This is a genomic window from Vibrio sp. YT-16, assembly GCF_033337405.1.
Taxonomy (GTDB): domain Bacteria; phylum Pseudomonadota; class Gammaproteobacteria; order Enterobacterales; family Vibrionaceae; genus Vibrio; species Vibrio alginolyticus.
The window spans coordinates 115,343-173,013 of record NZ_JAWOQQ010000002.1; the positions used below are offsets into that span (position 1 = coordinate 115,343).

The 57,671-nt window shown below is 43.6% G+C and carries 58 protein-coding genes and 2 riboswitches (1 of these 60 cut by a window edge); of the genes, 21 read left to right on the top strand and 37 right to left on the bottom strand.

Annotated elements, in window-relative coordinates:
• The first annotated feature begins 91 nt into the window (after nt 1-91).
• Entirely contained in the window at nt 92-499 is a 408-nt protein-coding gene (locus R7F07_RS03920) for an SPOR domain-containing protein (RefSeq protein ID WP_005373701.1), read from the top strand.
• A 50-nt stretch (nt 500-549) separates the two neighbouring features.
• On the opposite strand, the gene R7F07_RS03925 is transcribed toward R7F07_RS03920, so the two are convergent.
• The 5 genes from R7F07_RS03925 to R7F07_RS03945 form a co-directional block, all read right to left on the bottom strand.
• Nucleotides 550-1,023, bottom strand: coding sequence for a peroxiredoxin (locus R7F07_RS03925; protein ID WP_005373699.1), 474 nt, complete (start codon nt 1,021-1,023; stop codon nt 550-552).
• A 126-nt stretch (nt 1,024-1,149) separates the two neighbouring features.
• Complete coding sequence (locus R7F07_RS03930; RefSeq protein WP_138940069.1) at nt 1,150-2,166, bottom strand: adenosine deaminase; 1,017 nt, start codon at nt 2,164-2,166, stop codon at nt 1,150-1,152.
• Between the two features lie 89 nt (nt 2,167-2,255).
• Nucleotides 2,256-2,355, bottom strand: a riboswitch (purine riboswitch).
• 237 nt (nt 2,356-2,592) lie between these two features.
• Nucleotides 2,593-2,733, bottom strand: a complete 141-nt coding sequence (locus R7F07_RS03935) for a PA3496 family putative envelope integrity protein (protein ID WP_017633782.1) — start codon at nt 2,731-2,733, stop codon at nt 2,593-2,595.
• A gap of 50 nt (nt 2,734-2,783) precedes the next feature.
• Nucleotides 2,784-2,993: a hypothetical protein gene (locus R7F07_RS03940; RefSeq protein WP_171342624.1), complete on the bottom strand. Its 210-nt coding sequence runs from the start codon at nt 2,991-2,993 to the stop codon at nt 2,784-2,786.
• 240 nt (nt 2,994-3,233) lie between these two features.
• Nucleotides 3,234-3,443, bottom strand: coding sequence for a cold-shock protein (locus tag R7F07_RS03945; protein WP_005373691.1), 210 nt, complete (start codon nt 3,441-3,443; stop codon nt 3,234-3,236).
• Between the two features lie 401 nt (nt 3,444-3,844).
• On the opposite strand from R7F07_RS03945, the gene R7F07_RS03950 reads away from it, so the two are divergent.
• Nucleotides 3,845-4,693 carry a pirin family protein gene (locus tag R7F07_RS03950; protein ID WP_171342623.1) on the top strand — a complete coding sequence of 283 codons (849 nt, stop codon included), beginning with the start codon at nt 3,845-3,847 and terminating at the stop codon, nt 4,691-4,693.
• Nucleotides 4,694-4,835: 142 nt separating this feature from the next.
• On the opposite strand, the gene R7F07_RS03955 is transcribed toward R7F07_RS03950, so the two are convergent.
• The 10 genes from R7F07_RS03955 to R7F07_RS04000 all read right to left on the bottom strand — a co-directional run bounded on the left by R7F07_RS03955 (nt 4,836) and on the right by R7F07_RS04000 (nt 13,873).
• Nucleotides 4,836-5,684, bottom strand: a complete 849-nt coding sequence (locus tag R7F07_RS03955; RefSeq protein WP_054577745.1) for a patatin family protein — start codon at nt 5,682-5,684, stop codon at nt 4,836-4,838.
• 257 nt (nt 5,685-5,941) lie between these two features.
• Complete coding sequence (locus R7F07_RS03960; protein WP_017635147.1) at nt 5,942-6,280, bottom strand: hypothetical protein; 339 nt, start codon at nt 6,278-6,280, stop codon at nt 5,942-5,944.
• Nucleotides 6,281-6,972: 692 nt separating this feature from the next.
• Nucleotides 6,973-7,404, bottom strand: coding sequence for a YccF domain-containing protein (locus R7F07_RS03965; protein WP_005373685.1), 432 nt, complete (start codon nt 7,402-7,404; stop codon nt 6,973-6,975).
• Nucleotides 7,405-7,622: 218 nt separating this feature from the next.
• Nucleotides 7,623-8,555 carry a Gfo/Idh/MocA family protein gene (locus tag R7F07_RS03970; protein ID WP_042522689.1) on the bottom strand — a complete coding sequence of 311 codons (933 nt, stop codon included), beginning with the start codon at nt 8,553-8,555 and terminating at the stop codon, nt 7,623-7,625.
• Between the two features lie 123 nt (nt 8,556-8,678).
• Nucleotides 8,679-10,334 carry a phosphoethanolamine transferase gene (locus R7F07_RS03975; protein ID WP_171342622.1) on the bottom strand — a complete coding sequence of 552 codons (1,656 nt, stop codon included), beginning with the start codon at nt 10,332-10,334 and terminating at the stop codon, nt 8,679-8,681.
• A gap of 21 nt (nt 10,335-10,355) precedes the next feature.
• Nucleotides 10,356-10,712: a diacylglycerol kinase gene (locus R7F07_RS03980; RefSeq protein WP_017635149.1), complete on the bottom strand. Its 357-nt coding sequence runs from the start codon at nt 10,710-10,712 to the stop codon at nt 10,356-10,358.
• Between the two features lie 127 nt (nt 10,713-10,839).
• On the bottom strand, nt 10,840-11,232 hold the full coding sequence (locus R7F07_RS03985; RefSeq protein ID WP_005385575.1) for a hypothetical protein: 393 nt from the start codon (nt 11,230-11,232) through the stop codon (nt 10,840-10,842).
• A 119-nt stretch (nt 11,233-11,351) separates the two neighbouring features.
• Entirely contained in the window at nt 11,352-12,650 is a 1,299-nt protein-coding gene (locus tag R7F07_RS03990) for an ATP-binding protein (RefSeq protein ID WP_017819858.1), read from the bottom strand.
• On the bottom strand, nt 12,650-13,363 hold the full coding sequence (locus R7F07_RS03995) for a response regulator (RefSeq protein ID WP_005373673.1): 714 nt from the start codon (nt 13,361-13,363) through the stop codon (nt 12,650-12,652). The genes R7F07_RS03990 and R7F07_RS03995 overlap by 1 nt, the downstream gene beginning before the upstream one ends.
• Before the next feature lie 213 nt (nt 13,364-13,576).
• Nucleotides 13,577-13,873, bottom strand: coding sequence for an isoamylase early set domain-containing protein (locus R7F07_RS04000; protein ID WP_017635151.1), 297 nt, complete (start codon nt 13,871-13,873; stop codon nt 13,577-13,579).
• Nucleotides 13,874-14,151: 278 nt separating this feature from the next.
• Here R7F07_RS04000 and R7F07_RS04005 point away from each other — a divergent pair, with 278 nt between their 5' ends.
• Both R7F07_RS04005 and R7F07_RS04010 read left to right on the top strand, forming a co-directional pair.
• A complete protein-coding gene (locus tag R7F07_RS04005) occupies nt 14,152-14,532 on the top strand; it encodes a hypothetical protein (RefSeq protein ID WP_171342621.1) in 381 nt (126 codons plus the stop codon).
• 83 nt (nt 14,533-14,615) lie between these two features.
• The gene (locus R7F07_RS04010) at nt 14,616-15,215 is read left to right on the top strand and encodes a thiol:disulfide interchange protein DsbA/DsbL (RefSeq protein ID WP_005373667.1); all 600 of its coding nucleotides are present in this window, start codon (nt 14,616-14,618) and stop codon (nt 15,213-15,215) included.
• A 70-nt stretch (nt 15,216-15,285) separates the two neighbouring features.
• Here the strand turns inward: R7F07_RS04010 and R7F07_RS04015 are convergent, their stop codons facing one another.
• From R7F07_RS04015 to R7F07_RS04080, 14 genes are all read right to left on the bottom strand, one after another.
• Nucleotides 15,286-15,531 (bottom strand): hypothetical protein, encoded by a 246-nt coding sequence (locus tag R7F07_RS04015; protein ID WP_005373664.1) that lies wholly within the window; start codon nt 15,529-15,531, stop codon nt 15,286-15,288.
• Nucleotides 15,532-15,682: 151 nt separating this feature from the next.
• Nucleotides 15,683-16,126 (bottom strand): DUF3429 domain-containing protein, encoded by a 444-nt coding sequence (locus R7F07_RS04020; RefSeq protein WP_171342620.1) that lies wholly within the window; start codon nt 16,124-16,126, stop codon nt 15,683-15,685.
• A 10-nt stretch (nt 16,127-16,136) separates the two neighbouring features.
• Nucleotides 16,137-16,682: a glutathione peroxidase gene (locus R7F07_RS04025; protein ID WP_025767949.1), complete on the bottom strand. Its 546-nt coding sequence runs from the start codon at nt 16,680-16,682 to the stop codon at nt 16,137-16,139.
• Between the two features lie 105 nt (nt 16,683-16,787).
• Nucleotides 16,788-17,444: a 3,4-dihydroxy-2-butanone-4-phosphate synthase gene (ribB, locus tag R7F07_RS04030; RefSeq protein WP_005373655.1), complete on the bottom strand. Its 657-nt coding sequence runs from the start codon at nt 17,442-17,444 to the stop codon at nt 16,788-16,790.
• A gap of 113 nt (nt 17,445-17,557) precedes the next feature.
• Nucleotides 17,558-17,698: riboswitch (FMN riboswitch) on the bottom strand.
• A gap of 104 nt (nt 17,699-17,802) precedes the next feature.
• Complete coding sequence (locus R7F07_RS04035; RefSeq protein ID WP_005373653.1) at nt 17,803-18,420, bottom strand: hypothetical protein; 618 nt, start codon at nt 18,418-18,420, stop codon at nt 17,803-17,805.
• 117 nt (nt 18,421-18,537) lie between these two features.
• Nucleotides 18,538-20,391: an MFS transporter gene (locus tag R7F07_RS04040; protein WP_171342619.1), complete on the bottom strand. Its 1,854-nt coding sequence runs from the start codon at nt 20,389-20,391 to the stop codon at nt 18,538-18,540.
• Between the two features lie 146 nt (nt 20,392-20,537).
• The gene (locus tag R7F07_RS04045) at nt 20,538-21,296 is read right to left on the bottom strand and encodes a helix-turn-helix domain-containing protein (protein ID WP_054574577.1); all 759 of its coding nucleotides are present in this window, start codon (nt 21,294-21,296) and stop codon (nt 20,538-20,540) included.
• On the bottom strand, nt 21,297-21,935 hold the full coding sequence (locus R7F07_RS04050; RefSeq protein WP_065275174.1) for an HD domain-containing protein: 639 nt from the start codon (nt 21,933-21,935) through the stop codon (nt 21,297-21,299). It abuts the gene before it with no gap.
• 248 nt (nt 21,936-22,183) lie between these two features.
• Entirely contained in the window at nt 22,184-23,461 is a 1,278-nt protein-coding gene (locus R7F07_RS04055; protein WP_171342618.1) for a cytosine deaminase, read from the bottom strand.
• A 9-nt stretch (nt 23,462-23,470) separates the two neighbouring features.
• Nucleotides 23,471-24,709 carry a cytosine permease gene (gene codB, locus R7F07_RS04060; RefSeq protein ID WP_053349281.1) on the bottom strand — a complete coding sequence of 413 codons (1,239 nt, stop codon included), beginning with the start codon at nt 24,707-24,709 and terminating at the stop codon, nt 23,471-23,473.
• Nucleotides 24,710-25,513: 804 nt separating this feature from the next.
• Nucleotides 25,514-26,860 (bottom strand): magnesium transporter, encoded by a 1,347-nt coding sequence (locus R7F07_RS04065; protein WP_158173403.1) that lies wholly within the window; start codon nt 26,858-26,860, stop codon nt 25,514-25,516.
• Nucleotides 26,861-26,972: 112 nt separating this feature from the next.
• The gene (locus R7F07_RS04070; protein ID WP_137282776.1) at nt 26,973-28,295 is read right to left on the bottom strand and encodes an ABC1 kinase family protein; all 1,323 of its coding nucleotides are present in this window, start codon (nt 28,293-28,295) and stop codon (nt 26,973-26,975) included.
• Nucleotides 28,296-28,396: 101 nt separating this feature from the next.
• Nucleotides 28,397-29,620: an HlyD family secretion protein gene (locus tag R7F07_RS04075; RefSeq protein ID WP_171342617.1), complete on the bottom strand. Its 1,224-nt coding sequence runs from the start codon at nt 29,618-29,620 to the stop codon at nt 28,397-28,399.
• Nucleotides 29,620-29,946 carry an MFS transporter gene (locus R7F07_RS04080; protein ID WP_017635162.1) on the bottom strand — a complete coding sequence of 109 codons (327 nt, stop codon included), beginning with the start codon at nt 29,944-29,946 and terminating at the stop codon, nt 29,620-29,622. Before R7F07_RS04080 ends, R7F07_RS04075 begins: the two co-directional genes overlap by 1 nt.
• Before the next feature lie 107 nt (nt 29,947-30,053).
• Here R7F07_RS04080 and R7F07_RS04085 point away from each other — a divergent pair, with 107 nt between their 5' ends.
• On the top strand, nt 30,054-31,055 hold the full coding sequence (locus tag R7F07_RS04085; protein ID WP_137282774.1) for an AraC family transcriptional regulator: 1,002 nt from the start codon (nt 30,054-30,056) through the stop codon (nt 31,053-31,055).
• 86 nt (nt 31,056-31,141) lie between these two features.
• Here the strand turns inward: R7F07_RS04085 and R7F07_RS04090 are convergent, their stop codons facing one another.
• Nucleotides 31,142-31,831, bottom strand: coding sequence for a hypothetical protein (locus tag R7F07_RS04090; RefSeq protein WP_031778833.1), 690 nt, complete (start codon nt 31,829-31,831; stop codon nt 31,142-31,144).
• A 12-nt stretch (nt 31,832-31,843) separates the two neighbouring features.
• A complete protein-coding gene (locus R7F07_RS04095) occupies nt 31,844-33,385 on the bottom strand; it encodes a hypothetical protein (protein ID WP_170890189.1) in 1,542 nt (513 codons plus the stop codon).
• Nucleotides 33,386-33,751: 366 nt separating this feature from the next.
• Here R7F07_RS04095 and R7F07_RS04100 point away from each other — a divergent pair, with 366 nt between their 5' ends.
• Together R7F07_RS04100 and R7F07_RS04105 are read left to right on the top strand one after the other, a co-directional pair.
• On the top strand, nt 33,752-34,444 hold the full coding sequence (locus tag R7F07_RS04100; protein ID WP_171342616.1) for a response regulator transcription factor: 693 nt from the start codon (nt 33,752-33,754) through the stop codon (nt 34,442-34,444).
• 3 nt (nt 34,445-34,447) lie between these two features.
• Nucleotides 34,448-35,770: an ATP-binding protein gene (locus tag R7F07_RS04105; RefSeq protein ID WP_171342615.1), complete on the top strand. Its 1,323-nt coding sequence runs from the start codon at nt 34,448-34,450 to the stop codon at nt 35,768-35,770.
• Here the strand turns inward: R7F07_RS04105 and R7F07_RS04110 are convergent.
• Nucleotides 35,751-36,407 carry a pyridoxamine 5'-phosphate oxidase family protein gene (locus R7F07_RS04110; RefSeq protein ID WP_005373620.1) on the bottom strand — a complete coding sequence of 219 codons (657 nt, stop codon included), beginning with the start codon at nt 36,405-36,407 and terminating at the stop codon, nt 35,751-35,753. The two genes, R7F07_RS04105 and R7F07_RS04110, sit on opposite strands and share 20 nt — an antisense overlap.
• Nucleotides 36,408-36,507: 100 nt before the next feature.
• Between R7F07_RS04110 and R7F07_RS04115 the strand changes: the two genes are divergently transcribed.
• Complete coding sequence (locus R7F07_RS04115) at nt 36,508-37,953, top strand: PLP-dependent aminotransferase family protein (RefSeq protein WP_054574585.1); 1,446 nt, start codon at nt 36,508-36,510, stop codon at nt 37,951-37,953.
• Here R7F07_RS04115 and yjeH read toward each other — a convergent pair whose 3' ends face one another.
• Complete coding sequence (yjeH, locus tag R7F07_RS04120; RefSeq protein ID WP_017635168.1) at nt 37,954-39,216, bottom strand: L-methionine/branched-chain amino acid transporter; 1,263 nt, start codon at nt 39,214-39,216, stop codon at nt 37,954-37,956.
• Nucleotides 39,217-39,543: 327 nt separating this feature from the next.
• On the opposite strand from yjeH, the gene R7F07_RS04125 reads away from it, so the two are divergent.
• The 4 genes from R7F07_RS04125 to R7F07_RS04140 all read left to right on the top strand — a co-directional run bounded on the left by R7F07_RS04125 (nt 39,544) and on the right by R7F07_RS04140 (nt 42,337).
• Nucleotides 39,544-39,999, top strand: coding sequence for an Lrp/AsnC family transcriptional regulator (locus tag R7F07_RS04125; RefSeq protein ID WP_005373615.1), 456 nt, complete (start codon nt 39,544-39,546; stop codon nt 39,997-39,999).
• A 40-nt stretch (nt 40,000-40,039) separates the two neighbouring features.
• Nucleotides 40,040-40,954, top strand: coding sequence for a LysR family transcriptional regulator (locus R7F07_RS04130; protein WP_017819875.1), 915 nt, complete (start codon nt 40,040-40,042; stop codon nt 40,952-40,954).
• Between the two features lie 109 nt (nt 40,955-41,063).
• Nucleotides 41,064-41,678: a LysE family translocator gene (locus R7F07_RS04135; RefSeq protein WP_005373611.1), complete on the top strand. Its 615-nt coding sequence runs from the start codon at nt 41,064-41,066 to the stop codon at nt 41,676-41,678.
• Nucleotides 41,679-42,007: 329 nt separating this feature from the next.
• Complete coding sequence (locus R7F07_RS04140; protein ID WP_005373609.1) at nt 42,008-42,337, top strand: hypothetical protein; 330 nt, start codon at nt 42,008-42,010, stop codon at nt 42,335-42,337.
• A 125-nt stretch (nt 42,338-42,462) separates the two neighbouring features.
• Here R7F07_RS04140 and R7F07_RS04145 read toward each other — a convergent pair whose 3' ends face one another.
• Both R7F07_RS04145 and R7F07_RS04150 read right to left on the bottom strand, forming a co-directional pair.
• A complete protein-coding gene (locus tag R7F07_RS04145; protein WP_005373607.1) occupies nt 42,463-42,684 on the bottom strand; it encodes a hypothetical protein in 222 nt (73 codons plus the stop codon).
• A 240-nt stretch (nt 42,685-42,924) separates the two neighbouring features.
• The gene (locus R7F07_RS04150) at nt 42,925-44,358 is read right to left on the bottom strand and encodes a glyceraldehyde-3-phosphate dehydrogenase (RefSeq protein ID WP_005373606.1); all 1,434 of its coding nucleotides are present in this window, start codon (nt 44,356-44,358) and stop codon (nt 42,925-42,927) included.
• Between the two features lie 615 nt (nt 44,359-44,973).
• Here R7F07_RS04150 and R7F07_RS04155 point away from each other — a divergent pair.
• On the top strand, nt 44,974-47,610 hold the full coding sequence (locus R7F07_RS04155) for an ATP-binding protein (protein WP_171342614.1): 2,637 nt from the start codon (nt 44,974-44,976) through the stop codon (nt 47,608-47,610).
• Between the two features lie 68 nt (nt 47,611-47,678).
• Here the strand turns inward: R7F07_RS04155 and R7F07_RS04160 are convergent, their stop codons facing one another.
• A complete protein-coding gene (locus tag R7F07_RS04160) occupies nt 47,679-49,022 on the bottom strand; it encodes an MATE family efflux transporter (protein WP_025767935.1) in 1,344 nt (447 codons plus the stop codon).
• Between the two features lie 121 nt (nt 49,023-49,143).
• Nucleotides 49,144-49,458 carry a DUF496 family protein gene (locus R7F07_RS04165; RefSeq protein ID WP_005373603.1) on the bottom strand — a complete coding sequence of 105 codons (315 nt, stop codon included), beginning with the start codon at nt 49,456-49,458 and terminating at the stop codon, nt 49,144-49,146.
• A gap of 241 nt (nt 49,459-49,699) precedes the next feature.
• Here R7F07_RS04165 and R7F07_RS04170 point away from each other — a divergent pair, with 241 nt between their 5' ends.
• The 8 genes from R7F07_RS04170 to R7F07_RS04205 all read left to right on the top strand — a co-directional run.
• Entirely contained in the window at nt 49,700-49,903 is a 204-nt protein-coding gene (locus R7F07_RS04170; RefSeq protein WP_031777159.1) for a hypothetical protein, read from the top strand.
• 165 nt (nt 49,904-50,068) lie between these two features.
• A complete protein-coding gene (locus R7F07_RS04175) occupies nt 50,069-50,719 on the top strand; it encodes a YceH family protein (protein WP_053349266.1) in 651 nt (216 codons plus the stop codon).
• On the top strand, nt 50,716-51,033 hold the full coding sequence (locus R7F07_RS04180; RefSeq protein WP_005373593.1) for a GIY-YIG nuclease family protein: 318 nt from the start codon (nt 50,716-50,718) through the stop codon (nt 51,031-51,033). The genes R7F07_RS04175 and R7F07_RS04180 overlap by 4 nt, the downstream gene beginning before the upstream one ends.
• 330 nt (nt 51,034-51,363) lie before the next feature.
• On the top strand, nt 51,364-52,461 hold the full coding sequence (locus R7F07_RS04185; protein WP_104980502.1) for an autoinducer 2-binding periplasmic protein LuxP: 1,098 nt from the start codon (nt 51,364-51,366) through the stop codon (nt 52,459-52,461).
• On the top strand, nt 52,461-55,037 hold the full coding sequence (gene luxQ / locus R7F07_RS04190; protein WP_169644399.1) for a quorum-sensing autoinducer 2 sensor kinase/phosphatase LuxQ: 2,577 nt from the start codon (nt 52,461-52,463) through the stop codon (nt 55,035-55,037). The genes R7F07_RS04185 and luxQ overlap by 1 nt, the downstream gene beginning before the upstream one ends.
• A 293-nt stretch (nt 55,038-55,330) precedes the next feature.
• Nucleotides 55,331-55,786, top strand: coding sequence for a transcriptional regulator SlyA (slyA, locus tag R7F07_RS04195; RefSeq protein WP_005385638.1), 456 nt, complete (start codon nt 55,331-55,333; stop codon nt 55,784-55,786).
• A 35-nt stretch (nt 55,787-55,821) separates the two neighbouring features.
• Entirely contained in the window at nt 55,822-56,880 is a 1,059-nt protein-coding gene (locus tag R7F07_RS04200; protein ID WP_005373588.1) for an HlyD family secretion protein, read from the top strand.
• A gap of 12 nt (nt 56,881-56,892) precedes the next feature.
• Nucleotides 56,893-57,671 carry the 5' portion of a DUF2955 domain-containing protein gene (locus R7F07_RS04205; protein ID WP_017635179.1) on the top strand. The gene runs 259 nt beyond the window's last position, so 779 of the gene's 1,038 nt are visible here — the first part of the coding sequence; the start codon lies at nt 56,893-56,895; its stop codon lies off the right edge, out of view.

The window sequence follows — 57,671 nt, forward strand, 5'->3', positions numbered from 1 at the left end:
CTTCTTGTAAGGGTGTGTTTTTACCTGACCAAGAGCGTTTTGTGTTTTTGGGTGCGAGAGAAAAGAAACTAGAACAAGAATGGAGTGACACGTGCACAAGATTTTATCTTTGACATTGATTTTATCGCTCATGGGCTGCGCTATGCCTTACCAGCAGGAGGTCGATAGCGGCCAATGTGTTGGAGTCATGACCTCTCAGGATGCATATGGTTATTTAAACCCAAACCATTACACAATGCAGGTACTCGCGCTAAAGCAAGAAAAAGATGTGAAAGATTATATTCGCTATATCGATCCTAAGCATCCGGTTTGGGTTAACTGGAAAAACAGCCGAGGCACGCGTTGGTATACGGTAACTGTTGGTGATTTTAAAACGAAACAGGATGCCTACAATGCGCTTTCTTCATTACCAAGCCGTGTAAAGCAGTCATCCCCGTTTGTGCTGACTTTTGCGGAAATGCAGCGTAAGCAACAAACGAGTGTTGTGAGAATGCGTTAGCCAACAAAAAACGGAAGCGATGGCTTCCGTTTTTGTATTTAGGAGTAAGCTTAAAGCGCCGCTAAAATCGTTTCTGCTTTGCTTGCTTCAAACTCTTTTGGCTCTTCAACGTTAAGCTTAGTCACTGTGCCGTTTTCAATGATCATCGCGTAACGTTGTGAGCGAATACCACCAAAGCCGCCTGTATCCATTTCAAGACCCAATGCTTTAGTAAAGCTAGCGTCGCCATCACCCAACATCAGAATCTCAGAAGCGTTTTGAGCTTCGCCCCACGCTTGCATCACAAATGCATCGTTTACAGAAACGCACGCAATTAAATCAACACCTTTTGCCTTTAGCTCATCAGCTAATACTACATAGCCTGGTAGATGAGCTTCTGAACAGGTAGGGGTGAATGCGCCAGGTACAGCAAAGAGTACGACTTTCTTGTTCGCAAACAGTTCTGTAACGTCGTGGTTAACCATACCATCGGCCGTCAACTCACTTAGAGTTGCAACTGGTAGAGCTTGGCCTTGTTGAATCATGATTCTATTCCTTTTTGTGTGCTAGTTTAGCTTTCTCAGTCTAGCGTTTATAAATGCGGTTAACCACAGAGTCTTTGTAGGGTTTTAATACCTACGCGTTTGACCTAAGGCGTGGTACTGATGCCTTTATTGCAACGCTTCGTGCTGGTTTACGTATTGGCTAACAAGGTGACGATATTTCGCCTTTAACTCGTTATCGATAAAGCTGGCATCAATCGCGTTCATTGTAAATTGGGCAAGTTCACTCTTACTCATTGGATGTGCGTTGTTGACGGCCAGAAAGTTATCCGTCATGTAGCCACCAAAGTACACAGGATCGTCTGAGTTAATCGTTACGGCGACACCTTTTCGTAGCAAATCCACAATATTGTGATCTTTCATATCGTCGAATACACATAGCTTAAGATTCGATAACGGACACACTGTCAGTGGCATTTGGCTTTCGATTAAGTATTCAACTAATGCTTCATCATCAACACAGCGAACACCGTGATCCACGCGGCTCACGTAAAGCATTTCAATTGCATCGCTAATATTTTGTGCGGGGCCTTCTTCACCTGCGTGAGCAACGGTAAGTAAGCCTTCTTCTACTGCTTGTTTAAATACGCGCTTGAATTTAGCTGGCGGATGACCTTGTTCTGAAGAATCTAGTCCAACACCAATGATCTTATCACGGTGTTTCAGAATAGCCTGTAGGGTCTCTATGGCACTCTCTTCTGAAAGGTGACGGAGAAAACACGCAATAATTTGCGAGGTAATGCCAAGTTTTTCGTGACCATCTTTTAGCGCGCGAGCGATTCCATTGATAACAGTGTCAAAGTCTATGCCGCGTTCTGTGTGTGTTTGAGGGTCAAAAAAGATTTCGGTATGAACAACGTTGTCTTCTTTACAGTGCAGTAAGTATTCCCAAGTGAGATCGTAAAAATCTTGCTCCGTACGCAGAACTCCCGCTCCTTGGTAATAGAGGTCGAGAAATGATTGTAAGTCAGTGAACTGATATGCGCTGCGTAGTTCACTCGGAGAAGAGTAAGGGATCTCGATGCCGTTTCGTTTTGCTAATTTGAATAAGAGTTCCGGCTCAAGTGAACCTTCGATATGTAAGTGCAGCTCTACTTTTGGAAGACCTTGAATAAATGCGTTCATATTCCACCTTATGTGTATTGTGGATGCAGTTACTCTAAGAATAGGTATAGATAGAAATAAATCGAACGCTATCACAAAGAGTAAGACCCACGATGATCTCAACTCTTCGTAATCAGCACTTTGCGGGAACTGGTAGAGACCCCCAAACCATATCATTGGGGTTATACGAAGCAAACGAGAGGGATTATACGCAAAAATATCGCTTTGGCTATACGCAAATAACCTAACTGTCATTAGTCACGGGGTTTCCTGTGAGCGAAACGACTATTTGCAAGTCACTTGAGTATAGAGGAGCCAGTTGTTTTTGCGTGTGTGAGAGGCACGTGTAATTAGAAGAGTAGTCTAAAAGAGTGGAGATTCGTTTGAGCAAAGGTAGGTGGCGGTACCTTGCACAACGATAAAGGCAGAGAAAGCACTAGAGAGCATTTATAGATCGAATAACTTATCAAATTCTCTTTGTTCCATAATGTCTTCTATGCGGCGTCGAGTTTTCTGCTTTACCGCCGCCGCGTTTTGTTCAGACTCTTTTTTGTCTTTTTCTGACTGCTTCTTACTTTTTCTAGCCATTGGATACCTTCCAAATTAGTTGCATTATCCATTAATGCATGAAAACTGAATCAGTTAACAGTAAAACTTCCTAACTTTGAACCTGAATCACAGAGAATAGTTCCAGATTGCGTTTTCTCACAATATTCAAAATCGATCATGAAGCTATGAGAAAGAAGTTTCGGTAATACGTGTCTTCGTAAAATATCACCATTTAATTGATGTATTTTAGCGTTCCAAGAGGTTTGAGGTTGTTCTAAATTCAATTCAATTTCTAACATTTATTCTCCTGTTTTTTAGTGATTTTCTCTTTGTTAAGTAATTGATACCAATGCCTTTGACGGCCAGTTCTTTTTGAGGACATGATTTTTCCTATAAATAATAAATTAAGCAGTACTATTCAGTTTATTTTAGATAGCACAAAGCAATGCCTAAAATTAGGCTGAGTGATTGATGAAAGAATATTTTTGAAGGAGAGAGGTTTGGTGCAGCATGGGCATGCTACACCAAGAAAAGCAGTCTTATAGAGGAGTTACTTCAGTCGCTTGAGGACCTTTTTTACCTTGCTCTACATTGAAGCTTACTTTCTGACCTTCAGTCAGTGTTTTGAAACCGTCAGAAACGATAGCGTTAAAGTGTACGAATACATCTTGGCCGCCGTTGTCTTGAGATAGAAAACCGAAGCCTTTAGTTTCGTTAAACCATTTTACTGAACCAGTTACTTTAGACATAAAAATACCTTTGAATTAAACATTAAAATTATGATTTGTTTTGTGGATCTTTTCTAAGCTATTGAATGTTCAATCAAGAGGAAGTTGTACGCAGGTGTCTGAATTGGGGATTCAAGATTTTACTGAGAGGAAACTTAAACTAAATGTTGCATTAACAGCTCTCTTCTAAGAGCCAAGGCACACTATACACCTTGTTTAGAAAATAGCTACATTTATTTTAGATAAATTAAATGTGCTCATTATTAACTCGATAAATTGTATTGTTCGAAAAAGTTGAATAAGTAGAACGAATAGTATGGCTCATAATTTTAGCTCATCAACCTAAAATAGAACCTTATCGATAGCCATAGATTGAACATGCGATTTGCAAGCGGTCACAAAGATAAACTAGGAGAACTAGTATGAGTACATTCAGAGAAATTCGTCAGCTTATTCCTGCGCAACCTACTGCTGATGGTGATGGAGTGAAAATTCGCCGAGTAGCGGGTTTCAATCATGCTAGTTTTTCTCCATTTTTGATGATGGATGAACTCAAATCAGAAGACCGCGCTGATTATATCGGCGGTTTCCCTCCGCATCCGCACCGCGGTATCGAGACGCTTACTTATATGTTGAAAGGTCATTTCCAGCATCGTGATCATATGGATAATGTTGGCGAGCTTCGTTCCGGTGGTGCACAGTGGATGGCAGCAGGAAGAGGCGTCATCCATAGCGAAATGCCTATTATGAAGGAAGGCGAACTGCATGGTTTCCAAATTTGGATTAACCAGCCTGCGAAAAATAAGATGCAGCCAGCTCAATATCATGACTTTCAACCTGAAACGATCACTGAGTTTGATACTCCGAATACGGGGGTTGTACGTTTGATTGCGGGTCATATGACTATAAACAACGAACGAATTCAGGGGCCGCTAACAGAGACAGGTGTTGCTGCCACGGTAGCCGATTGGAGAGCGATGGGTGGTCAAGCTTTGAATTTGAACACGGAGCAAGATAACAACACGATGCTCTATGTCTATAAAGGTCGTATTCAATTAAGAGGTCGTGAGATCAATCAAGGTGAAATGGCCATTTTATCGAAAGGTGAATGGGTTGAATTGCAGGCCGAAAAAGAGAGTGGTGCACTGATCTTTATTGGTGAGCCAATTAATGAACCCGTGGTGCATTATGGCCCTTTTGTCATGAATAGCATGGGAGAGATAGAACAAGCCATCCAAGACTACAACTCTGGGTTGTTTGAAACTTACTAGTTTTGACAGCCTACTCGCTTTTTCAGTTAGCGAGCAAATTAAAACAGTTTTGAGCCTGAATATTGGGCTCGACCAGAAGCAAATACGATAATCCACTGCCATCGAATTTGCGTTAGCCACGTTTAATCCACGTGGCTTTTTTCTACTTCTGACTCCAACGTATGATGGCTTCCTTTCCTGCTTCAATTCCTAACTCATAAGCATGACGCAGTGGTGCTGGCGATCGACTCAGCCGTTTCAACTTGAATGTTTCAGGAGGACACACTTGAATGATTTCGATACCAGGTGGAGGGTTGTTGATCAGCGCTAAGGTCTGATTGTAGCGAACTTCACGTGTCAACATCGGTTCAATTAATCCGGGCGTTTCTTTCAACATCCTCTTAGTTAGGGCGCTGAATCTTCCTCTTGGCTTTTGATAGCTTGCGGGCTGACTGCGTAAAACCATAATCTTTTTGGCTCCTCGCTTTATTGCTTCTGCAACAGGAAGTGCGTCTGAGACGCCACCATCAACGTATTGAATTCCGTTCAGTGATACGCCATTTCGGTAAAGTACAGGCAGTGCGCTGCTGGCTTTCATTGTTTCTGCCAAGTCGTCGACATCAGGAAGGTGGTACTCCGCTTGCCCATTGTCTTGACGCGTCACGCCTAAAAAGAAAGGTCGTGAATCAGCTTTGAGCGCAGATTTATCGATGCCAAGTTCTTCGAGGGTGACATTCCACATCCAGTCTAAGTTCATCATATCACCACCACGTAGAAGTTGAGATGGAGAGATAAATTCTTTTCTTAAGCTGTAATCGAGGTAGATTTTTAAGTTACGTCCGGGCATTTTAGCTAAGTAGGCAGCCAAGTTGCTAGCACCCGCAGACACTCCCCAAAAGCTATCAAATGGAGAGAACTCGCTAGCAAGAAAATGATCGAGTATGCCGCATGAAAATACGCCTCGCATGGCTCCACCTTCGACAATCAATGCTCGAGAGCCTACTTTTTCCATCACTTCGCTCCACTCTTTATCAATCGGATAATAGCGTGCAGCTTAACGCATAATGGTTTTATACCCAAGTGGGCCAAAGGTCTAGGTTGCGTTCCTTTGAATAAAAAGGGCATCAACGGATGCCCTTGTCACTTTTAGCCTATGGAATTGCGGGTAATTGAGTCGCTAATTTAGTGAAGGAGACCGAGCGAATTAGCCCCCTTACATAGAGCCATACCTGTAGTCCCATACTGATCGTTGTTGGAATAGTTTGATGATCACTTGTTAAATAGGCATACAAACACTATCCAGAGCGTTGTAAGCAAAAGTAATGGGGTGAATACTTTCTGGATAGAAGCGCCATCAGTTAAATTGTAAATTTTGATGGATTCATTATAGAACGCTCGTTTGAATTCTTTGAAGCTAATGTCGCTCTTCGCATGCGACTGTTCATAGTGCTGGTGCGCAGCGTCCGATAGCTGGTATTCCAAGTCTTGGAGCTCGTACTCCTTGTTAAAAAACGCATCCCAAGCCGAAAGGCGGGCTATCGTTTTAGGAGATGGATCCCCATTTAGTTTCTCTAGACGTTTAGCATAAGCTGCTTGATATTTATCCACGGTATATTCCTGTCTGAATAGACGTTGAGTTAGAACATATGTAAAAAAGAAAAATAAGTAATAAAAGGTTTTTTACGTTCTATACCTGTGATAAATGCTAAAAATTTCAATGCTCTAGCACTCCGATGTCGCAAATGATATTGATGGAATTGCTCTGCGACAAATAAAATAATTACTCTAGATAACAACGAATTTTTGTTGTTTTTTTAAAAAACTGATCATGAGATTGAGTGGGGATTTTTACCGAGAAGAATTTCGCTACTGTAACTGTCTATATTTACTCAAAAAGAGAAAATCTTAGAAGCTTTCTTTGATTGATGTGAGATATTTTAGGTCGAAAAGCATTAATTTTGGCTATGCTTATAGTTCGTCTTTTTTGTTGTTGAACTCTACTTCGAGGGGGAAAGAACCCATATTTCGAGCATAGGATAGCTCGCTTTTTCGTTACGTCGTTCTTGGAGTTTGAATCAGTGACGACGCTATGAGTCTAGCATCTTGAACTCACTTGGGTGTATTGATTAATTATAAAAGTAAAGCAGTGCTGAGCTAGGATAAACTTCAACGTAAAGGTGACGGTATGAATATACAATCAGCCATTATTGAATATGCGATAGCGATTATAGGCTTACTTTTGACGGGCGTTACCCTCTGAGCATGACTGCCCAGAGGATAGAAAGCGCATTAGCTTTTTGCTAACGATTGATGTTGTATCGAGCCATTGCAGCTTCTTCTGACGATACAACCGTTTTACCAATTGGTGCGAGTGAAATAACCGCTAGCTTGAGGTGTTGGAGCGCAAACGGAATGCCGATTATGGTGACAAAGCATGCTGCGGCAGAAAGTACGTGACCGATAGCTAACCAAAGGCCTGCAAACACAAACCAAAGGACGTTACCAATAACGCCGAGCGGACTCGTGCCAATGTCCATTTCATTGGTCAATTCATCGCGTGAGATGGCCTCTTTACCGAATGGGAAAAAGGAAAAATTACCCATAACGATACACGCACGCCCCCAAGGTATTCCGATGATGCTAATAAAGGCCAAAATACCAAAAAACCACCATAGCAACCCCATAAATACGCCACCAAATACAAACCAAATGATGTTACCAAGTGTTCTCATTCTATTTCCTTTATTCTTGAATGTGATGATTCAGATACCTGAGAGCACCGTAAAACAAATCTAAACCGTCTGTTTTGTCAATGTGTGCTTTTGTGCCCTCATTCACCTGATTGATAGAATAATCGCCGTAGTCTTAACAGAGAATGAATGCCTTCCTTAATGCAAGTCTTTTTAGTATAGAGCGTAATACTCAATCAAGCATATAGCCAAGAATCGCATTATCTAGAGACAACTTTCTCGAGATATTGACAAATTTGCTCTGCCAATCGATGGCTGGCAATGTTGCGTGTTACTACTTCATCAGCAATATTTCCAGACTCAACGACGCCAAACCAATCGAGCAACATCGAATGGAAACCTTTACTCGTCAGCATTGGCGTCCAGTCTTTCAAATTGATTTTTTGCTCTTGGTTAGCTTGCCATAGTTTGCCTTCAACGAAGGAGTCGAACTCAACTGCCTTGTTTGCATAACAAGCTTGAACGCGCTCTGTAGTGATACCGAAGTGGCGATTCATCGAGGCGTGGAGCAAAGTATCTCCATGTTGCCACTGAATATCTAAACGCGCCAACTGACCACCTTCAAGTTGATGAGTTACATAAGCATCTTTTAGATCGGCTTTGGCTGTGACGTTAACGCTGTCTAATGGGTGAATAAAATCATCAAATATAAAGGTACGAACATCCCCCGGTAGTTGGTGACGGTTCTTTTCCCAGCGTAGCGACTTTAAGTCATATATGTTGCCTTGCTGCACTTGTGGCATATGTTGGTTGTAAAGTGGAATGTGACGACGGTTAAAGCCCACATAGAGTGGCTGTCTCTCTTTTTCGGCAATGTCGTACAGCTTTTCCACGTCATCAGCACTGTTCGCTAATGGTTTGTCGACAAAGGTTGGAATTCCATGCTGCAGAAAAAATGCCGCTATTTGAGGGTGTACGCTTGTTGCCGCATGAATCATGACGGCATCGACGCCAAAGTGTAGAAGTTGCTGGTAGTCTTGGCAGATCTCTGAGATTCGATACTGCTTAGCCAGGCTCTCAAGTGTGTTTGGGTTGCGGGTACAAAATACAAGTTCGATATTTGGAAGCTGAGTGATAACAGGAAGGTATGCTTTCTGAGCGATATCCCCTAGACCAATAATACCAATTTTCATCCTAGTCCTTATCTCGATGTATGGGTCGCGGACTGTCAGTATAACGCTTGGCGCGGCGATGAGTTTAAATACCTTGTTAGAAAAAGCCTGATTCACACTTTGAGCCAGGCTTTATTGAATGATTTAGGAAACGGCTCGGCAGGCTTTGAATATATCTAACTTGCTATCGTAGGCTTGAGTTTGTACATCCATAATGCCTAATAAAGAGTGGAACACGTTATCATGTGAGTATTGGCCTGCATTCTGTGCTTGTTTATACAAACAGTCGGTATTGATCTGCTTCGCTTGTTTAAAGCCCGAAGACAGCCACATAATCAAAGGAACGCGTTTTTGGAAATCTGGTGCAAGGCCATAAGGCATACCATGTAAGAACAATCCGTTTTCGCCTAGTGACTCACCGTGATCCGATATATAAATTAGCGCGGTATTATACTCAGACTCTAACGCTTTAAGTTTTTTGATGGTTTCTGCCAATACATGATCGGTGTAGCGTATTGTATTGTCATATGTGTTCACTATTTGTTCGATGCTACAGTTTTCGATATCTGCACGTGGACAGTCTGGTTTAAAGAAGGCGTTGTCTCTTGGGTAACGCTGAAAGTAGGTCGGACCGTGGCTTCCTATAAGGTGCATGGCGACCACTCGGTTACCGTGCATATCCGCGACTTCCTGATCAAAATGATCTAATAGCGCCATGTCGTAACAAGTTTGGCCATTACACATAGGGCTTACTTGCTTTCGATCCACTTCGATTTTCTTGATCTTGTGGGCTACTTCTTTATCCCCACCGTCATTTTCTTTCCAAATGAGGTCAACCCCGGCGCGCTGCATTATATCGAGAGCATTGTCCTGGTTATCCGCTTTGGTGCGTTCAAACTCGTTTCGCGTGAGCTGTGAAAACATACAAGGCACAGATACAGCAGTCGCGGTGCCACAAGATGCGACGTCTTGAAATGAGATAACATCCAATTTACTAGTATAAGGGTTTGTCTCTCGTGTATAGCCATTGAGTTGGTAGTTCTGCGTTCGAGCGGTTTCTCCTACGACAAAAACCAGTAGTGTTGGTTTGTGCTGTGCTTGCTGTACGGCGCTATCTGACTGCTTTGCATCTGTGCCGATTTCTCGATATGGCTCTGGCGTGGTGAAATATTTCTCCTTCACATACCCGGTCGCGCTGTAAACGAACTGGGTGGGTATGATGATTTTTTTTAGGTGGCTATTGTTGCGCCCTACAGATGCGTAGTCTTGATAGTACACGCTGGCAATGACGGCGATGACAGCTAGCGACGACAGCATCGATACTAATTTGGTAACAGAGAAGTACAGTAATTGGTGACGTTGAGATTGCAGCTTGACCTTAAAGACAATTATCGCTGGGATAACTCCCATAATCAGCGTCCAAATTACAGAGTGAGCACTCAGGTAAGAACTCGCCTCGCTCGAATCGGTTTCAACAATATTGGCAATCATTCCAGAATCGAAAAGTGTGCCATAGTTATAGCTTGCGTAGCTCACCATACTTGAAACAATGATTAAAATTATAAAGAACGGCTTGCCGATCCAAGGCCAACTAAATAAATTAAAAAGGAAATTGAGCGCGGCAAGAAAGAAAATTGGTATTGTGATAATAAATCCAATCTTGACATTATCTAAGTGTGTAAAGATGCCGATCAGTTCTTTATAAATAGGGATATTTACGACGAGAGCGAAATACAGCGCCAACAGGAAAGTAAAGGTAACGTAAGAGATACCTCTCTGTTGTAAATCATGTGTCTTCATAATGAGTGTCTTGAATAAAAATTAGAGCAAGAACGAAGCCCAAATAAAAAGGGCAAGAGTTAACGCAACAAATACTGCTGCTGAGCCAATATCTTTGGCTCTACCACTGAGCTCGTGCCAGTCATCGCTAACACGGTCGACAACCGCTTCTACGGCGGAATTAATGAGTTCGACGATCAATACCAAGAACAGGCTACTGATCATCAGCACTCTTTCGTATGTGGTGACAGGAAGGAAAAAAGCACAGACGGAAAGCACCAAGGCGAGAATCAATTCTTGTCTAAAAGCGGCTTCGTGTGTCCATGCGGCTTTCAATCCTTGAAATGAATAGCCGGTCGCATCCATGACACGGCGTATACCTGTTTTACCTGGCTTCAAAATATGACCTTACTATTTAAGCATTGGGATGGAACACATATCCCAGAGAGGTAACGAGATTAATCGTTACAGCGTGAAACATTTGTGAATAGAATCCATCGCGCGATAATTTAAGAAAAGTGCTTATTTAATCAAGATCGTAGACGGTATAGCCTTTGTGCTGGAGGCATTTACGCAATACGAGAGATTGAGTTTTGGTTGAATCATTTGTTCCACTCAAAGCACCAGCTCCAGCTCCTACAGCACCGCCGGCAGCAGCACCGACAGCCGCTCCACCTAATCCGTCTTCTAGCGCACCAGCTGCTGCGCCGATCAATGCGCCTGTAACTGCCCCATTAGTGGCTTCAGATTTCGCTGCCTCTGATTTGTCGACATTTTCTGCATAGCCTTGGCAGTAAAGAAAGTCTTGTTCATATGTACTAGGGTCGACATTGGTCATGTCGACGACAGGTTTTTGGTTGTAGGCGCAAGCTGTAAGCGTAGAAGTAAGCGCCATAATCAGGATAAAAGATTTATACATGAGTACTATCCATTTAGTGTGTGAATCTTATGGATTAAATGTACACTGTTTTATTGTTGGGCTCTGTCGCTTGAGTGTATTGAAGTGTCGTCTTCTGTAAACGGGGTAGGAAGGTTAAGTTAACTGTCTGATTTTTTGAGGCTAAGTGTGAAGCAAGCTCCTCCAAGTGGGCTATGGCAAATCGAAACTTCTCCACGTTGAAGCTCCATTATCTGTCTGACAATCGCCAAACCGAGCCCAAAGCCGCTCGTCTTTTTGTTGCGAGATTCATCCGCGCTGTAAAATGGTTCGAATAGATGAGGCCAATGCTTTTCTTCAATACCTATGCCATCATCATGAACATTGATGAAGCAGCGGTGTTGATCGTGTTTTATCTCTACTAAAATCTGCTTATCTGCGTACCGCATTGCATTGCGCAGCAAGTTATCTAAGGCTCGCTTTAACAATTTTGGGTCAGCAAACGCGAGAACGTTTTCTGAGTTTACTTCTTGAAGCGAAATACCGAGCGTAGTCTCTTTTTGCCATCTCTGTCGTAACTCTTTGACTAAGTTGAATAGGACGACTTCTTCTTGAGTTTGTAATGCTGTGTCAGGACGCTCCATCTTTGCGTAGTAAAGCAATTCTTCAACCATTTCTTCCATCTCGTCAATGTCTTCGACGATACTGTAAACATACTTTTTCTGTTGTTCAGTTAAGGTTGAATCCGATAACAAATCTGCTTGCCATTGTAAGCGGAAGATTGGGGTACGCAATTCATGTGCAACGGCGTTAGTTAGCATTTTATTGCTAGTGATCAAGCGAGATACTTTATCGGCCATCGTGTTAAAGCTTTTGTTTAACGTCCCAACAGACTTAGCGCTTGAGGTACTAGCTCGAGCCTTGAAGTTACCTGAGGCAAACTCAACGGTCACTCTCTCTAGCTCTCGAATCCGACGGCTTAAGAACCAGATCAACAATATGCAATACAGAGCAAATCCAGCTAAAAAGAACAACCAAACGATATTGTCATCAAAGTTGGCAGCTTTAACCACAGGGCTATTCGGATTATCGCTCATTTTAAAGATAGGCGTGCTCGCATCTAGGCGGAACCAGATATCCCTTTCTTCATCGTAAGCGACGTTAACGGAGGTATCACTTTCAAACGCCTTTTTGATGTCTGTTGGAAGCTCTTCAAGCGTATGAGGCACCAACAAACGATGGCTTGATGTGGCAAATTGTTCCAACTGTTGTTGAGTATATTCTAATCCGTGTTCTTTATAGATAGGGTAGATCAGATCGTGAAAAGCTTGACCCTCATGCTCTTGTAATAGGTAGTCATAATCTGTGTTGATCTCATAAACTAAGAACTCGTATCCCCACAAGCTAGCCATAAACAGAATGATAAGGCCAACAAAGCTTTCCAGATAAATCCGTCTCATTATTCATTCCATGCATCAGGCATAAATAGGTAGCCTTTGCCGCGAACGGTAATGATTTTTTGTGGTGAGCAAGAAGCATCGCCTAGCTTCTTTCTCAGTGTCACTATGCGATTATCAATGGTGCGGTCTGTTCCATCGTATTCAATACCACGCAGTGTTTTGGTCAGCCACTCGCGTGATAGTGTTTTTTCAGCATGCGTTGCAAGAACCCACAACAAATCGAACTCGCCGTCTGTCAGCGCAATTTCTTCTTGGTTCATTACGCACGATTTACGCAATCGGTTTAAACACAGAACACCAATTTGTAGGCCGTTTTCGGACTCGGTAGGCGCCGCCTCTTTTCTTCTTAATAGCATGCGAATACGAGCCAGCAATACGCGAGGTTTGATGGGTTTAGTAACAAAGTCATCTGCGCCTATTTCTAATGCGGCGACATGATCGAAGTCATCATCACTTGCTGTCAGCATCAACACTTTGCCTTTGTAGCATTCTCGGATTTGACGACATACACTCAGACCATCTTGCCCGGGTAGCATCAAATCTAACAGCACCACGTCTGGTTGTGTGTCAATAATCGCATTGGGTGCGTCCGTCCCATTGTCGATACATTTGACCTGAAAACCTTGTTCAACAAAATACTCACCCAACATAGTTTGTAATTTGGGATCGTCTTCCACAATGATTAGAGATGGTTTGATTTGTTGTGCGTTCATTTAAGTGATGTATACAATATTTAATATCAATGGAACTTAAACAAATTTACGAATTATTTCAAATAAAGCTTTCTCAGAATAAGGTTATCGGATGAGTTAATTGGATAAAATTGCCAATTAATGATTTAAATCTAATCACCAATCACATTTCGGGAGATGTAAAAAGGCGCAACGTTTGCGCCTAGGTATGGAATCTTAAAGCGAAATTACCGCTTATTCGGTGGTACACACGACGCTGTTGTCGCTGCCAAAAACATTTGGAACGTAAGCATCAGCTTGTGGGTCATTTTCCCACTTCGCATCATCGAGCAAGTAACGGAACTGAACATTCTGCGCTTTAGGTAAGCGGGTTTTAAATTTAAACTGACGACTTTTCTTCACTAATTTCATCGGTTCTGGCTGCCAGTTGTTGAAATCTCCAGCAATTTGGACAGAGTCCCACTGATCTTTATCTAGCTCGAACGTGACTTCGACTTCATCTTTTGTCTTAAAGAATCTTTTTTTAAGCATTGATCTTTCCTTGTTCGTACAAAAACTGTTCTAACTATTACTCGTGTTGCATAATGATTTCAAGTTTTATCGAATTGTTGCTGGTATCTGATGAGGGGAGTATCCGAACGGTGAATAGCTCGTTGTGCTGGTTTCGTGTACTGAGGGAGCGTTAGAGAGAAAATTCACTAGCCTAAAATAGTCAAAGAACAGAGTTTGTTAGCGAGCCGAGAGTCCGTATCTTGAAGTCAAACCGTTATCATGTATTATCTTAAATCACCATTTTCCTTGATGTAGCTATGTTGAAGTTTAACCGTACATTGTTGACTGCGATAGTTTGCTTAGTTGCTATGCTTTTGAGTAGTGTCGCTCCTGTGGCGCAGGCTTCCGCTCAGATGAAAACAATTGAAGTACGCGATCTTATTGTTCAACAGGCTGCTCTGCACAAACAACTTGGCATCAATGACGACTGCGTAGAATCACATCACGATGAGTCAGCCATCAATAAGGCACAACAATCTCACACGAGTTGTAGCTCTTCCTGCATGGTCAAAATTCCCGCCAACTTATCTCAAAACGACTTACTGCTTCTTCCTTATAGCCTTGCCTTGATTGATAGGCCTCTAGTCGAAAAAGTAGTGACAGTGATCACCAAGCTTTATCGTCCTCCGATTGTTTAATTCCTCATCTCAAATTACTTGGGGTTTACCCCTTTTTACCAAATGAAATTATTTGGCATTTGAATGCCACAAGGAAATAAACAATGAAAAAACTACTTGCCTTATGTAGTGCACTTTTACTGACTTTTACCGCTCATGCAGCGCAATTTGAAGAAGGGAAGCACTACAAAGTTCTGGATGTAAAGAAAGCATCGAAACCTGTTGTGACGGAATTCTTTTCTTTTTATTGCCCACATTGCTACAAGTTTGAGTCGCTTATTGAGCGTTTAAAACCTGCTCTGCCAAAAGAGGCAAAGTTTGAAAAGGTGCATGTGGGGTTCATGGGCGGAGATATGGCGATTCCGATGGCCAAGTCCTACGCGACGATGGTGTCGCTTGGGGTTGAAGATACAATGATTCCTGCCATGTTTGCCCAAATTCATCAAAAGCGACAAGCGCCAAAAGACGAAGCTGAGCTGAAACAACTCTTCGTTGATAATGGCGTAGAAGGTAAGAAGTTTGATGCGGCGTACAACAGTTTCGCCGTAAACTCAATGCAGAAAGGTTTTGATAAGCAATTCTCTGCTAGCACGTTAAGAGGGGTTCCGGGTGTGGTTGTGAACAATAAATACATTGTTTTGGCCAACGAAATTCGTACTTACGACGAGTACAATCAATTAGTTAATTACTTATTGACGCTGTAACTGTAAATAGCATTGATGCTTAAAAATGGCGACGGTAGAGTCGCCATTTTTTATGCTTATCACACTCGTATTATCTAAGAACGCTTGTACATGCTTGAGTCGGAACACTAGTCATAAATATGGCATGCGGATAAAACAAGCTAGCAGCAGTGATTGCAACATTACATGGCTGAGCAATCGTGGTTTTAATCACATTGGTAAGCACAGCGCCTGTATTATTTACTGTTTGAGCGGCGGCTTGTTGTGCCTGGTAAGACACGCAACCTGTCGTTGCATTGATCATCGCAGTGCTAAACAAAAGTTTGCGAAAAAACATATTCATATCCTTTGTGAATGCTTTGAATTACTTATATGTGGATTGATTCATAAATGAAACAAAACAGTGTTCAAAATATGTGTGCATTCACGAAATGAACATTGTTTTATAAAAAGACGTTTTTTGTGATCTTAGTACTGGACAGACCAGGTTATGAAACTAAAGCCAATCCGTGCATTACGATTACGCCGAAGGTCAGTTTGCTCCTCATTCCTTGATATCCCTTGGGCTCGGCGTCTTGTTCGACTTTCCTCACGAGCTTTTCTGCATACCAAACAGCAAGGTACCCAATTGCTAAGAGTAGGGTTGCGACTGCGTAATGTTTGTGGCCCTGCAGTAATGCGCCCCAAGCCAGTAAGACAAAAAGGTTGCTGAGAATTAATATATTTTGGCTAAGGCGATGGTAGTAATGCTCAATGCCATTACCCCAAAGGATGCCGGATAAAAAACTTAATATAACGGCGCTATATGCGATGAAAAATTGCTGACCACTTAAATTGAAGAGTGAGATGTCAGTGAAAATCAGCCCTAAACTAAACACAAATGGAACCAGGCCTAAGTAACCGAGTTGTAGCATGGTTGAGCGTGTTGTCATGGTCGTCACCTTATAATTGTTGCTCTATCATATTGGTAAGCGTAGTACTTGTCGGTGATGTGGAGCTTGGAAAAGTAGCAATAACTTTACCTTCAGAGCTAATTAGAAACTTGTAGAAGTTCCATTTTGGTTTTATGCCTGCTTGGTTAGTTATCTGGTTGAAGACTGGGTTCGCATCTACACCTAATACTGAAGAGCGAGCCATCATTGGAAAGGTTACCCCGTAATCGAGATAACAGACTTTCGCTGTGTTTGTTTCGCTTCCTCTATCTTGTCGAAAGTCATTGCTCGGGAAACCGATAACGGTGAAGTTTTGGTCTTTGTAAGTTTGATAGAGGGTTTCTAACTGTTCGAACTGAGGAGTGAAGCCGCACTGGCTTGCTGTATTGACGACTAGTAGTGTCTTTCCCTTAAAGCTTTCGCATAGATCGACTTCTTCCGTTGAGTTTAACAACCTTTGCTTACCTTGAAGAATATCAGGGCACTCAGATGCAAGAGCAAGCGAATTCATGGAGAGAAAGCTAACAAGAGCGGCGAAGTTCAGTAATCCTTTCATGGTGTTGTTCCCCTTGTTTTCAATAAGTATAACTACTTAAGTGCAAAGAGGATCGATCAAAAAAGCCGCACAAATGCGCGGCTTTTTTCTAGACCTGAGATCTGACTATGCCAGTTTCAACTCGAACTGGTTCAGGTACATTACCATGTCTTCAATCGTCAGTACCGGCATGTTGTGCAGGCGACCGAATGCTACGATCTCCGGTGCCTTTGCCATCGTGCCATCTGGATTGGTCACTTCACACAGTACGCCAGCGGGTTGAAGCCCTGCCATTTGCATCAGATCAATCGTACCTTCTGTGTGACCACGGCGAGTCATTACACCACCTGGACGTGCGCGCAGAGGGAATACGTGACCCGGGCGAGCAAGATCTTCCGGTTTTGCGTGCGGGTTTGCCGCCGTTTTAATGGTCGTTACGCGGTCTGCTGCTGAAACACCCGTTGTTACACCAACTTTCGCTTCAATAGAAACCGTAAATGCGGTTTGGTTTGCGCTGTTGTTGTTTACCACCATTGGAGGCAGTTCCAGTTTGTCTGCTTGAGCATCTGTTAAGCACAAACAAACGATGCCGCTACATTCGCGGATCATCAATGCCATTTGCTCGTTAGTGAGGTGCTCGACTGAATAAATGATATCGCCTTCGTTTTCGCGATCTTCATCATCAAGAAGCAGTACGCCACGGCCTTCTTTTAAAGCGATAAGTGCGTTTTCAACGCGAGTAATTGGGTCGCCGAATTCGGCAAGTAGTGATGACTGATTCATGGTTAACTCCTAAATTTCACCAGAATCAGGGCGGTATGAGAGATCGCCGTAAAATACGATCAAAAAGAAGTGCACCAGCATTCTTAGCGATCTGACTCGCTATGCTGGTGTATTCTTATTCTCTTTCATCCGGACTATAACCGTCGGCTCTGGCATCTCACCAGATCTGCTGACCTCGACGAATCGAGCGCTCGCGGGCTCACTTGAAAAAGTATACCGCCGGTGGGGAATTTCGCCCCGCCCTGAGAACAATTAAAAATGTACCACTTCATCCAAGTTGTGAAGAAGTGGAGCTAGGATAGTACTGCGAACTGAATAGCTTGGAAAGTCGATTCCATCTGTATGATGGAAAAGTGTGCTATCGACGGAAATAATCTGTGCGAATAAAGTGATCAATCTGCTGCGGCACGAAGGTGTTGTAAATCAGGCTCGTATGCGTTTGCTTCACCTCGATATGATCTTGCATACCGTCCAGTCTTGTCTCTTCTACGGTAACGGTACCGTCCGACATGGTGTTGTCATTACGGATCAACAATGGGCGAGCGCCAATCGGCATCGTTCCTGCGATACTGCCGAGTTTTTGAGGGAAATCCCAGGCGTCATCATGTTTGTTTAATCCGTGGTGTGGCGAATTGCCTAAAATTGCACCCAATCCGAGATCTTGAATTCGACCTACAATGGACGCGCCTTTAAGAGGCGAACCGATAGCGACAACATGAGAGATTAAGTTAGTGCTCGGTTTTCTGTTGGCGAGATAGCGCTTAATCATCAAGCCTCCCAAGCTGTGTCCCACGAGCACGTTTGTGGTCAGTGGATTAAGCGAGTGATCAATAGAATCAAACAGTGAAGACTCATCGATAGCAACAGTGTTATAGCTGAGTACTTGCGTTTCGTATCCGAGTTTTCTCAGCTTTTGGCTAAGAGGCTGCATGACCAGCCCATGCATATAAAGACCATGTAAGATGATGATTTTCATAATACCTCCTAGATTTATGACGTCGTAGATATCCTACTCTAATTGACAAGAAACTACTTGTGCTTTGTGGTGCATATTTACGTTTTGCTGCAAAGTTTGACTGCTGTAGCAAGCGACTCAGCCCAGTAAATCCTGTACTTGTTGTTGCAATTGATGACGATTTAAAGACGCAGGACTTAACACTTCACCGATAACAACATCCACTTTTGACCAAAAACGAGTCGGTCGTTTTGTGAGAGCATGTCCGCCTTTGTGGCTGAAAAAAGAACCCCAAAGCCCTTTTAACGCCATAGGGATGACAGGAACAGGGTTACGTTCAAGGATTTTCTCTACACCAGGGCGAAACTCACCCAATTGACCGTTAGACGTTAAACGACCCTCAGGGAAGATACAGACAACCTCACCGTCGTTAAGTGCTTGTTCAATCTGCTCAAATGCTCGTCGGTAAGTGTCGGCACACTTACGTGGAGAACAGATCGGGATAACACCGGCATGACGGAATACATATTTAAGAACAGGTAGCTCGCTGATGGACTTGTCCATCACAAAACGAACCGGGCGAGTAGAGGTTCCCATCAAAATCAATGCATCGACATAGCTAACATGGTTAGCCACGATTAACGCAGCACCTTGTTCAGGAATATGTTGGCGCCCCTTTACGGACACACGATACATACAATGGCTGAGTAAATAACTGATAAAGCGTTGTGTGAATTCCGGTACTTGACGATAGACATAGACTGCCACGAAGAAGTTACCTATTGCCATCATGGCAAACAGTTCCACAATAGAAAGCTCTAGTACGCTGAGTACAACGATCGAAATCAAAGCAGACACCACCATAAACAATGCATTCATGATGTTGTTAGCAGCAATGGCACGTGCACATTCCCCTTTGTTTGAACGCGATTGGATGAACGCATAAAGAGGAACAATAAAGACACCGCCGCTTACACCAACAAGGAACAGGTCAATCATGACGCGCAGATGTTTGGATTCAGCAACGAAGCTTTGCACATCATAAAAGTGCACCGGAAGCGATGGATAACTCGGGACTGCCCATAGCAAGTCGACGCCAAACACTGTCATTCCAAGGATACCGAATGGCAAAATACCAAGCTCAACGTGGTTGAAAGAGAGCTTTTCACACAACCAAGAGCCTGTCGCGATACCAATGGAAAACAATGCCAACAGTAAAGAAACGACAGTACTGTCTGCAAACAAATGTTCGCGTGCGAAGTTAGGGAATTGAGTTAGGTAAGTCGCACCCATGAACCAGAACCAACTGATGGCAAGAATAGACATCCAGATGCCTCTCTGCTTTTTTGCCACTTTTAACGTGTTCTTTAAACCAGAAATCGGCTCAAATTTCGCTTTGTCATTCGATTGGCTAGGCATCGCTGGAATATTCACGCTGCTCATGAACCCAAGCAAAGACAAGGCAATCACTACACAAGAAGCAATCAAGGTACCATTAGGAATGGCTAGCAGCAGGCCTGCACTAAGCGTACCTATAAGAATCGAAAGGAACGTGCCCATTTCAACCCAAGCATTTCCTTTAACAAGCTCATTTGGTTTGAGCGCTTGTGGTAGTAAGGCGTATTTCACGGGGCCAAAATAGGCCGATTGAGTGCCTGTCATAAACAGCAGAACCAGCATCAGCATGGCACTTTGGGTGGCAATAGCGGTTGCTGCGCAAGACATGATAGCCAGCTCGATGAGCTTTAGACGTCGGATTAATTTGGCTTTGTCCATGCTGTCAGCGACGGCACCAGCATGCGCTGAGAATAGAAAGAAAGGTAGGATGAATAAGCCTGCCGCCAAATTAACGAATAGATTGACGGATATTGGTAGGTTATCAATTTGGCTGTATGTGACCATCAATAACAGAACGTTTTTGTAGATGTTGTCATTGAGTGCGCCAAGGCATTGCGTCACAAAGTAAGGAAAAAAGCGTTTTGAGAAAAACATACGGGCCCCGATTAAACAAAGTCGAATGAGATGGGAGCACTTTATGCTCAATGAACGATTAAACCAGCTTTCTCTTTCAAGTGACGTTGTACGCCACCAAAAGTAACAAAATTCGTTACTTTTATTTCCATTTGTTTATTGAGTTACTAACTGCGAGACTTGTTGGGGAGTTTTCTTTCCCATGGTTCAAACAAAGGGAACGTCCAGCGACGCATCGCAATAATCAGAGAGGTGCCGTGTTTTTCGTCCATATCGAGAGAGCTATCATTTTGGCAAGCCTGATAAAACTCATCGATGACCTTTTGCAGTTTCTGTTGTAGCTTCTTGTTGGTTGGTACACTCATCAATCCTGTTGCCATGGAGAACTTTTCATCTTCACCAGAAAAGTAGCTTTGGAAAAAGGCGTCTTGAACTTGCTGTTGGAAGAACCGTTGAATAGGGCCGCCCATCTGCCACTTAAATGTCGGAGATATACGCAAACGAATTTTGTTATTTGGCTGCAAGTCGATGATGTTCAGCCGATCCAAATGAGCAAGCTTTTGCACCAGTTCCAACTCATTGAAGGTATATTGCTGAACGATTTGTTCAAACTGATAGCCATTTACAACACAGATTGCCACGAGTAGCAGGGCTTTATCATCAACCAACTGCTTTTCTTGCTCTAACGTTAGCGACTCTAGACCTTTATTGTGCGCAGCCGCAAGCTTAAACAGGTCCGCCATTTCTAAACCAATCAATTGGCAAATGCGTTCTAAGCGTTCAAGACTAATGTGTTGACCTTCAGCGAGTAAACGTTTGACGCTTCCTTCACTTAAATCAAGGTGTTGTGCAACATCCGCATAATGCAGCCCAGCTAACTTTAGTTGGCGTTTAAGCTCTTTAATTAACGTATAGCTTTCTGACATTTACGCTGTTACCTCGTCGTGTAACTGCTCTAGGTACGTTTGCATAAAGGTTTTGCGTTTTTGCGCTTCGCGTCTTGCTGACTCTGTGTTCATAGTTTCGGCGATTTTGAATAACTTGGTCTGAAAGTGATCCAGAGTGAATTGTTTATCGTTAAGTTCACGTTCTTCGGCAAATATATCGCTGTCGTTGTAAAGTTGCGCGTTAAATTGAGTGCTGACTTGAATGCATCGCGTCACGCCAATTGCGCCTAAAGCGTCCAGACGGTCGGCATCTTGGACGATTTTGGCTTCTAACGTATTTGGCCTGATGTTTGCGCTAAAGCTGTGTGCCTCTATCGCATGAGCAATGGCATCATGATATTGCTGCGGATAATCGATACTCTCTAAAAATGCGACCGCTTTTTTGGCTGCGATGATTGAGCTCTCTTTGCGATTTGGGTGATCTTTCGGGTAAGTAAAGCAATCATGCAAATAGGCAGCCGGTAATACAATCGCGATGTCTGCATTTTCTTCTTTGCAGAGCTGTTTCGCTGTTTTGACCACGCGTTTTACGTGTTTAAGATCATGAGCTGCATCTACTTGCATCTCTTGCTGCATAAATTCCAAAAATTGCGGTTCTATCTGGTTTAATGACGTCATGGTTCATATCTACAACTAAAATGAAGTCAGAAGTATGCCCAACGCTTAGAATAATTTCCAAGTGCGATGGTGTAATTGAGATTCAGCCACCAGAACCTTGTGCAACGTTTGGTACTGAGCCGTTTTATATGGCCTTTCAATGTGTTCAGTGGTTTATGAGACAAGAATAGACAGAGCGAGCAGTGATGTTTACCAGTAGAAAAAAGGCCTGACGATGTCGTCAGGCCTTTTTAGTTTCGCCGATCTTTTTAGCTTTTGAACGTTACTTGCTCTGCTTGTTCAAGATGAATATGAGTTGTTGCAGGCTGTGTTTCTGCAATAACTTTACCGTGACGAACAGAGTAACGAACCGGCACTTGGCGACGTACTGCGTCAAAACCATTTTCTGCGGGAAGAATCAGTAAACTACCTGGTTTGCCTTCTTCAATGCCGTGCTTGTCTTGAATGTTCAGTGTACGTGCTGAATTGGTGCTGATCAGATCCAGTGAGTTGTTGATTTGGTCGTAACCCATCACCTGACACACGTGCAGACCCATATGCAGCACTTGCAGCATGTTTGCAGTGCCTAGTGGATACCAAGGGTCAAATACATCATCGTGTCCAAAGCAGACGTTGATGTTGGCATTCAGCATCTCTTTCACTCGTGTTACGCCGCGACGTTTTGGGTAATCATCAAAACGGCCTTGTAAGTGAATGTTCACCAGAGGGTTTGCCACAAAGTTGATACCGGACATGCGTAATAAACGGAACAGGCGAGATGCGTATGCACCGTTGTAGGAACCCATCGCTGTGGTGTGACTGGCGGTGACTTTATTCCCCATATCAAACTTGTGCGCTAATGCTGCCAGTGTTTCAACGAAGCGAGATTGTTCGTCATCGATTTCATCACAATGCACGTCGATCAGACGGTCGTATTTTTGCGCTAATTCGAACACGTAGTGCAGCGATTCAATGCCATATTCGCGTGTGAATTCAAAGTGTGGAATCGCGCCAATCACGTCCGCACCTAATTTGACGGCTTCTTCTAGCAGCTCTTTGCCATTTGGGTAAGAGAGAATTCCTTCCTGCGGGAAGGCGACGATTTGGATATCTACCCACTCTTTCATCTCTTCACGCACTTCTACCATCGCTTTTAGGGCAATTAGGGTAGGGTCTGAAACATCGACGTGGGTACGAACGTGTTGTACGCCGTTTGCTATCTGCCATTTTAAGGTTTGTTTTGCGCGCGCTTTCACGTCTTCAATCGACAGCATTTCTTTGCGCTCAGCCCAACGTTCAATACCCTCAAACAATGTGCCAGAGATGTTCCAGCTAGGCTCGCCTGCGGTTTGAGTTGTATCTAAGTGAATGTGTGGCTCGCAGAAAGGCGCAACCGCCATACCGCCTTCAGCATCGATGATGTCACCGTTATGACTAAGCTCCACATCGTTGCTTTCAATGCGCTTGAATTGACCATCTTCAATCAAAATTTGCTGCAGACCTTCTTGTCCTTTTAGCGTTACGTTTTTGATCAGTAGTGTTGTCATGATGGTTCCTTACGCTGGCTGTGTAGCCAGTGCTTTTTTGTTAAGAATAGGATTAAGAATCAGGAAGCTAATTGCGCCGCCAAGTACAGCGTTAATCGGCACTACGCCAGGCAGGAAGTGTCCCGCACCAACGCCAATCACGACAGCGATAATGCCAGCCCAGTTAACGTTTTGGAATTGGGCGGCTTCAAAGTTTGCGTAGCGTTTACGGTTCGTGAAGAAGTCAGCGATGATCACGCCGCCAATCGGTGGAATTGCCAACGATAAGAAGGTCAGCCAGCCAACAAAGTTATTGTAGAGCCAGATAGCGCAAAGTGTGCCAACAAGACCGTTCGCCATTGAGATGTATTTACTTGGTAAGCCTGTGATGTTGGAAAATCCAAGCCCCGATGCGTAGAGCGCGTTGTCGTTGGTCGTCCAGATGTTCAAGCCAAGAACGATGATAGCTGGAATAAGAAGACCTTGCGCGATCATCACTTCAGAGATGTCTGATTGACCCGTCACCGATGCACCTGCCGCGCCAAAGATAAACATTAACGAGTTACCGATGAAAAATGCCACCATGGTGATCATCACGGCGCTGCGCGGCTTTTTACCAAAGCGTACGAAATCCGCCGTTAATGTACCAGCACTGACAAAAGAGCCGACAACCATCGCGAGAGCTATTGAAAAATCGAGTGACTCGGTTGGTTGAACCTGTTGTAGTTCGCTTATACCGCCAACACTATTTACTGCCTCGATGACAGAGTAGCCGCCAAGTAGCGCAATGGCAGGAACGGCAATTGCTGACAACACCATCAGTGCGGAGATGCCAAAGTAAACGGTCGCGGTCATGAGCAAACCGGAGACGAGGATCAAAGTATTGGTATCGATGCCCGTTGCTTTGTGCACCGGAATCGCAAACATCGCGACACCAACTCCAAACCACCCGACTTGAGTACCGCCAAGAAGAGCGGAAGGAAGCCAAGAGCCTTTAGAACCAAAAGAGAAACGAGCAAGAAGGTGAGTAGAGAGACCAGTAGAAGCGCCGATGTAACCGAGGAAAGAAGTGTAAATACCGAGGATTAGGTTACCGATGAGAACAGCGAGGAAAAAATCATTAAAGGAGAGCCCAGTACCGAGAGAACCCCCAGTCCACATACTTGCGGAGAAAAAAGTGAGTCCTAACATCACCATTGTAAGTGATGCCACGCCTTTTCTGGCCGTGTTGGGAACTGGTCCAAGACTGTAATTATTGTCTCCAGCCATTATTACCTCCGCACATTGAAACATTAAATTATAGCACCTGATTTCAGGCAAACGGCGCGTATTATCGTGATGTAAATTTAATAGTCAATGATAAAATTGCAATTTAAACGTTTGCTTGGTTTTTGTTGTGTATTTTTTCTTTTAATAACAATGGTTTGGTTTTTAAATTCTAAAAGTGGAAAGTTTGTTTTTACGTATTTTCTATGATTTATAGACAGGTTTTCTATGTGAAATTAATGTTTTGAATTTCTATTTGTTTTTATGGATTAAATTTATCTATAACTCTGAATTGTTCAGTCGATTTCTATGAAAAGAAAACGTTTTCATGATGAGGTTTTTGGTTTGGACGTTATTTGTTCTTTTCTTGGGTGTGTTTTCTTGGTTTTATTTTATGTAGGTGATTTATTTTTGTTGAAGCTGGCATTTCTAATGGTTTAGTGGGCGAATATTTGAATTTTATAAACAGTAAACAATCTGTTGTGGGTAAGAAAAGTACAACCGAGCTCGGTCAGAGGATAAGAGGGCAATAGCCACATAAAAAAATAGCCAACCGCAAAGAGTGCGATTGGCTTATATACATGTGAACAAAATCAAGTTCACTAACAACGTCAGTTGGCTAGGTGACCCTCGGCTTAAGAAGGGTCGATTTATATAATGCAGTTACTGTGCCAACTTTAATATGCCCTAAAATACGTAGTTTCTGTGACATGCGTTGCTTAAAGTTTGAGTATGTTTGCAATTTGCAACTGCGTTATGCAATTTGACTCTATTATGCTAATGATTGATTAATAAACAATGAACCTTTTAAAGCATGACTAAACTCGCCGTTCCTAAAAAGGCGAAAAAACCAACTACATCTGTCACTGTTGTTAGAATCACCGAGCCAGCCAAAGCGGGGTCCAATTTAAACTTATCCAGAATAATGGGAATCAGCACACCAAATAAAGCTGCGGTAATAATATTGACGATAATGGCGAGCGCGATGGTTCCCCCAAGAACCGGAGATTGAAACCACAATCCGGCGAGCCCGCCGATGATTAACGCCCAAGCAATGCCGTTCAGAGAGCCAATACCCAACTCATTTTTCAATAGCTTGAAACGGTTACCTGGGGTGATCTGATTAAGCGCCATCGCACGAATCATTAGAGTGAGCGTTTGGCTGCCAGCAATGCCCCCCATGGATGCAACAATTGGCATGAGCACCGCCAAAGCCACCACCTGCGCAATTACATCTTCAAATAGTCCGATAGTGACAGACGCCAAAATCGCAGTAAGCAAATTGATGCCTAACCAAACACCGCGCTTTTGTGAGCTTTTTAATACTGGCGCAAACAAGTCATCGCCTTCATCCATACCTGTACCGGCCATCAAACGTGCTTCGTAGATTTCACGCTGTGTACTCAATGCAAACTGCCAATCGACTTCACCGATCAGTGTTTGGTCTGCATCAGTTACAGGGAGAGCGGGCAGTGCGCTGTGTTCTAATGCCTCTACCGCTTCAGGAAGCATCATTTTACTGTCTAGAACCGTCACAGCCTCAATAACGAGTGTTTTTAAGCGAGTATCGGGGTCACCACGTAAGATATCGAAGTAATTGACCGTTCCACGATACTGTTTATTACGATTAATCAGATATACCTGTTGAGGCGTGTCGTAGCTATAGCGCTCCATTAACTGCTTAGCTGTCCCAATCGTAATGTTGAAGGGCAGGGTGATGATCTTACGTTCAGCCCAGTGGCCGAGTTCTTCATCAGCATACTCGTTTGCTTGATCGTAAAGTTCCAACTCATCTTTTTCTATCAACGAGAGCGCTTCGTTGATGATCGACTCTGGCAACGAATCGGCCCATTCGATGAGCGACAAGTTGTCGAGTTTAGCGAGAGTGAGCTTTAGCTCGACTTCAGATAACGCATTGATGATAGAGAAACGTACGTCCGCACGCATTTCCGTTAACACGTCGATATGTAGCTCTAGTGGTAAAGCTCGCCATAAGCGAACACGATCGTCGATTGGAAATGCTTCTAGAATCAGGGCAACCGCGCCGGGCTCGAGGCCCGCTTCAATAGATTCATTGAGCGTTGCGACTTGATCCGCTTCTTCGGCTTGGCCAATTTGCTGGATTAGAGTGGAGAGATCTTGAAACTTGCTCACCGAGTACCCCGATAGTTAATTCGTTTTATGGAAGTATGGCATGTTATTGAGATGCACAACTATGCATCTTAACCTTGCTCAAGGTACTTGAAAGTAACAGAAAAACAATAGGCTATTCGCTGTTGATGGTGAGATATGGCTGTACCAATTGGCGAATGTTCACTTTTGCGCCAATACGGGCTGCCAGCAAGTACATTCCGCCGATTTTTCTGTGCAAAAATAGGGCATCTGCTGGTGGAGTATGCCAGTATTCTTGTTCCATGCTCAATATAGTGCCAGCTTCGCGAAGCTTTTGTGCTAAGCCGCTGGCTTTAAAGTCATAAGGCTCATCAACTAACATCGGTTCACATGCCATTTTTACTAAATCGAGAATCGCTTGGCGTTGGTCTGGAAGGATGGTTTGGCTGAAGAAGCCTATTTGTTCAAGCGCATCATTCAAGCCTTGTTCGTTATTATTCACGACAGATGCAAAAGCTTGGCGATAACCAGTGCTGAACCGCTCGCTGTACTCGCGAGTCGCCCCGAAATCTAGCAAGCCGATTTGACGAGTGTTTTCGATATATAAGTAGTTGGCGAAGTTAGGGTCGGTTTGCACCATCTTAAATTCGAACAGCTCTCGAAACAGTAATTCGAGTAGGCTGTGCATGACAAAATCTCGCGTACTCTGATCATAATGTTCGATTTGCTCAATCGGACTGCCATCAATGAATTCCATCGCGAGAACGGAGTCTGAGCAACTTTCAGTATGAATCTTGGGCACCACAAAATGAAGGTGCTCCTTCAAAGCGTCATGATAACGAATGGCAAATTGTGCCTCTCGTGCGTAATCGGCCTCGTCATGTAGCTGCTTTTTCGCTTCTTCGAGTAATCCTTTGTAGTCGACAGACTCGGGAATCAACCCAACGACCTTGAGCAGTGTACCGACATTATCGACGTCGCTATCGATACTTTTCCGTATGCCCGGATATTGCACTTTGACGGCTAGGTTATCGCCCGCATCGCTGTAGGCTTGGTGCACTTGTCCTATTGATGCACTGGCGATTGGTTTGAAGTTAAATGACAGAAACTCAGCTTTCCAATTCGTTCCCAGCGAACTTTCCATTACTGCGTTGAGTTGTTTTGCAGGCATTGGGTCTGCGTTGGAGCGAAGACGGGAAAGAATATCGGCAAGTTCAGGTTCTAATACATCACCAGCATCCATTGATAGCATTTGACCAAGCTTCATTGCAGCGCCACGCAGGTGAGCAAGTTGGTCAGTTAAGCGCGCGATGTTCTGTGGCGTCAGCAAGAGGTCTTTCGCTTTTGGTTTGTTGCCTTTGGCTATCTGCTTCGTGCCTTCTGCAATCACATTGCCTGCGACACGGGTAGCAAGTGAAGCGAACTTGCTGAATCTTGAGATGCGATGGGTAGGTAGGCTTCTTTCCTTTGCCGACATGAATCTTCTCCGCTATTTACTAACTAATTGTTATACGGGAAAAGGATATGTTTGGATACAAATGAAAAGAAAACCGCCAGCGTAACTGGCGGTTTGTGAGTTTAGATAGAGTAGAAGAAGTACAGTTGAGACTTCATTCGGATGATGATCCCGCGAATCACATCTAAGAAGGCCATGAAGCCTATCGGTTTTTCACCGCTGACCCATGCCAGGCCAACAGAGCCAACAGGGATATCGTAGCCTTCTGGCTCATCAATCTTAAGACGAACAAAGTGGTGTTTGTTCTGTAAGTTCTTTCCAGTGGTGACACGTACGGAATCATCGAAACCCAGTAGATTACCTTGTGACTCACCTGTTGCTTCAACAATGCCTTCGACGGTCGCTGAGAAGATCTTACCTGGGTAAACGGACGAAGAGAATTCCGCTGACTGACCCGGTTTGATGTTACGAATCGCCTGGTGGTTCACTCGCATTAGTACGTACTTTTCGTTGGTGTACATGTTGATACGCGGCATCATTGATACACGCTGACCTTCACGCAGGATAAAGTTGGTGACAAAGCCATCTGTTGGGGCATGAACTTTTGTGCTATTCAAATCCCATTGCGCTTTTGCAATTTGCTCTTTCGCTTGGCGCAGTTCGGCTTGTTTGGTTTCAACTGCAAGTTCCGCTTTATGAATCGCCAGTTTTGCACGGGAAATATCGACTTGTTTCTTCTTGATTTGAGACTCAAGGGTCAACACGTTGTGACGTGCCATATCTACCGTGCTCGATTGTTTGTCGATGTCGCTTTCCGTGATGGTGTTTTGCACCACTCGGTTTTGCTCAACATAACGATCTAGCATTTTTTTCTGCAATTTGTAGTCAACTTTGGCCGCTTCCAACTGGCTCTTGGATGTTTCTAGATCTTGCACTAGCGCTTCGTGGTTAGCTTCTTCAATCTCGATGTCGCCTTTTGCTGTAGCTAATGCAACGCGAGCAGAATCAGCGGATACGTTCGCTTGATTTAATGCGATTTTGTATTGCGTTGGGTCAAGTTCATAAATGAGCTGACCTTCTCTAACTTTCTGATTCGGCTCAATGTAAATGTGGTCAACTTTACCTTTTACATTGGTTGAATCTGGACGCAATTGGATATGTGGTGACTGAACGACAGAACCGCCGGATAAATCCATCGGGGTGAAGTTAATCAAACCTACCCAGACGAACATTAGCCAACCCAAGCCGCCAAGATAAGCGAACGATTTGGTTGCTTTGTTCCAAGGCATGCCAACCAAACGCAGCAGATAGATGAAGAGAGCCCATACCGCTAAACCTTCTAACATTATGCTTCCTCTTTTGGCTGTGTTTCTGTTTGCGGTTTACTTTTCCATGTATCACGCAGATTGATGATGGCTTTTTCCATATCAACAAATGCAAAGATCACGGCTAGCACCCAAACCCAGTGCCAGACAAACCCTATCCAGGTCAGCGCAGTGATGAGCCCTATCTGATGATGGTCTTTGCTGTGTGCTTTATTGATAGGCAATTCATGGATTTTCCAAAAGCCGTAACACGCGCCCGCGACACTCGCGATTAAAACGACAGCAGCGACAACATGTAACGCCGTATCTGCGCCTGTACCGACAAATGGGACACTCAGTAAACTCATTAAACACTCCTCTATCAAACTGTTGGCGTATTGTGATCTGAATTTGATTTGCGGCTTTCTTTGTGACAGATTCAATCACTATAGGATTAAATTTGATGTGATTGGTTATGAAAACGGTTCGGTTTATTCGCGCGATGGGCATTCTAAACATGCATAACCTCGCGTTATCTAAATACAATTTGGACTCGGATGAGTTAGGGATCCCAGCATCGGTGTTTCGTAACCCAATGACACTGATCCCGCTAAAAGCCGTTGCGGAATGGTATCTTTGTGTTGAACAAGCCAGTGGTGACCCGGATGTGGTGTTGAGTCTCAGTCGAGGTATTGAACTGCAAAAGCTAGGGCCAGTGGGACGCTGGTTATTCTCCGGCAATGATTTAGCCAGTACCATTCGGCGAGTGAATTATGGTGTGAGCAACCTACAATCAGGGGCGTTTTTTGCTGGCGAACAGTCGGGTAAAATCATCAAATGGACTTACCACAACCCGTTTATAGAAACGTCAGTAAAGGTGCACGATAGTATCCGCTGTGCGGTATTTATGATTAAGGTGTTACGCGAATTTCTTGGCAAAGATTACCAGCCTTTACGTGTCAAGGTTTCAGGCTCGAGAAAAAATACTGAGCGATACCGGGAATATTTCGGCTGCGAGGTGGAATGGAGTCAGCCAAAAACAGAGATATGGATCCCGAGAGATGACCGACTAGCTTCTCGCCAAGTGAGCCATCGAGAAGACAGCCGTCTAGCGATGAGTTTTTCCGATTTGGATGATTTGCTTAATATGCCCGATCCAGAAGACGAGTTGAAAGTGATTTATGAAGTGGTGAACTACAGCAGCCATTATGGATTGCCAACGTTAGAGCGCGTGTCTTCTCTGCTTGATTTATCTGAACAGCAGTTTCAACGTCGTTTGCATAAATTAGGGCTCAATTTTTCGACGGTTTCTGGCTATGTATTGAGTAATATTGCAGCTGGTTTGTTGAGTAAGCGCGTGAGTATTGATGACATTGCCACGCGCCTTGGTTACACCAATGTGGCGAGCTTCAATCGTATGTTTAAGAAACATCGTGGATTAACGCCCAAGCAGTATACGGGAAGATTAGAGAAGTAGTGCTCCACTTATCTCTATGAGTACAAGCAATAAAAGCCCTCAAAGTTGAGGGCTTTGTTATTTTTTTGTGTCGTTTTATGTGGTGGCTATTTCTTAGGACGCCAACTTAGTGCACTTGCAACAGCGCCGATGGCAATTACATCCTTTTTTTGTTCGCTAAGTTCAGGGAGCATCTGTACCGCAATGGTACCGTTCGTCTGCACTGCGGCAATTTCTTGTGTGCCCTCCTTAAAGCTATAACCCAATGGAATGTCTACCGCCATCATGGCGTCAGGACTAGTATGTACAGTTTCTACATTAAAGTGGGTGCTACCAATACGCACTACGCCTGTCTCTTTTTTCTCAAAGCTGATGTCGATGAGAGCCGATTTTGGCTCCATCGCAAACTCACCGACTTTTTTACCATCTTGAGTAATGTCACAGGTGTAAGGATCATTCCCACCAAAATCGACGCCCATGTAGTTAACCGACATACCGCCTCCGGTGCAGTTCAAAAGCCAAGTTTCCCCGCTGTCGATACGAGTCACTTCTGCGCCCATTGAACCTTCTTTGAAAGAGATACGGTTAAACCAACTTGAGTTAGAAGCACTGCGTGAATACTTGCCTTTGTACTTACCAGCAAAATCAAAATGGCCATCTGCACCGAATCCCCAAAAATCACCGTCGGTTTTGATCAGCATTTCTGGTTGTGCTTTTACGGCATCAGTACGATCCATGACGGCTAGGCCACCACAACCAGCAAGGAGCAAGGGAGCGAATAGAATAAGTTTCTTCATGTTTTTCATTGTTTATAGCTTGGTTACATCTAGGGTTTGGTCGGTGAATTGGATGTTCTGAATGTCGTACAACTCGTCAGTGCCTGTATTTGGGCACTCAACAGAAACGCTCTTTGCTTTGATAACAGTACATTCCGCCAGTTTGTGTGGCACGATATAGGTGTTGATACCGCCTTCACCATAAATGCTGTTGTCTTTGCTGTTGCCTTCAAAAGTATTGTTTTGATCATTACCGATCACATTCATCGCGTCGTCGCCAATGATCTTCACTTTTGTTAGCCACTGAGATTTGTAGGTGTACGCTTCTATCAAACCGTCTTTGTTGGGAGCCATACGGAACGTAGGTACTGTGCCTGGATTTGTCTTTTCTGTGTAGAGCTTGACGCCCGCAGAGTCGATATTCGCGGTATATTGCAAGTATCCGTGGAATAAGCCACTGATCCAATCAACGGCTTGTGGATCTTGGGTTTGCATTTCTTCACGCGTTAACGCTTGGTAGCCATCTAAACCATGTCCGTTTGCTTTTGCTACGCCCATGTACGCTTCAAAAGCGGCAGCAAAATATTCGTGAGAATATGAAGGGCCCGTTTGTTTCACACTTTCAGGATCGAAGTCGTCCGATTTCCAATCGTCCCAGTCATACTGAGTAGGGCGCCACACTGTCGGTTTGCCCGATTGAATATCGTTATAGATGCTTAACGCATGAGCTTGAATGTCATTTTGCAGTGCCGCAGTCGCCGTGTTAGGTGCAATACCTTGCGCTTGGACCAAGTGTAAAATTTCTTCAAAAGCGGCGTCTCGTTCGGCTTTTTTACCAAGATTGGCGCAGTAATCGGCAAAATTACTCATGTAATGGCAATCGCCTTCAACTGTCAGTTCTCGATACATTAAAGATTGGCTATTCCTTAGCCAGTTTGGTGTTTCTTTACTAGTTACTAATGTTGACGCGATAGATGTGACAAGTGTATCCATATCATCTTCGTTAAGTACGATCATGCTTACAACAAACTTTTCTAGAGAACTCGTATCAAAAGAGTGTGCTAAGCCCGAGTTTGTAACTGCATCGTTCAATTTATCTTGGCGAATCAGTTCGTTGATAAAGATTTTGGTTAACATCTCATCATTCTGTTCATCGTTTTCGGTCAGCATTAGTGTGGCATCACGCTCGGCTAATGTCTTAGCGATACGAGACTTGTCAGCACCGTACTTAGAGTCTGGTTGGTTTGTGAGAAGGTGTTGGATGATTTTGGCTGCACGAAAGATTTTTTCATTATTCGCACCGTCATCAACAGCCACAATGTGAAATGTATCGTTGTTGTTTGCTTCGGAAAGGGAGATTTTCACATAGTGGGTGAAGCCAGCATCAGCAGCCACTTTTAACTTGGCTGGAAACTCTGTAGAAACGACAGTTGGGATTGTGACAGTGCTCAATGTTGGCATTGGTGGTGTTGGAGGTGTCGTTGTCGATGGTTTCGAATTAGATTCACTGCCGCCACAAGCAGTTAGACTTATCGCGCAAAATATGGCTAAAGGCGTTGATTTGGAATATCTCATTTCATGTTACTCGTAGACTTTATTAGAGCAAGAAACTTAGAAGCAACATAAAGTCCTGTCTATATAAGCAAACTAAGTCATATATGTTGATATTGTTTTTTGGTAAGACCTATTATTCGATATATTTAAAAACATAGTGGATTTTTATTCCGAATTTTATTTTCTATGTGAAGCTATATTCTGATAATGAATAAAACCTCAGGTTATTGCATGGCTTTAGGGGTATAGAATGATTAGGATTATCGTATATGTATGGTTTGTAAGCGTATGTAAGCCTGCGTTTTATTAAAATTATCATTTAAGTAGGTTGCGCAGTATAGGACGAGCGATATACTCCCTCCATCATATTGGTGGAGTAAATGATTCATGGTGGGTAATACAATCTTACTGATAGAAGACGACTCTGAGATTGCTCGATTAACCAAAATGTACCTCGAAGCCGAGGGGTATACGGTAACTGTCATCGATAACGGTCAAAATGCATTAGAAACGATTAGGGGACTCAAGCCTGACCTAGTGCTGTTAGATTTGATGTTACCAGGAAAGAATGGCGCAGAAATATGCCAAGAGGCGCGTAAGTTTTATCATGGTGTTATCATTGTTTTGACTGCGACCGATGATGAAATGAGCGAGGTGAGCTTATTTAAGTTCGGTGCTGATGATTACCTTACCAAACCGATAAAAGGCAATATCCTTCTCGCCCGTATTGAAGCAGCGTTGCGTCGCTATTGTCGTCAAGTTGATATCGTTGAAGAAGAAAAGCTGAGTCGATATGGCATTAGTCTTTGTCTTCGTCGCTCCCAAGCATTTTATTTGCAAAAAGATATTGGTTTAACGAGTTCTGAGTTTGAAATTTTAGAGCTCCTGATGCTGAATGTCGATAAGCCAGTATCTCGTGAATCATGTTGTCGTCTTGCCCGAGGCATTGAATACTGCATTACTGATCGTTCGATTGATATGCGTATATCCTCGCTAAGGAAGAAATTCTCCAAGGCTCATATCCATACGGCTACCATTAAAACCATACGTCACCACGGCTACATGCTGACAGGTAAATGACGCGTGTTTTCCCTGTTTACTCGTCTATATGTGGGGTTAGTAACCGGCCTTGCGCTGACAGTTGCTTTGTTTCTCTTTATAGGGGAAGAGTACATGCGCAAAACAGAAGTCGGTGTTTTTTTGAACGATGGTGCTTATTTTGTCGATCAATACATTGAGCAACGAGGCACTCCGGATTCTCTCTACAAGAAGTTAACCGAAAACGGCAAGCAAGATTTCTTTATCTTTGATTTAACATTGGTTGAAAACTGGGATGGATCACCGCCTTGTCGAGATTGTAATCTGCTGTACCGTATGCAAGGGATACCTGTTTATCTTATTGATGGCAGTACCTATGCTGCGGTATTCCCTTTGCCTAACACTTCGAAGAGTTTAGTTTTCAAAGAAAAAACGGATTTCTTTAGCCCACACGTTGATTGGAATGAAGATTCTGAGATTGTATTTATACTTACTCTACTTTTGGTTGTTGTATGCAGTTTAGGCATTATGGTTTACATACCTGTACGACGTCTTGACCGCCAAATTCGGCAACTAACGGCTGCGCAACAACAATTTGGTTCTGGTGAGTTGAATACGCGAGTCGAGCTAAAGCAATTTTCGCAACCCGTGAAAGAGCTCGCCCAAGGCTTCAACTGCATGTCTGAAGAGATTGAGAGACGAGTGCGCCAAACACACATCTTTACTCAAGCTATTCCTCATGAAGTGCGCACTCCGCTGAGTCGTATTCAGCTAGCGACGGATTTAGCTCGACGCACGAGTGGTGAAATGCAGGCAGAGTTACATGACGATATTGAACGATACGTTGATGTAGTGACGGATTTAACATCCGACATCGTCATGCTGTCTCGCTTGAGTGTGAAAAACCACTCATGGATCGATTCTGTTGAAACCATGGAACTGCCACTTTGGTGTAAAAGCCGCATGAATTACCTAGGCTTAGAGTCCGCCATGTTGAGAGCAGAAAATGAACTCGCGAACCAATTGATTCACTTTCAGCCTACTTTGGGTAACCTCGTCCTCGATAATTTACTGCAAAACGCCAAGCGTTACGGTGAATCCTGCGTTGAGGTGACGATTCGAACGGTAGCGGATTGCTGGAGCATCGATATTGAGGACGATGGTCCGGGCATCCCTGAGGCGATGCGAGAAGAAGTATTTATACCATTTTCGCGCTTAGACAAAAGCCGCAACGCCGACATGAAAGGCTTTGGTTTAGGGCTTGCCATCGCTACCAGTGCAGCGCGGCAACTGGGGTGGGAGCTTTCTGTCGGCGAGAGTCACTTAGGCGGCGCACGTTTTACGGTGCTTATTCCTGCCAACGGTTAGAGTAGGCACTGCGGTAGTCTGGCTCTGCGATACCTTCATACAAATCGTCACAAGCTTGCAGCGGACCTACGACGGTTCGGTAGGGTAGGACACCTGCCCAAACAGGGATGTCCATGTCTTCCGCATCGTCGTTGACGCCAAAATTGCTGATTTTCACTGATGCTTCTAGGAGTGGAATACGCAGCAGCATGGTGGCTTTGAGTTCTTTTTCATTACTCAAACGGACTTGTTCTGTTCTCCCCGGAGCGATCTGTTCAATAAAGTGATTCAGCAACCTGTCTTTCTCTTGGTTATCTTCCACCATCTCAAACTGGCCAAAGACCACAACACTGCGATAATGCGCACTGTGGTGAAACGCACTTCGAGCCAATACCCAACCATCAAACAAAGTAAAGGTTAAGCACGTTTGCACTCCTTGTTTGAGTGAGCGTAATAGTCGACTGTTGTTGGCACCATGGATATACACGTAATCATCGACACGCCATGCCAGCATAGGGATGACCACAGGGCCTGACTCGTTGGTTATCGCAATATGAGCGATTAGGCTTTCATCTATGATGGCGTGCAGTTTGCTAACATCAGAGACGGCTTTATGTGCGCCTTTCTTAATTTCCGTTCTATTGGTGTTGGATAGCATTTTCTCTCCTTGCTTGCTCACGATTACGAGCGATTTATCCTCATTCTTTGATTGCAATGTAGCGTTTAACTGGTAGCTTAAAGAGAGCCAGTTTTAACTAATGGATGGATCCAGTTTGTCTTTGATTGATATCGGTGACCTACATTTAAAAGACAGTGAAGGAACGCGTCAGCAAGCGTTGTTTTTGGCTATTCGCAAGAAAATTGTTCAAGGACTGTGGGTGAAGAATGGGAAGCTGCCTTCTACGCGGAAGCTTTCACAAGAGCTTAATCTAAGTAGGAATACCGTGATTTCTGCCTACGAACAGTTAGTGGCGGAAGGGTACTTGAACAGCCAAAAAGGTTCTGGCTTTTATGTTGCCGTAGAACTGCCAGAGCAGTACTTGCCTGAACCTAGTTCAGTTCAGAGAGACTCATCACCGAAAGCTCACTTTGATATCAACCGCGCATTTGCACCGGGTGTGCCGGATTTGGACGCATTTCCGATGGCGCAATGGCAAAAGTTACTCACTCGCCATATGTCTCGTACTTGCTTGTTGGGGAATCAAGATATTCAGGGTAGTTGGGCATTGCGCTGTGCTTTAGCTGGCTACCTCGCATCAAGCCGTTCAGTGAATTGTTCTCCAGAGCGCATTATTATTACCTCTGGGGCGCAGCAAGCGTTGTCGATTGCGACGATGGTAGTGCTCAAACAAGGTGATAAGGTTCTGATGGAGCAACCAGGTTACGCGCAAATGCGGAAGTTGATTCAGTTCCAAAACTATCAATTTGAGCCTTTGTTCGTAACAGAGAAATTAGGTTTTGATGTGGAAGCGGTGACCTCAAGCGATGCCGATGCGCTGTATATTACACCAAGTAATCAATATCCGATGGGTACCACACTCAATACCGAGCAAAGAGGAAAGATCATCAACTGGGCGGTCGAACAATCAAGTTGGATCATCGAGGATGATTATGACAGCGAATTTCAGTTTGCTCATCGTCCCTATACCAGCTTACAGGGGCTAGCAGCTCAAATGGGTCGAGATGATCGTGTGTTGTATGTGGGTTCCTTCAGTAAAGTGATGTTTAACGGATTGCGGCTTGGCTACCTTGTAGTTCCTGAACGTTCAGTAGAGCAATGCTTAGTGGTTAAGGATGCGTTAAGTGGTGATTCGCCGACGCATACACAAGAAGCATTGGCAGACTTTATTACTGAAGGTGGGTTATTACGTCATATTCGAAAAATGCGTCGACTGTACAAAACTAAGCATGAACAGATGCATGTATCCATTCAACAGCATTTTGGCGACCGTGTTTGCGTCGTTAGCCAAGCGGCGGGGCTTCATGTTACGTTGAAATGGCAAGACGGTATGGATGAGCAGCGTTTTATAAAACTAGCAGAGCATGAAGGGATCATCTTGCGACCTTTGAGCTATTATGAACACCCAGATTTTCAAGCACGTCACTGGCATGGTGCCGTGCTTGGTTACGGCAATATCGCGTTAGAGAACATAGACGCTGGTATCCAACGTTTAGCTCACATATTTCGAAATGGGAAGCGATGACTATTCAACTACACGTGTTTGTCGCTTATGTCGCCACTGTTTCCAAGGCAGTAAAAGTAGAGTAAAAATGCCAAGTGCATAAAACATTGACCAGCCTAAACATATAAAAACACCGGTACAAAGCAGTAGGGACAGTCCCGCAAGTGTTTTACCAAATCCTCGAAGCAATTTAAAAGCGGCTAACATCGCCAACATGTAAACCAGAACGAATACACTGTTTGCGAGTTTTAGGAAAAACTCCAGATCGAGCTGTGATAGGGTTCCTATCACACAAGATATCAATAATATACCGCCAACTAATATGGTGGCTGAGAAAGGGACACCACGACGCGAAATCTTGGCTAGTGGACTAGAAGGACGATGTTCCCGAGCTTGAGCCCAGACCATTCGCGCTAGGCTCTGTGTGTATAAGTTAACGCTCGCGAAACAAGCGGAGAAACCTATCAAGCTGATTATCCATTTGGCTCCATCGCCTAGTAGTTGGGCACTAAGCCAGGGGATGGATGCGTTATCAAATTGAGCGTTACCATACGCGCCAAATTTTAAAATAACGACAGAGCATGCCCAATAGGTAGCCCCTGCTACAAAACAACCGACCACAATGGCAATAGGGAAATCTCTTTGAGGGTTTTTGAACTCTTCCCCCATATGGGCAAAAGCCTCTATGCCAACAAAACACCAGAACATCACGCCTAACGCTGCGGTAATAGGCCAAATTGACTCTTGTGTGATGGCGGGCATCACAAGATCGGCGCTATTAACGTCGCCTTTCCATAAAAATGCGCCAACAAGTGCGAAGACACTCAAAGCAATAAGAGTTTGTAAATGACCTGATGATTTTGTGCCCATCAAGTTGACGAACACAAGAAGTACTACCGTGAGAACTTGTGCAAACAGATTGTTGCTAATAGGCTCTGGCAATATTTGTTGTAGAAAGCCTGCGGCGAGTGCAATCGCGGCCGGAACCCCTACCGGAATGACACTAACAAATAGCCAAGCGACACTACTTTCCAGCTTGGCGTTAAAGGCTTTGCGTACAAAAAAGGCTGTTCCGCCCGCGTTGGGGTATCGTTTACCCAGTTGAGCAAAAGTCAGCGCAATAGGACAAATCGCGATGAACAATAAAATCCAAGCCCATAGTGAAAAATGGCCAGCTATACCTGCTGCGATAGCCGGGATCATAAACAGCCCAGTTCCCATTAATGTGGTGGATAACTGTGCGATACCTGATGTGAGTGAAATGTCTTTTTTGAGCTCTTCCATGCGAATTGATTCATCCAATGTTATGAGGCTTATTACGAAAAAGCTTGTGGCTTCTGGTTATTTCGTTTTATGTGTTTAAGCGATGCTATTTATGTGCTGAGTACTTAAGTTGGGAATTTGATTTCAATGTGTTATCTATTTTCTGTTGAAATGGATAACAGCACTCATCTCATGCCCGCCAAATAGCATATCCAAAATGTTAATAACAAAATGATTTACTAAACCGTCAATATGACGGTTGTTTTAAATAATTCCAACAAAATGTTGGTTTCTTATGCAGTTAGAATCGGTATAGAATGAGAAAAATAAGGAAAGCTTGGTAACGGTATGGACAAGTTTGATCATAAGATTGTGGATCTGCTCAGGCACAACGCTCGGCTGTCGGTGACTGAAATTGCGGATAAAGTAAACCTTTCTCGTTCTGCGGTAACGGCCCGTATTCGTAAGCTAGAGCATGACAAAGTGATTCTAGGGTATCACGCTGAAATTGCACCTTCGGGTGGGGATTCGATTTGCGCCTATTTTGCCTTAAAGTTCGATAAATCAACCTCTACGTATTATTGCGAATCATACGCGGACGAGTTATACAAAATTGATGGCGTAAAATGGTGTCATGCGATCAGCGGTGAGACGGACATGATGGTTTTTGTCGAAGTGCCTACGATGGCTCGCTTGAACGAAATCAGAGATCAAATTCAACGATATCCAGAGCTTCGAAACCTGATGACTCATACCGTCTTAGCTGAATTCTTTAACACGACTGGGAACCTGTTTGTGAAGTGACCATGAATGGATGCCATGTTGAAAACCCTTCTGAGCGAATATGTTAAACAACATTAATTTGAATCTACTTAGATCCTTGCATGTACTTTTAGAGGAGTGTCATGTCAGCCGGACCGCAGACCGTTTGCACATTACGCAGTCTGCCGTCAGTCGACAGCTTGCACAATTGCGCGATCTGTGTGGTGACCCACTGCTTATTCGTCAAGGTAATCAACTGATACCAACGCCACGAGCAATAGCGTTAAAATCAAAGCTTGATGCATTACTGGCTGAGTTTGACCATTTACTCGATGACCAACCTTTTGAGCCGCGGCAGTGGCAAGGTGAGCTTGTTATTGCTTCTAGTGACTACGTGGCGCAATACGTATTGCCCGATATTGCCTCTCACTTGGGTGAACAAGCGCCACAGTTAGATATGGCGTACCGACTGTGGCAACCCAACTTTCTTGATAAACTTCATGAGACGGGCATCCATATCGCGTCTTCTATGTATCCAGAAAAACCACAGAGTGTGTCGAGCGTTAAAATTGGTGAGGATTCATCAGTTTGTTTGATGAAATCTTCTCATCCGTTAGCAAAGCAGGACCAGATCAGTATTGAAGACTTGATTTCATATTCACACATCAAAGTGACTGGCGGCGGAGACAAAGATTCCTACACTGATTTAGCATTGAAAGAGCTAGGGCACACCCGCCACGTTACCTTTAAGGTTCCATTCTTCTCTGCTGCGATCAATCGCTTAGTTGCAAGTGAGCACCTGATGGTGGCTCCTGAACATATTGCCGTTAACCTCGCTAAGCATTGGGACTTAACCCATAAAGCATTACCACTCGAAACACCTATTCATCAATATTGGTTAATGTGGCACCCCAAATACGACACGGATCCTGCGCATAAATGGGTGCGAGAAGAGATTCGCTCAGTAATGCAAATCTCTGAATATTCCATTCGCTAATACGTACACCGTTTAGCCATGACTTGAAGTCATGATTAGTATGAATAACTTTGATTTCTAATTATACCTCTTCCGTTGATAGAGTGAGCGTCAAAGAGGGGAGATTCTTATGACACTAACAGTTTGGTTATCACTTTTTACCGTGTGTTTATTAGGGGCTATGTCACCAGGTCCCAGTTTAGCTATTGTCGCTAAGCACTCGTTGGCTGGTGGACGTATCAATGGATTAGCTACGGCTTGGGCTCATGCGTTTGGCATTGGTATATATGCGTTTATTACCTTGATTGGGCTCGCTGTTGTTTTGCAGCAAAGCCCGATGCTGTTCAAGACGATTAGCCTTGTGGGTGCGGCATATCTTGCGTATTTAGGGTTTAATGCTTTGCGTTCAAAAGGTGGTGTGGCTGCGAAGTTGGAGTCAGGTGAGGAAACAACGGTAATCCAGTCTGCGCGAGAAGGCTTTTTTATCTCGATTTTAAGTCCCAAAATTGCTTTGTTTTTTATCGCATTATTCAGTCAGTTTGTCGCGCTCGGTAATGATTTGAGTAATCAGATGATCATTGTTGCCACGCCGTTTGTTGTGGATGGGCTTTGGTACACCTTTATTACCCTAGTGCTATCGAGCTCTAAAGTCGTTGACAGAATTCGCTCTAAGGCAGTGTTGATTGATCGTTTGTCAGGAGTAGTACTCATGCTGCTGGCTCTTAGAGTGGTCGTAACGGTATAGACAAGCTCGCAAGACAGAAATACTAAAAGCAGCCCGTGTGGCTGCTTTTTTGTCTACTCTCAGTAACCCTTACACAATTTACGTAATTCTGACGCTAAATGTTGCTAAAATTAATATTATCAATAGTGTTACTTTGGTTCATATTCTCATTTGCTGTGAAAGCTACTTTCCAACGCATTGTTATAATGAGAACGATAGCCACTTAACGTTAATACTAACAGTGTCGCATATTAAGTCGAGAGTGCTTTATTGGATAAAAACGGACTTTCCTCTTACTTACCCTATGAAAGGGGTAGAGACTTCATGACCGTTTAGAAGGTGAGAGCAATATGCAAAGAATAGTAGATTTAGCTCCAGTAGTAATTTTGACCAGTGTTTGCAGCGTTGCCTGGATATTCTTTTCAACAAAGAGCATTTGGGTGTTTTTTGAACTGTTTGTATTTACGATGCTTGGCTTTGGCCTTTTGTACGGGTTACTACAAAAGGCTGATCCTAAACACTTTGACTTTGTTTTAAATCACATCGATGAAATTAAGAAGGAAGGCAAAGATGCTTGCCTAAGCGGCGCTCCGAAAGAATCCAACCCATACTCTGGTGTCGATGGTGATTTATGGGAGGCTGGTTACACAGCCTCCTACAACAAAAAGATAAAGCAATAAACCGCTAGGTGCTTATTCAATATTGTGCTTTTCAAAAAAGCACCCTGCCATTTTAAGGACAGGGTGAAAGCAAGAAGTTTCTCAGGAGCGGTCGGGGGAGAGAAACTCATCTAAATCTTATTTACTTACCGGCGAACCTCTTCAAATTCACCTTCAATCGCATCTGCTTTACCTGTATTAAACTCATACTCTTCGTGCATTTCTCTCTGCATTTTCTTGACGCGCTTTTCAATACGTTTACCGGTAATTAATGCTGCGATGGTCAACGGAATCGCAATGATCAAGCTAAATACTAACGTAAAAAAGCCGGTAATCAGTGCTAGTGCAGTTACAATAATCCGATTCATAATCATGACCTCTCTGTAATTTATGTGCTCAGATTAATGCTGTGAACATGAACAAAACATGAATGCTGACGTTCAGTTTGTCCGGAGAGTGTCAAATGAATGAAACGAAAAAACGCCTGAGGGTGATCAGGCGTATAAACGGGGAAAAATATTAGTAATGCGCATGGCGCTTATTATTTAGAACAAATATGAGATATTGTCCGCTACGCTGTGTGGTTAACGTTGTGGAGCAATGTTCACCTATCGAGGGAATGTTTGGTAACGAACACCCATCATTTGTTCCATACAGTGCACAACTTGGCAGCTGTAACCGAATTCGTTGTCGTACCAGATGTAAAGTACACAACGCTTGTCTTGTGCGATAGTCGCTTGACCATCTACGACGCCTGCATGACGAGAACCAACTAAGTCAGTTGATACAATTTCTGTTGAATCGGTGTAGTCAATCTGTGCCGAAAGCTCAGAGTTCAACGCCATTTCACGCAAGTAATCGTTCAGTGAATCACGGTCTACGTCTTCACCTAAGTTTAGATTAGCGACTGCCATAGAAACGTTTGGTGTCGGTACGCGAATCGCGTTGCCTGTTAGCTTGCCTGCAAGCTCTGGCAATGCTTTAGCAACTGCTTTTGCCGCACCTGTTGAAGTCAGAACCATGTTTAGCGAAGCACTACGTCCGCGACGGTCACCAGAGTGGAAGTTGTCAATCAAATTTTGGTCGTTTGTGTATGAGTGCACGGTTTCAATATGGCCAGAAAGAACACCATATTTATCGTTCAGAGCCTTAAGGACTGGCGTGATTGCATTTGTTGTACAGCTTGCCGCAGAGATGATGGTGTCATCTTCTTTAATTACCGACTCATTTACACCGAATACAACGTTTTTGATGTCACCTTTACCTGGTGCTGTTAGCAGTACTTTCTCTGCGCCTTGACACGCTAAGTGTTGGCTCAGGCCTTCAGAATCACGCCAAACACCTGTGTTATCAACAACTAGCGCGTTATTGATACCGAAAGCTGAGTAATCCACTTCGCTTGGGTTATTTGCGTAGATGATTTGGATGTAGTTGCCGTTAACGATCAGTGCTTTACGCTCTTCATCGATAACAATACTACCGTTGAACTGACCGTGAACTGAGTCACGACGCAGCAAGCTAGCACGCTTCTCCAAATCGCCTTTTTTACCGCCACGAACCACAATCGCACGTAGTCTTAGTGGGTAACCTGGACCACTTTTCTCAATGAGAAGGCGAGTAAGTAGTCGACCAATGCGACCGAACCCGTAAAGAACCACATCACGCGCTTTCAATGAAGAATCTGCGTCGCGAGCACCATCAAGTGCAGTGATAAGGAAATCGTTTAGAGAGCTTGTATCGTCATGTTCATTCCAGTACATAGTTGCCAATTGGCCAACATCGACACGGCATGAAGAAATGCTCATTTCACAAAGCGCTTGAATAATAGGCATCGTGTGCTCAAGCGAAAGTGGGTTACCGGTATAACGTCTTGCAACGCGATGAGTTTTGAGAATGTCTATAGTAGTAGCATTAATAAGCGTTTTACCAAACAGAACCACTTCGATTCCTTTTTGACGATATAGCTTACCAATTAGAGGGGAAATAGATTCAGCAATCGTTTGGCTAGTTTGCCAGTCTTGGAGATATTTCTCTGGACTCATTGTTGTATTAGACCTTTCACGTTTTGGGGGCTAACCATACTCTCTGCTGTTGCCTCTTCGGCAGCGTGCAAGAGTGTGGTGGGTTATGTAATCGGGTTGTAATAGTTATGTGTGCGGATTCTAAGGTCGGAGTCCTTATTCTGCTAGGAAAATTAAATCCAGTGTAAAACACTACTTAAGGGGACGTTAGTGGTGGATTAATGTGACTAAAGCAGTGGTTTTCACGTATTGACATTTAGAAAGTAACTTACTTTTTTTGCGATGATAACGTTTGCTTTCAAATTAGTTTTGTTGACAAAAATGGATATTTTGCATTTTTGTGTGATTTGACTCGATAAGGCAACTCAATAGGTAAACATACAATAGATGATTTCCTGAAAAGTGATGCGACTCTTAGTTGTGAGTGAAACTTTATTGTTTGCATCCAACTTTAAGATCAAAAAATATGACTTGAATCACAATTGCCACTTCATTAGCCGATGATAAAACACTCACAATAACCATAATCTAAGTAGGTGAATGTTGTTTGAAAGTAACAATGTCGTATATGCCTTTCAATGCAAGAAACTAGTCTAATATTAAATAAACGGATGAAATCAACCATTAGGCTGATGGATGTTGAGATTATCAATAAAAACACGCTTAGCACTCCTCGCACTATTACCCGCTGTGGTAATAGTGGTGTTTGCAGTTCAGCAGTTTTCTGATAATGCGTTGCGCGTGAGCCGTCTCAATCAAACGGTTAGCAATATTCAAGGTTTCCAATTGATATCCAAGGCCTCCCACTTTATTTACTCCATAGAGAAAGTACGCCGACAGCCTGATCTTCAAGTCTCTGCAGCCATTAATATTGAAGAACAAGGTGAAGTTATTTCTTCTTTGCATCAAAAGTTTGTGAGTAACCCTAATACTGCTGAGTATGCTGATGAACTGAAAGAAGCCATGCTGGGGGTATTGTCAGGTAGATTGAGTGAGATGGACGACCTGGGTGATTGGGCATTTCAACAGCTCCAAAATATGTCGCGCTCTTTGTTGCAAAATCATCAATGGTATGGCAGTGACGATGGCATTCGCATGCAAAATTTTATTGCCTACCTTGCTCAGCTCTCTTTTTGGACACAGAAAGAAGCTTGGCTGACGAACCGTTTAGTCCAAGACCCTGAGAGTCGGCTAAGTCAAAGTATGTTTTATCAGGCGATTGACCGACAGCAGCAAAATTTGGATGCGTTTTTAAACTTAGGTGGGTCATACGAGCAAGTGGATAAATTGCTTGGCTTGTTTACTTCGCCGAGATATCAGAGAAACTTAGCGTCTCGCGGACAATTAATGTCAGGAGACATGTCACAAAGTGACTACGCCGCGTATTTAAAAGAACTCGATTTTCGTGTGCAGCGCTTACAAGTGCTCATTGATGGGTTCACCAAACAAACTGAGCAGTCGCTTCTCACGCAGGTTCATGAACAAAAGGCCAATATAGCGATGATCAGTTTTGGCGTCGCCTTAGTGGTTATCCTGCTTTGTTGGCTCGGATTTAGTACTTGGTTCCGAGTTAACAGCAAACTCGATGCGATCATTCATACTTTAAACGCGTTGATCAACTCCGAAGAGAAGCAAACAAAAGTCAAAGTTGATGGAAGTGATGAACTGACCATTTTTGCTCAGCAAGTGAATCGAGTGGTTGAAGAAATGCAGAGACAAACTGAAGAAATACTGCATGCAAAAGAGTCAGCAGTATCGGCTAATCGTGCAAAATCTGTGTTTCTTGCCAACATGTCACATGAAATACGCACGCCCCTTAACGGGATCATGGGCATGACAGAAATACTCTCTCAAAGTGAGTTGTCTTCGCATCAACAAGAAGTTGTTGATGACATTGACTCCTCATCTCAAACACTGCTTACTTTACTTAACGATATATTGGATCTCTCTAAAATCGAGTCTGGACGATTGGAGCTGTCACTAGTAGAAGCGGATATCCGAGAAGTCGTGTATCAGTCGGTGATTTTATTCCAATCCAAAGCAACATCTAAACAGCTAAAGTTAGGTATTAATTTAGCTGAAAATATCCCCATTCGCGTGATGGTCGATGATCATCGTGTCAAACAGGTAGTTACGAATCTGGTATCGAATGCGGTTAAGTTTACCGAAAGTGGGCATGTATGCGTTGATGTTAGTTATGAGGAATTACTTGAGAAAGAACGTGGAGTGCTGACGTTTAAAGTAGAAGATACCGGAATAGGCATTGATCAAGATAAGTTAACCACGATTTTTGAACCCTTTACTCAGGAAGATGAAGGAGTGTCGAGGCAATTTGGCGGTACAGGGTTGGGTTTGGCAATTTGTTGTCAGCTTGTGTCGATGATGGGGGGCAAGCTCGTAGCAACATCTACAAAAGGAGTGGGCACATGCTTTGAATTCTCGATTGAGGTTGAAGCAATTCCGGTGTTTGGCTGGCGTTCGGAGGTGATTAATAAAGGGCTTTTGATCTGCTCAAATTACGACTACGCCGACCAAGTATTAAAAGAGTGTCGCTTAGCGAAAATCAATCTCTTTGGTGTTGATAATGTGAATGAAGTGCAAGCGATAAATGATGACTTTGATGTCATATTTCTGTGCCACAGTGACGACGCTAATACCGATGAAATCTTGGATAATCTATCATTTAATTACGATCTTCGCCGTGTGATTATTTGCCAGCATCATTTATCCACTCCCTACGAAAATGCAGAAAAAGTACATGCCGTACTCACATTACCTTTCCTTGGCAATCGATTTAAGCATGTCATTGATGATTTAGCTAAGGTTGAAAAGACTATATCAAGTGACAATGTCACCAATAATGTTGTCAGCTCTGAATATCGAGCGTCGCGCTCTCATCGGAGGATCTTAATTGCGGAGGATAATTTGATGAACCAGAAAATAGCGAGTTTTTTTCTGGATAAAGCAGGTTATGACTATTTGATAACAAGCAACGGTCAAGAAGCGTTAGAAGCCATCACAAAGGGAGAAGAATTCGATGCAATTTTAATGGACTGCATGATGCCCGTGATGGATGGACTGACCGCGACGAAAGAAATTCGTCGTTGGGAAAAGAAAGCAGGACGTGAAAAAACGATGATTATCGCACTCACTGCGAGTGTTTTGGAAGAAGACATCCACAACTGTTTTGCGGCAGGCATGGATGCTTATTTACCTAAGCCGTATAAATCGAACCAGTTATTTGAGCTCTTTAGTGAATTAAAACTCGCCTAGCTAACATTTCAACTTAGACAAGGCCTCAAAACGATAAAGCCCCACTTCAGGGGCTTAGTTCTGATTATTCATTGTTGTGCGTTGGCTTGAGCGCCTGCGAGTTTGCGTATGGTTTGGCGATAGGTTAGGTATGCGGAAACACCAGCTAACAGGTTGCCGATACAAGCGCCTAAGAGTAAACCTCGGATTCCATCCATTTGAGCGCCAACCCACAAGCACGGTAGGAAAAAGACAAACAAGCGCAGCGCTGAAATAGTGAGCGCGGTGTAAGATTTGCCTAATGCATTACAAAGAGAAACCATTAGCATACAAACCCCTAATGAACCCAAACTGATCGGCACTATCAGTAAATGCATTTCCAAGACTTGCTCCACTTGCACATCACTTGTCATCAATAATGCGAGTGGATTTGCGACGGCAAATGTAATGGCAGCAATCAAAAGTTGGAAACCTAGAATGAATTTTACGGCAATACTGACGAGCCTTTGGATATCTTCATAGTTCTTTGCTCCAAGTAAGCGTCCAACCATTGGAGGCATAGACATTGTCAGCGCCAAGACCGAAACGATAGCAAAGAACTCATAGCGTGAACCAAGCGCCCAAGCGGCGACTGCTGCGGTTCCAAAGCTTGCCAATAATTTTGTTGCTAGCATGGAAGACAACGGTGGCAGCAGTTGGCTAATCATCGCAGGGCCCATAATGTTACCGATAGATGCAACACTTTTGGCTACGTTAAGATCTTGCCATTGTGTCGTTGCCCAGTGATTCTTTTTCACGCGAGGAGCGACGACTAAAATACCAAACCCAAAAGCGACGATGGTTGCTATTGCCGCTCCGTTAATACCCAAGTCAAACGTGAAAATAAATAGCGGGTCGAGCACAAGGTTCACGCCGCTGGTTATCATCATCATTGTGCCAGGTAACATTGTATTGCCATTAGCTCGGCAGATACTGTAATAAAAATACAAAACCGCACCAGTCCATGAGCTTAATAACCACCAAGGCCAGTAACTGTCGATTATCGGCATAACAGATTCTGGAGCGCTTAATAGAGCTAAAATGGGGTAGCGCAAAAGCCAAATTAGCCCGCCAAAAATAGCGACACCAATTGAGCCGATCATCAATACTAATCCGCCAAGTTGTTTGGCATACCGACTTTCATTCGCCCCAAGAGCTTTAGAAATGACCGCTGTCGTTGCGATCCCTAGACCGACTTGAATGCCGATAATGACCATTTGCAAAGGCAGAGTGAAACCTTGAGCGGCTAACGGTAAAACGCCGAGCTGACCGATAAACGCGCTATCCACAAGCTGAAAGCTCATTAAAGACAGAACGCCAAAAAGCATTGGCCAGGTCATCGTAAATAATTGTTTTGCAAGCGTTGGTTGTGTACTTGTCGTAGTTGAAGACATAGAAAGCTGAATGCGTTAGGAATAAGAGTTAGATTGATTGTACACGGCGGTTAGTTTAGAGACAAAAATAAACCCCGAGGAAGATATTCTTGCTCGGGGTTCGAAAATCTAGCTTACGCGTTTATTTTTTGCCGCTAGTTTGCTTGTCTTCTTCAGTCAGCTCACGAATGCGACGGCTGATGTCACGACGTGCTTTAGAGATCTCAGCGCTTTTAATGATGTGGTCATCAACACGATCTTCATAGTCTGCTTTCATATTTTTGATGATTGCGACGATTTCATCGTGAGTCATTTCTGGTTTGATGTAGTCTAGAAGGTTTTCTAGAAGATCAACACGTTTACGGTTATCACGAACTTTCTTCTCGTTATCAAGAAGCTCACGTTTTAGTTTGTTTTTACGACGAGCTTGGTTAACGATTTCAAATACGCTACTCATAGTTCTCTTTCCTAATTTTATGAATATCTTCCTCGATTAAAGCACAACATCCAGTGGCATAACAGTCTTTAGATCAATAGCAATGCAGAGTTGAACATTTCTCAACCAATTGCGCTGTGTCCATATAATCGTGCTGCTTTCTTCGAGTTTTGGCCAACATCGTAGAATCCATCGATTAATTGTCATAACGTGGCCTTCACTATATTATCAACACCATTGAATGCAAAATGATGAACTTGATATGGACTCTGGTAACACTGCGGAGCAAGTAAATAGTCAAGATAATGAGCAAGTCACTCGCTCTGTGGCTGAAAAGTTAAAAACGGCGTATATCAACGCCCGTGAGCAACTCGAAATCATCGAAGTTGAGCTTAATCGTTCAAAAATAATGATGGTCGACCAAGATGGCAATTTGACGAGAGTGCCGATTCTCTCGGAGCATTGATACCTGACCCTATTCGTAAGGGGTGTCAGGTCTTACGCTATGCTTTAGCCTGACACCAACACCTGAACCGCTAACGCTTCTTGCACTGCTGTGTGAATTTATGGAGTATGATTTCGAAGCGATTTAGGTACAAAGTCAAATGCAAAAATAATAAGGAAATGCATTATGAAAGTTGAGCTAACGGCAATTGAAGCACGAGTTATTGGTTGCTTGATCGAAAAAGAAGTCACTACCCCAGATCTTTACCCCCTCAGCCTAAACGCATTAACCAACGCGTGTAATCAAAAAAGCAACCGTGATCCCGTGATGTCACTCTCTGAGTCAGACGTTCTCGATGCCGTTGATGCTCTTATTGAGCGCAGGCTCGTCAGTGACGAAAGTGCGTTCAACAGCCGCGTCAGCAAGTATCAACACCGTTTCTGTAATACGGAATTTGGTGATTTAAAGCTGACAGAGCAGGAGAAAGGCATTGTATGCTGTATGCTTTTGCGCGGTGCTCAAACACCTGGGGAAATTCGTACTCGTACTAATCGTCTCGCGACATTTCATGATGTAAAAGAAGTGGAAACGGTCCTTGAGCATTTAGCAAGCGAAGAGAAAGGACCATTAGTGGTCAAATTACCACGTGAGGCTGGTAAGCGGGAGTCGCGTTATATGCATTTGTTCTGTGGTGATGTTGATGCGTCCGAACTTGCAGCGCCTGTGTCTGCTGCAAGATCGAGCTCCGATCGAGTAAGTCAGCTAGAGCTCGAAGTCGCTCAGCTGAAAGAAGAGCTGGATGAATTAAAAGCTAAGGTTGAGTCACTGCTTTCATGATGGAAAATACAACGCAGCGTTGGAGTGTCTACCTGATACGAAATAACCGCAACGCGTTGTATTGTGGTGTTACCAATGATGTTGAACGAAGATTCAATCAGCACCAAACCGGAAAAGGAGCGAAAGCTTTGAAGGGAAAAGGCCCTTTGGTATTGGAATGGTCATCGGATTTTGACTCAAAGACGCTTGCCATGCGAGCAGAGTACTATATTAAGCAACTAACTAAAGCGAAAAAAGAGCTGCTCGTTATGTCAAAAGCAAATATTGTCGTCGACGAACATCAACAAATGATGTTAGAGATAGTGGCACTCTGATAAGCCCTTGCTACGCAAAGATACACGGAAACCGCCTATGTCACATTGGCGGTTTCTTTTTGTTTTTGGAGTACCATGTAGGAATAAACTGACGCATAATGGGCTGGTGTTCTGTTTAAAGGTCCTGAATATGAAAAGCGCGAAATGTCTCTACGTCATCGAGACAAAGGAAGCGACTCAATGTACTTTATTTGCATCCACTCAGACCAAGAACCAATTTACTATTGAAACAGACACTAAGAGGAAGGTAGATTACAAGAGTATAGGATGACTCGGCTAGGTAATGAATAGAGCTGAATTAGGCTCATAAAAAAGCTAAAAGAGCAGTAGATGAAAAAAGCGTTAGTATTCTCCCTGATTTCAATGGCCGCTTTTACGCCGAATGTGCAGGCCACCCAAGTTCTTAATGGGTATTGGGCATATCAAGAATTTTTAGACCAGTTTCCACAACAGAAGCAGCTAACTAGTGCGTTGGCTGAAGTGGTAAGAGAAACCCCTGTACCCGTAGCAAAAGACAAAAAGCGTCCACTGAAAATTTCTGTTGTTTATCCAGGGCAGCAGATCTCTGATTATTGGATTCGAAACATCGATGCGTTTGAAAAACGCCTAGATAAGCTTGATATCGACTATCAACTAAATCAAGTGTTTACTCGTCCTAATGCAGATATAAAGCAGCAAAGTTTGTCTTTAATGGAGGCGCTGAAAAGCAACTCCGATTACTTGATCTTTACTCTAGATACCACAAGACATCGTAAGTTTGTTGAGCATGTCTTAGATTCAAAGAAAACCAAGTTAATTTTACAAAATATCACCACACCTGTTAGGGATTGGGAACATCATCAGCCGTTTCTTTATGTTGGTTTCGACCACGCAGAAGGAAGTCGTGAATTGGCCGTTGAGTTTGGCAAGCGTTTCCCTAAACATAGCCACTATAGTGTTCTCTATTTCTCGGAGGGCTACATTAGTGACATCAGAGGCAACACTTTTATCAACCAAGTGAACCGCGATAACCAGTTTGAACTACAATCTGCTTACTACACCAAAGCAACAAAGCAATCTGGGTATGAAGCTGCAAAAGCCAGTTTGGAGAAGTATCCGGACGTTGATTTCATTTACGCGTGTTCTACCGATGTAGCATTAGGTGCTGTTGACGCTCTTAAAGAGTTAGGTCGTGACGATGTAATGATCAATGGTTGGGGCGGCGGTTCAGCAGAGTTAGAGGCGCTTTCTAAAGGGGAGTTAGACGTTACTGTTATGCGTATGAACGATGATACAGGTATTGCAATGGCTGAGGCCATTAAGTGGGATTTAGAAGGAAAGCCAGTTCCCACCGTTTACTCTGGTGATTTTGAAGTCGTTACCAAATCGGACTCTCCAGAAAGAATTGAAGCATTAAGAAAACGTGCATTTAGATACTCAGATAATTGATGACAACTACATCAAAAACAAGAAAGCGTCGCTCACTGTCGACGCTTATTACCAAAATAATTATTCTCGTACTTGCTCCGATCATTCTAGGCATCTTTGTTCAGAGTTATTACTTCTCGAAGCAGATTATTTGGCAGGAAGTCGACCGAACCAAGCAGCAGACCTCAGCCCTGATCCTGAACATTTTTGATAGCCATTTTGCAGCGATTCAGATTCATCACAACAGCAATTCGAAAAGTGATGTTGTATTGGATTTTTATACAGAACGTGATGAAGAGGCACTCAATTACTTTTTCATGAGTATTGACCAGAGTGATCCTTCCCATACACCAGAGTTTCGTTTCCTAACCGATCATCAAGGTATTATTTGGGACGATGGCAACGCGCATTTCTATGGCATCAACAATCTGATACTTAGCCGACTTGCCAGTCAGGTGACCTTTAGCAACAACTGGTATTATCTACCCTCACAGACCCCGATGGGAACTCGCCATCTGTTACTTCGTCGCGTACCCGTTTTACAACCTAAAACCGGTGAAGTGATGGGGTACTCTTACAATGTTGTTGTTTTAGATAATAACTTTGGGTTGATGGAAAGGCTAAAAAATGAAGGCAACGTCGACAATGTTGTGTTGGTCGCTAACAACACACCATTGGCAAGCTCATTAGTAGGAGATGAGGCTTATCAAATATTTGACGTACTCAAACGACGAGAGTCCCAGCACAAGCTTGACCAATTATTGATCATCAAAACCCCTATTGAGGTAAATGCCGCCGAGACTGACTTGTGCTTGCTTACTGTGCAAGACAATCAGAGCGTGGTGACATTGCAAATCCAACACCTGCTAGCAATGCTAGCCTCAGTTATCGGTATGGTCATGATTGCGCTGATGACTAAAGAATGGATCGAGAATCGAGTAGTTGAAGAGTTAGGATCTCTGATGGCATATACCCGCTCGGCTCGTGAAGAAAAAGGATTTGAGCGTTTTGAGGGGTCAGATATTGAGGAATTCGATCATATTGGTTCGACACTAGAAAACACTTTTGAAGAGCTTGAAGCACAAAAGCGCTCTTTCCGAGACCTGTTTAACTTTGCGTTATCACCTATTATGGTGTGGTCTGAATCGGGTGTACTTGTCCAAATCAATCCGGCAGCACGCAAAGAGTTAGTCATGGAAAACGATATTGAAACCATGCACCCAGTGTTCAAAGGTTTCAAAGAAAAGTTGATGCCACACCTTCGCATGGCGGCTCAGGGAGCTACGTTGACAGGCGTTAATGTGCCAATTGGAGACAAAGTATATCGCTGGAACTTATCGCCGATTCGAGTTGATGGAGATATTAGCGGTATTATTGTTCAAGGTCAGGATATAACCACGCTTATTGAGGCGGAAAAACAGAGTAACTTGGCGCGCAAAGAAGCAGAAAAATCTGCTCAAGCCCGTGCCGACTTTCTGGCTAAAATGAGCCATGAGATCCGAACGCCAATCAATGGAATTTTAGGGGTTGCTCAATTGCTAAAAGACTCTGTGGAAACAGAAGAGCAGAATAACCAAATTGACGTACTTCGACATAGTGGTGAGCACTTACTTGCTGTTTTGAATGATATTTTGGACTTTTCGAAGATTGAGCAGGGTAAGTTTAATATCCAAAAGCACCCGTTTTCTTTCACTGATACAATTCGAACGTTAGAAAACATTTATCGTCCTATTTGTGAAAGTAAAGGTGTCAACCTTGTCATTGAAAACAAAATAGATCCCAATGTTGAAATCTTTACTGACCAAGTTCGTCTGAACCAAATTTTATTCAACCTAGTCAGTAACTCAGTAAAGTTTACGCCCTCGGGTAGCGTGCGCTTGCATGCTGAACTTGAGCAGTTCTATGGCGCTGACAATAGCGTGCTGGTCGTGGAAATTACGGATACAGGTATCGGCATCGAGTCTGACAAACTCGACCAAATGTTCGAACCTTTTGTTCAAGAAGAAGCAACAACGACTCGAGAATACGGTGGCAGTGGCTTAGGGCTGACCATTGTGAAGAGCCTTGTCGACATGCTGGAAGGTGATGTTCAAGTCCGCAGTCAGAAAGGCTTAGGAACGACTTTTGTCATTACAATGCCAGTGAAAGATCGTGAGCGAGTACTCACCCCTCTTGATTCGAGTTTGCGAGTTAAGCCAGGTGAACTATTTGCAGAGAGTCTCAAAGTGTTGTTGGTAGAGGATAACCATACTAACGCATTCATTCTAAAAGCGTTTTGTAACAAGTACAAAATGCAGGTTGATTGGGCGAAAGATGGGTTAGAAGCAATGGAATTCTTAAAAGATCATACTTACGATTTGATACTGATGGACAACCAACTTCCGCATCTTGGTGGAATTGAAACGACCAAAGAGATCCGACAAAAGCTAAAACTAGGCACGCCAATTTATGCGTGTACTGCTGACACCGCGAAAGAAACCAGTGACGCCTTTATGGAATCGGGTGCGAATTACGTGCTTCTCAAGCCGATTAAAGAAAATGCGCTCCATGAAGCATTTGTGGATTTTAAACAGCGGTTCTTAGTTGAGCGAACATAAGGAATTGGCTCACTACGGGATAACCCAATTATTCATTATCTGAAAAGCACAACACCATGACTGTGGGTTGTGCTTTTTTGTATCTGCCCCTTTTACTCTTATACAAATCAGACTTTATTGGTCTCGACGTTTGTTGTGTACATCGCTGCATTTCAAATTCAAACATAGTGTTGTATTACTTAGATTCCCCCCTTCACTGACACACCTAGCGTGATTTCAATCACAAAAAGATATTTACTTAGCGTGCTAACTATTTTATATTACTTAGCACGCTAAGTAATTGAGTAGATCTTATGATTCAAGACATCAACAGTTTGCGAGACCTTTCTCTGGCTGAAAAGTTATCTCGTGTTGCTCGTTTGTGGAAAATGGTTGCAGATCGCGAGTTAGAGCCTTTAAACCTAACGTATCCGCGTTGGACTGCGTTATGGAAGCTTTATCGAATGGGTGACAACATCAGTCAGAAGCATTTGGCTGAAGCGCTTGAGATCGAGTTAGCGTCGTTGATGCGAACATTAAAATTATTAGAAGAGCAATCTCTGATCACTCGCCATTGCTGTGAACATGATAAGCGAGCACGCATTGTTAGCCTCACAGTAGAGGGGAAAACCCTACTAAAGCAAATGGAGGCTCGAATTCTTCAAGTTCGAAGCAAGCTCCTAACGGACATCAACGACCAGGAACTTCAGCAGCTTTCATTGATTCTTGATCAGATTGCTCACAATGCGCTTGATTCACTTAGCGAATAAGTCAGAAAACCGAATAAAAAGAGAAGTAAACGCCTATGACTCCAGATCAAAAATTCGCACGTTGGATCAAATATTCTTGCGTCGCGTTTGTCCTTGTCTTTGCCTATTTTCTAGTTGCAGATCTCGCCATGCCGTTGACGCCTCAGGCAATGGCAACGCGTGTGGTAACTAAAGTGGCCCCCCGTGTGAGTGGGCAGATTACACATCTTTATGTTGCCAACAACCAAGAAATAAGCCAAGGCGATCTACTATTTCAGATTGATCCCCAGCCTTATCAGCTCGCCGTAGAAAAGGCTCAACTTAACCTCGAGCGTGTGATTCAAAACAACGAACAACTTGATGCTTCTATTGCTGCGGCAAAAGCAGACGTTGAAGCGAGCAAAATCGTGGCGGAACAAAAAGTTCGCGAAGCAAAACGTCTTAATACTCTGTTTCACCGTAATGGTACTTCGCAACAGCAGCGCGATGACGCACAGAGCAGTGCAACGGCAGCGAAAGCGAACTTACTGGCCGCACGTGCTCGTTTAAAAGAGTTGGAAGTAAACCGCGGTGATTTAGGCGCGACGAATGTGAATATCCGCGTAGCGCAAAACCAGCTAAAACAAGCGGAACTTAATCTGTCTTACACTCAAGTCTCGGCGGAACATGATGGCGTTGTCGCTAACTTGCAGCTGGAGACGGGGGCCTATGCGGCAGCTGGTACACCTCTTGTCGCTTTAGTCTCCGATGACGTGGATATCATTGCCGACTTTCGTGAAAAGAGTTTACGACACTTTAATCAGAACAGCCGTGCGTTAGTGGCTTTTGATAGCTTGCCTGGTGATGTATTTGAAGCTCGTATTACGAGTGTGGATGCCGGGGTCAGCTCGGGTCAATTCGATGCGGATGGTCGCTTAGCAACACCAACTGACTCAAACCGTTGGGTGAGAGACGCGCAGCGCTTACGTTTACATTTAGCTATCGATGAACCTCAGCAGCGCGCATTTCCAGCAGGGGCACGAGCAACCGTGCAGTTGTTGCCAGAAAACGCATTATCTGGCTGGTTAGCGAGGTGCCAGATCCAATTCTTGAGTCTTCTTCATTATATTTATTAACGAGGAGGCGATATGAAGTTATGGGACCACCCCATGTCGGAAAACGACTTCCGTCAGTGTTTGCGCATTGCAACTGGTGCGACCATTGGTTTCACTTTATGTAAAGTATTTGGTTGGAACTATGGCGTATTCTTTACTGTAACCCCGATGCTGTTACTTGGAATGGTGCCAGTCATGAGTCTACATGCCGCACGACAACTGATTTTTTCAGCGGTTGTGTGTGGATTAGAAGTTGGTGTTCTTGGTGGGTTATTTGGTGGGCACCCTGGCATGATGACAATCATTGCATTCGGGTTGTTTCTGTATAAATTCGCCTGTATGTCAAAAGGGAGCTTATTCTTATTTGGAGCGAACAGCGTACTGAGCTTAAGCATCATGCTGCATTTTGCGAGTTATCCAACCACTGACTTAAATGACCTAATATTTAGCAATCTGCAAGCGAATGTTATTTCAGTGATCGTTGCTTATGTGGTGACATTTTTGATTCCCGATGCGGAACCTCGTCAGCCACCAGCGAAACCGTCGCAGCCTAAACAGAGTCATCGCATGCGTCATGAAGCCCTTATGGGGGCGAGTATCGCTACAATGTCTTTCCTTGTATTCCAGCTATTTGACCTCAGTGACTCTATGTCTGCTCAGGCGACAACCTTGCTTTTATTGTTTCCTATGCATTGGAACGGTGCTTTAGGGTATGCGCGAAAAAGAGCAATGGGGACCTTGATGGGGGTGACCTTTGGTATCGTCGGACAACTTGTATTATACGATTGGTCGGATACCTTATTGTTTATCGT

Excerpts from the sequence above, each read along its gene's own strand:
- R7F07_RS03925 (WP_005373699.1), bottom strand. The coding sequence starts at position 1,023 with ATGATTCAACAAGGCCAAGCTCTACCAGTTGCAACTCTAAGTGAGTTG.
- R7F07_RS03930 (WP_138940069.1), bottom strand. The coding sequence starts at position 2,166 with ATGAACGCATTTATTCAAGGTCTTCCAAAAGTAGAGCTGCACTTACAT.
- R7F07_RS03935 (WP_017633782.1), bottom strand. The coding sequence starts at position 2,733 with ATGGCTAGAAAAAGTAAGAAGCAGTCAGAAAAAGACAAAAAAGAGTCT.
- R7F07_RS03940 (WP_171342624.1), bottom strand. The coding sequence starts at position 2,993 with ATGTTAGAAATTGAATTGAATTTAGAACAACCTCAAACCTCTTGGAAC.
- R7F07_RS03945 (WP_005373691.1), bottom strand. The coding sequence starts at position 3,443 with ATGTCTAAAGTAACTGGTTCAGTAAAATGGTTTAACGAAACTAAAGGC.
- R7F07_RS03950 (WP_171342623.1), top strand. The coding sequence starts at position 3,845 with ATGAGTACATTCAGAGAAATTCGTCAGCTTATTCCTGCGCAACCTACT.
- R7F07_RS03955 (WP_054577745.1), bottom strand. The coding sequence starts at position 5,684 with ATGGAAAAAGTAGGCTCTCGAGCATTGATTGTCGAAGGTGGAGCCATG.
- R7F07_RS03965 (WP_005373685.1), bottom strand. The coding sequence starts at position 7,404 with ATGAGAACACTTGGTAACATCATTTGGTTTGTATTTGGTGGCGTATTT.
- R7F07_RS03970 (WP_042522689.1), bottom strand. The coding sequence starts at position 8,555 with ATGAAAATTGGTATTATTGGTCTAGGGGATATCGCTCAGAAAGCATAC.
- R7F07_RS03975 (WP_171342622.1), bottom strand. The coding sequence starts at position 10,334 with ATGAAGACACATGATTTACAACAGAGAGGTATCTCTTACGTTACCTTT.
- R7F07_RS03985 (WP_005385575.1), bottom strand. The coding sequence starts at position 11,232 with ATGTATAAATCTTTTATCCTGATTATGGCGCTTACTTCTACGCTTACA.
- R7F07_RS03990 (WP_017819858.1), bottom strand. The coding sequence starts at position 12,650 with ATGAGACGGATTTATCTGGAAAGCTTTGTTGGCCTTATCATTCTGTTT.
- R7F07_RS03995 (WP_005373673.1), bottom strand. The coding sequence starts at position 13,363 with ATGAACGCACAACAAATCAAACCATCTCTAATCATTGTGGAAGACGAT.
- R7F07_RS04000 (WP_017635151.1), bottom strand. The coding sequence starts at position 13,873 with ATGCTTAAAAAAAGATTCTTTAAGACAAAAGATGAAGTCGAAGTCACG.
- R7F07_RS04005 (WP_171342621.1), top strand. The coding sequence starts at position 14,152 with ATGTTGAAGTTTAACCGTACATTGTTGACTGCGATAGTTTGCTTAGTT.
- R7F07_RS04010 (WP_005373667.1), top strand. The coding sequence starts at position 14,616 with ATGAAAAAACTACTTGCCTTATGTAGTGCACTTTTACTGACTTTTACC.
- R7F07_RS04015 (WP_005373664.1), bottom strand. The coding sequence starts at position 15,531 with ATGTTTTTTCGCAAACTTTTGTTTAGCACTGCGATGATCAATGCAACG.
- R7F07_RS04020 (WP_171342620.1), bottom strand. The coding sequence starts at position 16,126 with ATGACAACACGCTCAACCATGCTACAACTCGGTTACTTAGGCCTGGTT.
- R7F07_RS04025 (WP_025767949.1), bottom strand. The coding sequence starts at position 16,682 with ATGAAAGGATTACTGAACTTCGCCGCTCTTGTTAGCTTTCTCTCCATG.
- ribB (WP_005373655.1), bottom strand. The coding sequence starts at position 17,444 with ATGAATCAGTCATCACTACTTGCCGAATTCGGCGACCCAATTACTCGC.
- R7F07_RS04035 (WP_005373653.1), bottom strand. The coding sequence starts at position 18,420 with ATGAAAATCATCATCTTACATGGTCTTTATATGCATGGGCTGGTCATG.
- R7F07_RS04040 (WP_171342619.1), bottom strand. The coding sequence starts at position 20,391 with ATGTTTTTCTCAAAACGCTTTTTTCCTTACTTTGTGACGCAATGCCTT.
- R7F07_RS04045 (WP_054574577.1), bottom strand. The coding sequence starts at position 21,296 with ATGTCAGAAAGCTATACGTTAATTAAAGAGCTTAAACGCCAACTAAAG.
- R7F07_RS04050 (WP_065275174.1), bottom strand. The coding sequence starts at position 21,935 with ATGACGTCATTAAACCAGATAGAACCGCAATTTTTGGAATTTATGCAG.
- R7F07_RS04055 (WP_171342618.1), bottom strand. The coding sequence starts at position 23,461 with ATGACAACACTACTGATCAAAAACGTAACGCTAAAAGGACAAGAAGGT.
- codB (WP_053349281.1), bottom strand. The coding sequence starts at position 24,709 with ATGGCTGGAGACAATAATTACAGTCTTGGACCAGTTCCCAACACGGCC.
- R7F07_RS04070 (WP_137282776.1), bottom strand. The coding sequence starts at position 28,295 with ATGTCGGCAAAGGAAAGAAGCCTACCTACCCATCGCATCTCAAGATTC.
- R7F07_RS04075 (WP_171342617.1), bottom strand. The coding sequence starts at position 29,620 with ATGTTAGAAGGTTTAGCGGTATGGGCTCTCTTCATCTATCTGCTGCGT.
- R7F07_RS04080 (WP_017635162.1), bottom strand. The coding sequence starts at position 29,946 with ATGAGTTTACTGAGTGTCCCATTTGTCGGTACAGGCGCAGATACGGCG.
- R7F07_RS04085 (WP_137282774.1), top strand. The coding sequence starts at position 30,054 with ATGAAAACGGTTCGGTTTATTCGCGCGATGGGCATTCTAAACATGCAT.
- R7F07_RS04090 (WP_031778833.1), bottom strand. The coding sequence starts at position 31,831 with ATGAAGAAACTTATTCTATTCGCTCCCTTGCTCCTTGCTGGTTGTGGT.
- R7F07_RS04095 (WP_170890189.1), bottom strand. The coding sequence starts at position 33,385 with ATGAGATATTCCAAATCAACGCCTTTAGCCATATTTTGCGCGATAAGT.
- R7F07_RS04100 (WP_171342616.1), top strand. The coding sequence starts at position 33,752 with ATGGTGGGTAATACAATCTTACTGATAGAAGACGACTCTGAGATTGCT.
- R7F07_RS04110 (WP_005373620.1), bottom strand. The coding sequence starts at position 36,407 with ATGCTATCCAACACCAATAGAACGGAAATTAAGAAAGGCGCACATAAA.
- R7F07_RS04115 (WP_054574585.1), top strand. The coding sequence starts at position 36,508 with ATGGATGGATCCAGTTTGTCTTTGATTGATATCGGTGACCTACATTTA.
- yjeH (WP_017635168.1), bottom strand. The coding sequence starts at position 39,216 with ATGGAAGAGCTCAAAAAAGACATTTCACTCACATCAGGTATCGCACAG.
- R7F07_RS04125 (WP_005373615.1), top strand. The coding sequence starts at position 39,544 with ATGGACAAGTTTGATCATAAGATTGTGGATCTGCTCAGGCACAACGCT.
- R7F07_RS04130 (WP_017819875.1), top strand. The coding sequence starts at position 40,040 with ATGTTAAACAACATTAATTTGAATCTACTTAGATCCTTGCATGTACTT.
- R7F07_RS04135 (WP_005373611.1), top strand. The coding sequence starts at position 41,064 with ATGACACTAACAGTTTGGTTATCACTTTTTACCGTGTGTTTATTAGGG.
- R7F07_RS04140 (WP_005373609.1), top strand. The coding sequence starts at position 42,008 with ATGCAAAGAATAGTAGATTTAGCTCCAGTAGTAATTTTGACCAGTGTT.
- R7F07_RS04145 (WP_005373607.1), bottom strand. The coding sequence starts at position 42,684 with ATGAATCGGATTATTGTAACTGCACTAGCACTGATTACCGGCTTTTTT.
- R7F07_RS04150 (WP_005373606.1), bottom strand. The coding sequence starts at position 44,358 with ATGAGTCCAGAGAAATATCTCCAAGACTGGCAAACTAGCCAAACGATT.
- R7F07_RS04155 (WP_171342614.1), top strand. The coding sequence starts at position 44,974 with ATGTTGAGATTATCAATAAAAACACGCTTAGCACTCCTCGCACTATTA.
- R7F07_RS04160 (WP_025767935.1), bottom strand. The coding sequence starts at position 49,022 with ATGTCTTCAACTACGACAAGTACACAACCAACGCTTGCAAAACAATTA.
- R7F07_RS04165 (WP_005373603.1), bottom strand. The coding sequence starts at position 49,458 with ATGAGTAGCGTATTTGAAATCGTTAACCAAGCTCGTCGTAAAAACAAA.
- R7F07_RS04170 (WP_031777159.1), top strand. The coding sequence starts at position 49,700 with ATGGACTCTGGTAACACTGCGGAGCAAGTAAATAGTCAAGATAATGAG.
- R7F07_RS04175 (WP_053349266.1), top strand. The coding sequence starts at position 50,069 with ATGAAAGTTGAGCTAACGGCAATTGAAGCACGAGTTATTGGTTGCTTG.
- R7F07_RS04180 (WP_005373593.1), top strand. The coding sequence starts at position 50,716 with ATGATGGAAAATACAACGCAGCGTTGGAGTGTCTACCTGATACGAAAT.
- R7F07_RS04185 (WP_104980502.1), top strand. The coding sequence starts at position 51,364 with ATGAAAAAAGCGTTAGTATTCTCCCTGATTTCAATGGCCGCTTTTACG.
- luxQ (WP_169644399.1), top strand. The coding sequence starts at position 52,461 with ATGACAACTACATCAAAAACAAGAAAGCGTCGCTCACTGTCGACGCTT.
- slyA (WP_005385638.1), top strand. The coding sequence starts at position 55,331 with ATGATTCAAGACATCAACAGTTTGCGAGACCTTTCTCTGGCTGAAAAG.
- R7F07_RS04200 (WP_005373588.1), top strand. The coding sequence starts at position 55,822 with ATGACTCCAGATCAAAAATTCGCACGTTGGATCAAATATTCTTGCGTC.